This is a genomic window from Tumidithrix elongata BACA0141 (genome assembly GCF_036349135.1).
Classification (GTDB): domain Bacteria; phylum Cyanobacteriota; class Cyanobacteriia; order Pseudanabaenales; family Pseudanabaenaceae; genus Tumidithrix; species Tumidithrix elongata.
Map to the genome: position 1 here is coordinate 1 of NZ_JAZBJZ010000033.1, position 45,039 is coordinate 45,039.

The following is a 45,039-nucleotide window of genomic DNA, read 5'->3' on the forward strand; positions in this document are numbered from 1 at the left end:
CATCTCGCCTTCTAACTGTTTTGTTATTATCTATTATTTCCAAACAAGTCTACTGTTTTAGGAATGTCTGAAGTCCTTTTGGATGGAACCTTTGGAGATTGCAATGAGGGACAAAGAAAAGCGATCGCTCTGATCGAGCGCTGTGGCAAACATCTGCTCGAATTAATTACAGATATTCTCGATCTCGCCAAAATTGAATCTGGCAAGCTAGAGTTAGAGTTATCTTTGACCTCAGTCCAAAACCTTTGCAGTTATAGTCTGAGTTTTATCCAAGAGATCGCTCATAAAAAGCAGATTCAACTCACGATGCAAGTTCCGCCTAACCTCGATCTAATTGAAGTAGACGAACGACGGATGCGCCAAGTTTTGATTAACCTTTTAACCAATGCGATTAAGTTCACGCCATCAGGCGGCTTGGTAACTATTGATGTAAATGTAGACCGCAGTCAACAAAAGATTCTATTCGCTGTATCGGATACGGGTATTGGTATTGCTCCAGAGGATATTCCCAAGTTGTTTCAGGTGTTTGTCCAAATCGACAGTAAACTCAATCGCCAACAAGAAGGTACTGGCTTGGGTCTAGCACTAGTCAAACGAATTGTGGAATTGCACCAAGGAAATATTGAACTTGTAAGTACCGTTGGGCAAGGAAGTCAATTTACATTGATCTTGCCTTATCCGATTTCGTCAACTTCTCAGGATTCGAGAGATTCTATTCGATCGTGCGATCGCGCTGAAACCATAGCCTCTTCTGTCGGAGCAGCAGGGGAGAACCTTCCCATACAACCCCTAATCTTATTGGCAGAGGACAACGAAGCCAATATCGATACTTTCTCTGGCTATCTCACAGGTTGCGGTTTTCGGATGATGATTGCTAGAAATGGCGAGGAAGCGATCGCGACTGCCCATAACCAAATTCCCGATCTGATCCTGATGGATATCCAAATGCCAACCATGAATGGGCTTGAAGCTATCCAACAATTGCGGAGCGATTCTCGTTTTGATAAGGTTCCCATAATTGCGCTGACAGCCTTGGCAATGGCAAGCGATCGCGAGAGATGTATTGAAGCTGGTGCAAATGAATATATCGCTAAGCCAGTCATGATGAAACAATTACTAGCCACCATTCGACAACTCTTAGCAGTATAAGATTCAGGTTAGAGCCAATTGCCAAGCAGTACAAATGGAGCCCAAAAGAAGGGATGATTATAGCCCTTGGTTTCGATTAGAGAGAGTTGCGCTTGCCTGAGCGATTCGGCTTTGGTTGTCTTTGCTTCCGATAGGTGTTGGTAGAGTGACACCATAAACTTAGAAGTGGCAGCATCATCAACCGACCAGAGCGAAGCGATCGTACTTCTTGCGCCTGCGCGGACTGCCATTCCAGCTAGACCTAGGGCAGCGCGTTTGTCGCCTACCGCAGTTTGGCAAGCACTGAGAATCAAGAGTTCAATGGGTTCGGTTTCGCTACGATTTCTAATGCGTAACATCTGATTCAATTTTTCAATATTGATCTTGCCATCATAGGTTAAGAGATAGGTCTTTTCAGCTTCGGAACTAAAATTCCCATGGGTTGCTAAATGCACGATGGGGAAGGGCGTATTGATTAAAGCTTGCGATAGATCCTGTTCGGTAAACTTGCTATTGAGCAAAAGCGAACTAGCGGGAACTTGCTTGTTAATTTCTTGAAGTTCGAGTTGGACGCTAGGTAGGGCGGAATACCCTTGTCTGGCTTCGGTTAAGCCACCCGTTAATGCAACGAGCTTTTGTTTGGCGATCGGCTTGGGATCGAGAAGTTGTAACCCCGGTGTGAGCGCAATGCTATATTTCTCTACCAGATGCTGTTTGCCATCATGGAGTGCCGACATGGGAATGTTTCGGAGTGGGCCATCTAGCACAAATACCATGGTTTTAATCTGGCTCTCGGCGATCGCATTGGCAGCGGGACGAATCAACCAATCGTATAACTTTTGGGCATTGGTTAGATAATCTTGAGAACTGGCATCACGCAGATCGCTCCGCAAATCAATGACAAGGCTATCTACATCCTGTGGCTTAATATTGGTCGCATAATGACGTAAAGGTTGTTGCGGCAAGCTGAGAATTACTTCTAGCCTGTCTTCTAAAATGATCGGATAGATAACTGCCGCAGTGCGATCGACTTGGTTAATATCCACTTGGGCAGCAACCAAACAATCTGCCCGAAAGAAATTGACCAGTTCCGCAAGTTGAAGCGATTCAATTACTTCTTGGGCTTTTAGGAGTTGCAGTTGTTTCTCCTTGGGGTTTTGTACTTCCGTTTGCAGTAATAAACTCACGAGTTGGCGATAGACTGGCTCGACACTCTCGCGAAAAGAAAATTGCACAGTGGAATTGACAAAGGCTAGGTCGCTGCGGAGCTGACGTAAGGAACTAACTGCTTCGCTGTAAGCAGCGATCGCTCCGCGTATATCCCCTTTGACCTTTAGAATGCGTCCTAACTGCCACTGCCAACGATAGGCAATATCTGTAGCGCTGAGACTCTGCGCGATCGCCAATGCTTGCTGGGTGAGGTTCTGGGCTTCATCGAACTGGTTGTTTTGCTCGTAAACACTGCCTAAGCTACCTAGGGCAAACGAGAGGGTGCGGTTATCATCGATCGCCTTGGCTTGGCGAATCGCTTCTGCTAAAACCTGTGATGTTTCTGCGAGCAGGCTTTTATCCTGTTGAGACAGTTTGAGCAAGCTCTCGGCATAATTTATCCGAGCATGAATGGCATCTCGACTGGTGGGAAGATTTGTAAGACTCGAAGCAATTTGCGATCGCAGTTTCTCAGTTTCCGTACTCTTATTGCCTTCAATCGCGAGACTGAATAGATTTAGCTGCGCTTGCAGTCGTGATAAAGGTTGATTGGTGGAACTTTCTGCCTTTTGGTAAAACTCTGTGGCAGCATTGGTATCATCTTCAGCACGCGATAGATTTCCTAACCTTAGGAGAACAAGATTTTTTTGCACTGCAATTTGACCGCTAAGATTCGGATCGGGAAGACTCTCAAGCACTTTTTGGCTTTGCTCTAATGCCTGCCGCGCCCGCTTTAGATCGCCCATTGTGGTAAGCATATCCCCTAGATTATCTAGTGCCACGGCTTTGAGCAGGGAATTTGGCTCTGATTTTAAGGAATCATTGATAGTTTCCAAGGTTTGCAGCGATCGCCGATAAAATCCTTGAACTTTTAGGGCTTGGGCTTGGTTGAGCGCGTTGCGAAGTTGGTTGGGTTTATCCCCCAGTTGCTCGTGGATGGTTGCTGCTTCTTTCCACGATGCGATCGCGGCTTCCCCTTTCCCGATCGATAGATATAAACTTCCTTGGGTGTCTAAGGCTTGGGCGATCGCGCCTAGACTGGCTGTGGTGGACTCAAGCGATCGGGCTAGCTGCAAACTTTTGGTTACTGCAGCCGTTGCTTCCTGCCATTGCCCAGTTTTTTGGTATGCCAAAGACAAATTGCTCAGGGTTGAGGCGAGGTCGAGCAGTTTGCCCTGCTGTTGGTAAATCTGGGTGGCTTGCTGCCAAACGCGAATGGCTTCGTCAAATTGTCCCGCTTGATAGAGCGCTTTGCCCTGTTCGAGCAAGTTAGCGGAATTTTCTGTTTTGATTGGAGTGACTCGAGCGGGATTTATGGTTGTAGGCTGGGTAACAGAGTAGGCAATGAGAGGCTGAAGAAAAGCGATCGCCAAGCATAAAAGCATCCATGTCAGAAATTTACGGATTTTAGGTCGTTGTTTATCGTGGGGATTTCTTTTAGTTCTGACTCTGTACATAATGCCCTCTAAACTACTTGCTCTGACAGATCGGTAAAAAAGCTGATGACTTACCCAAATTGAACTTACTCACAAAATTTACAGCGGATTGGAAATTGCGATCGCATAAAGAAGCCGAAATAAACTTCCAACTCCTTTACGCGATCGCGCTCTTTTAAGAAACTGAGGCTAGCCCGCTATGTCTGAGCAGTGCAGCAGTACTGGGTTCGCGACCGCGAAATTGTTTAAACACTTCCATTGGGTGCAAACTTCCACCTAAGGCTAGAACCGTATCGCGATAGCGTCTGCCGATATCTGCGATCGCGGGTTCGTTCTCTAGACCCACATCCTCAAAGGCAGCGAAGGCATCCGCACTGAGGACTTCTGCCCACTTGTAGCTGTAATAGCCTGCGGCATAGCCTCCTGCAAAAATATGCCCAAAGGCACAGAGGAAGTTGTCTTCGGGTAATGGTGGCATGACTGAGGTGGTTTTAGCAATACGCGATCGCACTTCAGCGGGAGTTTCGTTTCCATTGGGGTGATAGCGATGGTGTAGCTCGATATCGGTCAAGCTAAAGTGAAGCTGTCTCAACATCCCCGAACCGCTCATATAGTGACGGGCAGCGAGTAGCTTGTAATAGTAGTGTTCGGGGAGGGTTTCACCGGTTTCATAGTGCTTCGCCATTGCCATTAAGGTGGGATAGTCATAACACCAGTTCTCCATAAATTGACTGGGAAGCTCGACAGCATCCCATTCGATGTTGTTAATTCCCGATGCCCCTGAATAATCCACTTTGGTAAGCATGTGCTGTAAGCCGTGACCGAACTCATGGAATAGGGTGGTGACTTCGCGGAAGTTCATCAGACTGGGTTTGCCATCAACGGGTGGCGATTGGTTGCAGATCAGATAGGCTACGGGTAAGCGCGTATAGGTTTGCTCTGCTTCGGTGATTTTGGCGCGACCGACGCAATCGTTCATCCATGCACCACCCCGCTTTTCAGATGGACGGCTATAGGGATCGAGATAAAAGTGGGCGATCGTTTGTCCAGTCTCATCGGCAATGTCAAAAAAGCGCACATCTTCGTGCCAGATCGGAGCTTTGCCATCGGCAGCAGTAACGGTGATGCCAAACAAGCGGTTTACGAGCTTAAACAGCCCCTCTAAAACCTGTGGCAGTGGGAAGTAAGGACGGAGTTCTTCTTCGCTAAAATCGAACTTCGCTTCCTGTTGGCGTTCCGCCCAAAAGCTGATATCCCAGTGTTTAAGTTCTTCGTCTTCTGGGAATCCTTGCGATTTGGCAAATGTCTTGAGGTTCTCTAGGTCTTGGACAGCAGCACCATAGCTGGCTTGACGTAATTCTTCGAGTAGGGTCTCGACGGCTGAAACATTGGGAGCCATTTTGGTGGCAAGGCTCAACTCGGCAAAGGTATCAAACTCCAGCAGCTTCGCTTTTTCTTGGCGAAGTTCCAAGATCCGTTCGATTAAGGGCGAATTGTCAAATTCCCCACTGGAGGCACGACTGACAAAGGCTTTATATAGCTTTTCGCGCAGATCGCGGCGGGTACTATGCTGCATGAAGGGCACATAGCTAGGAAAGTCTAGAGTAATGCACCAAGGACCTTTTTCGGGTGTGGCTTTGCTGTCTCCATCTGCCCTTGCCGCTTGGGCAGCGAGACTGAGTAGACTGGGAGGTAAGCCTTCGGCTTCTTCGGGTTTAAACAGGGTCATGCTAAAGGCTTTGGTGGCATCTAGGACATGATTTGAGAACTTGGTGGTGATGTCTGCCAATTCCATCTGGATTTGGTTAAATCGTGCTTTGGCTTCGCCTTCTAAACCAACACCCGACAGTTCGGCTTCTTTGATCGCGGCAGAGACAATTCTTTGTTGGGCTGGATCGAGGCTCAGCCAGGTCTCGCCTGCACGAATGGCTTTGAAAGCTTTGTAAATTGGCTGGCTTTGGCTGAGGCGATTAAAAAATTGCACGATCGCTGGTTGCATGGTTTTATGTGCTTCGCGCAGTTCGGCACTATTTTTGACGCTGGTGAGGTGTCCGACTACGCCCCAACTCCATGTGAGCTTTTCTGTAAGCCGATCTAAGGGCTCGACCAGATCGCTCCAAGTCAGTTGGCTATGGGAATTTAAGCTTGTTTCTAAATTTGCCTCTAACTGGGTTAACCCTGCATCAATTTCTGCTAGCAGTTGGGTAATTGCGGGGACAACATGCTCGGGCTTAATGTCTGGAAATGGTGGCAAGCCCTTGCCAATCAGTAAAGGATTGGCTGTTTCAGTCGGTGCATCAAGATTCGCAGTAGTCATGGGTAATGCTAATTTTCGGTATTGGTTAGTATTTTTTAGTTTTGCTACTTCAATTATGATCGATGTGACAAACAGTTATAGCTGAAATTGCTAACACCCCGTTAAAGTTGTGCCGCGATCGCTTTCTAAGGGCATATTGGGCGATCGCTAATAAACTATGGGGGGCATTTACGCCAACATTTTAAACTCATCATCGAAATCTAACTCTGCAAATGCAAACCCCTCTTTTCTTGCCATGACAAATTGTTTCTACGTTGTGTTTTTTTGGGCAAAGCATTCCCAATTGAGGCGAATCGTTTAACAAGTAAATGTTTTAAGGAATGCTTTGCCCCTAAGAGAATGGATTATGGGATTCATAACAGTCTCTAATGGCGGTGTACAAGCATTAATGGAGGCGTTTTATGGCAAAAAGGGCAATATCAGTATGTCAACTTCGCTGCGAAAAGCCCAACTGAGCATGATTCGCAGACCCATAAAACGGTTGGTGTAAACTATAATCATCCTATTACTGGGTAGCGCTGGTGTTGAATGGGAATGGGCTGTAGCCACATAAAAGAGAGCGCGATCGCAGTCCCGATTTGTCCTAATTTAGCGTTAAACCAAGATTGATGATGTCAAGCGAGCAAAATAAAGCGATCGTTCTCCAGTTTTACAAAGCATTTGACGATCGCAATATGGATCGAGCCGTAGAACTGCTTGCGCCAAATTTTGTGGCACATCTGGCAGGTGTGCCCAAACCGCTAGATAGCGAGGGCTTCAAGCAATTTGGAATGGCATTCTATCTTGCCTTTGCTGAAGGGCAGCATATCTTCGAGCAAGCGATCGTTTCCGAGGATAGTGTTATCACCTGTGGAACATTCACTGCGAAACATCTGGGAGAATTTTAGGGGCTTCCACCTACAGGAAAACAAATTAAGTTCTCCATTATGCACATCGATCGATTAGAAAACGGTAAGATTGTGGAACATTGGGGACAAGGGGATGCACTAGGCTTATTGCAGCAGTTGGGAATTGTTTTACTACCGGGCCCAAAGCTGATCCAACCCATTTTAAAAGGGATACTATCCAAACTGGTGAAGTAGTGACCTAAAATTACGATCTAGAAATTGACGATTAGAATCTGTGAAGTTATGATGTCAAATGCGTTTGACCTAGTTGCTGTCTTTTCTAGGTGCTGGATCTAGGTTTGTAGCTGCTAAAGTGTGACTGCATTTGGAGATTTTCGAGTTGCTTGAACATTTGTGGCTGAATATTTTTGTAACGGGAGAGAAAGATGGGTATTACGCATCAATTTATAATTCCAATTGGCATTAGTACCCTTGTTGGTATTGTGCTTTTACCTATCCCACTAGCATTAACAGACCCTGCTGCATTAAAAACCTATGGAGGACTGCTCGTTGGCTTTTTTATTATGGGAGGCATTCCGTGGCTATTCTTTAATATTGGGATGGCAATATTGATTTCATGGACGCTGAGGCTGCTTAGAAATACAACGTTTGGTGTGAGGATCGTCTCAGGCGGGATTTTATGGACAGCGATCGCTGTTTTTCTAATGAAATTGTTACTTCAACAGCAAAAACAATGCGATAACTTTTGCTTGGGGTTAGAGAATATGATGCAGGGTTCCATTGCCATGCCTGCCTATGTTGGCATACTCATTATCCTTGGTGTTTTAGGAGTTTTACAGGGAAGTCTCCTGTGGCGAAAAGGAAAGTGATTTGTGAAGGATGAGATTATGGAGAAGGAAATCGTGCTTAACCTATTGTGGGATTCTCTCTAATTAGCAGATCGAATTGCCAGATCGAAAGCATTGTTTAGAAAGAATAAGGCTTGAGTCCTTATTTGATTCTGTGTAAACCCAAAAGCTATGATGTCTTATAAGTTCAGCCCTTGGGTGGCATCCAAAATAGGTCTTGACCATTACGCTTGCACACCAAACCTAAAAGAATAATGCAATGAAAATCCAGAAAGACTATCGACCACTTGGTTGCGCAGAATGCGCAGGTGGTGCGGGATTAGAGTTTGATTTCACGATGGCATTCCAGCCGATAGTAAATACTACTACAAAAAACATTTTTGCCTATGAAGCCTTAGTGCGTGGGCTAAATAATGAATCTGCGGGGCAGGTTTTTGAAAATGTGAATGACAGCAATCGCTATCGATTTGACCAAAGTTGCCGTACCAAAGCCATCAAGTTAGCCGCTCATTTAGGGTGTCAAGCGTTTCTGAGCATTAACTTCATGCCAAATGCAGTTTATCGTCCCGAACTCTGTATTCGTACAACCATCGAGGCGGCTGAGACGTTTGGATTTCCTATTTCCCAAATTATTTTTGAGATTACCGAAGGCGAAAAAGTAGAGGACATTACCCATGTTCGCGAGATCGTGCAGTATTACAAAGCGAAAGGGTTTAAAACTGCGATCGATGATTTTGGGGCGGGTTATGCAGGGTTAAATCTACTTGCCGAACTTCAGACAGATATTATTAAGCTAGATATGGCCTTGATCAGGGGCATCGACCAAAACAAAAGCCGTCAAGCAATTGTCAAAGGAATATTGCAAGTATGTAAGGAATTATCAATCACCACGATCGCTGAGGGTGTGGAAACCTATGAGGAGTTAGCGATCTTACAAACTTTTGGCATTGAGCTATTTCAGGGCTATTATTTTGCGAAGCCTGCATTTCAATCGCTGGTCGCAGTTTCTCCGAGTGCATTCGAGATTCCATAAGAGCTAGAATCACAGTTTTGCTATTCTAGCCAGCCATTTACCATTACCTGATGGAGCGCTTGAAAACGGGTTTTGGCTTTAAGTTTTGACAGAATATTGTTAATGTGAAATTTCACGGTACTTTCACTAATGATCAGGTGATTGGCAATATCGCGATCGCGTAAGCCTCGCACCAAAAGGCGCATCATTTCCAATTCGCGCTCGGAAAGTGGGGGTGGCAATTCCTTGACAGGGTCAATTCCCCAAGATTCTCCTCGCGTCACAGCATCAACAGCATCTCGCAGGCGATCGGCAGCGATCGATAAATCAACTTTCGCTTGAATTCCTTTCGGTAAGGTTTGATGGTCTTGCTGAATCCACAGTACCTGCTTAGCTGTGTTGATTTGAGTGATATCGTCGGTAAGTAATGGAATCGTATCATCGGCAGTATCGCAGATGGTTAGCCCCGCTAAAAAAGCCAGATGGGTAAATGCCATTTGTAAAACAGAGCGCTTACACCGAATTCGCAGACTCAACCCAAATTTACAACTGGGATAGGGAATTTCAATGGAAACCTGAATTCCTCCTTGGCTTCCCCCTGTTTGTGTGTTGAGCTTTCCTCCCAAACAGGAAACGGCAAAAAGCAACTCACCAAAAGCAGACTGAATCCAATTTCCATATTGCTGAGCAGTCAGATTTGGGGCTGGGACAATTGCCTCCAATGCCACAGAACTTGCTGTGTAGATCAGGCGGCAGTAAGCACATCCAATTCTATTTAGCGTTTCGGCGGCTTGGAGAAACACGTAGGTGAACGGAAGGGTTAAAGTCTGTTCTGTGCCGACCAGGGTAAGACGTGCAGAGCTTAAAATATGTGCTAACTGATCGGATAGGGGAGAATGACTAAAGGAAGGAGTCGGGAAAGAAGTCTGCCAAGTTTGTTTCTCTCGTTGATGCTGTAAAGCTGCATCCAAGGCAATGCTGACCATCGTACAGAGGGTAGGTAATATCTCTAAAAATTCAGGTGCTAGGGGCTGATGGCTGAAACTGGCAAGGACACCAACCACCTTTCCTCTAATTTCTAAAGGATACCCCGCAAAACCTCTGATTTTGTTGGCGATCGCCCATTCTCGATTGCCTACCCAATGTTCCTCTGCAAGATTATTGCTTAAAAATGAAACCCGATTTTGGGCAATTTTACCAACCTTGTAGGCTCCTAAAGGAACTCGGCTAAACTTCCCATTAATATGGGTGTACATACCAGAGGAAGCCACTAACTTCAAGAACTGTTGGTTGGGTTCCAACAGCCAAATTCGTGCAAACGCACAGTCAAATTTTTCGACTAACCCATCTGTTAGTTGCAAGGCGATCGCTTCTGGCTCAAGACCAGAGAAACTTTGGGCAATCTCAGCCCCTCGATGCAAATCGAACAGCAGCCTAGTTGAATCGAGTAACTCAGGCATCAGGATATCTGCTTGATTTAGATTGTGATCTTTAGATTGCGATCTATATTGAGACGCAGATTGGCATCAAGCGATGTATCTCAAGTTACGAATACCCAAGTCCAATGAATTTACCAAGATTAGACCTCGGCGACGCATTGCCGCAAAAACTCTTGAATTTGTCTAACCTGAAAGTTCTTGGTAAATTGGCGCAGTTTGTTTGTGAATGGCTTAAAGCTATGGTTAGACTGCTCTAAATTTTCGGCCATTTCCTCAATTCCGAGTACATCTCCAATGATTGCCAAACTGAGAAGATTGCTAATCACTTCTGAGGAGGGTAGCTTGAGCGATCGATTGCCATCATCTGCGCTTAAATCTGCATTTACGGATTCAGTTGGTTGCTCGGCTTCGGGATACTTTTCATAAATCCATTCCAAATCTAGGAGTGACTTGAGCGTATCTAATAGTGTTTTTGCCCTCACAGGCTTGGAAACAAAGGCATTGCAGCCAACTTCATAGCTGATTTTTTGATTGTACTCAAATACACTGGCTGAAGATACGATCACCACAACGTTTCGAAGTTCTGGATCGGAAGACTGTCGCAAATGACGAATTGCTTCATACCCATTCATTACGGGCATAATTAAGTCCATGAAGATTACATCAGGCTTAAATGTTGCGATTTTTTCTAGGCATTCAGCTCCATTACTGGCTTCTTCGATCTCAAACCCCAAAGGAGCGAGTAAATTTGCCAATACAGAACGATTTTCGGGCTTATCGTCCACGATTATGGTCTTGCAGGTGGTTTGACCATTCGGCCGTCGAAATCCAATCAGCGTTAATTCTGGAGTTTTTTCCGTGGGAACCCAATTAGAGACTTTGGGAACTTGCAGTTCAAACCAAAAGCTACTGCCTTCATCTTGGGCGCTTTTTACCTGTAGTTTTGTATTCATCATCTCAACCAGTTTGGTACTGATCGCTAAGCCGAGTCCTGTACCTTCTACCATATGCACGCGATCGCCTGATTGCTGGAAGGGTTGAAAGATTTCCTCCAGTTTGTCAGGTGCAATCCCCACACCCGTATCATCGATTTGAAAGCGAATCGTAACAAGCTCTTCGCGCATATCAACCACCCCAACTTTAAAGGCAACGCCACCAATCTCCGTGAATTTAACGGCATTCCCAATTAAATTAATTAGAATTTGTCTGAGCCTTTGTTCGTCTGCTCTAACTGCGATCGGTAAATCGGTGAGGACTTCATAGATAAAATTAATTCCTTTTTGTTCGGCTCGAATCCGAAAGATATCGGCAATTCCTTTAAGGAAGGTTAATAAATTAAATTCGCTGGGATAGAGTTCCATCCGTCGCGCCTCGATTTTAGACAGATCTAAAACATCATTGATTAAGGTGAGCAAATGTTCGCCACATTGCTGAATGATATCTAGTCCATCTCTTTGTTGTTGTGGTAGATTTCGCGCCCGTTTAAGAATTTGAGCGTAACCCAAAACGCCATTGAGAGGCGTTCGCAATTCATGGCTCATGTTGGCAAGAAATTCGCTCTTGGCATGATTTGCTACCTCTGCTGATTCTTTTGCTTTTTGTAAGGCGATTTCAGCTTGTTTTCGCTCTGTAATATCTTCAAAAATACAGAGCAAATATGTCGTAACGCCTTGATTGTCAATAATCGGCAATTTTAGGGTTCTGAGTAGAATGTCACCTTTGGGCATATTTCTTAAGGGCACTTCAGGTACTTCAACCATCACGCCCTGCTCTAACGCTTCTAAATCCCCAGTCTGAAATAGCTCAGCTTTTGATGCCGCAAAGATCTGGTTGATGTTTCGCCAAAACATATCGCTACGAGAAACCCCAAACATCTCTTCACTAGCTTTGTTCCATAAAACTGTACGGAATTCATGATTGACATCCATCACCGATACTGCCAGTGGAATGTTCTCAATAATGCTATCGAGGAACTGCTGAGATTTCCATAGGTCATGCTCTAGCTGTTTGCGATCGCTGATGTCATTTAAGTCCCAAAGTATGCAGGTTTGATTGTTGATGATAATAATCTCGGCGGACAGCAAAAGCGTTCTCATCTCTTTAGATTGAACCCGCATCTCAATCTCGCGATTTTGAATTACCTGCTGTTTTTGCAGGGTTTTGCTGATATCGGCATAGTCTGTGGGATTTGCCCAGATTGTTAGCTCTGAAAAGGTTTGACCGACTATTTCTTCTAGGGTAAACCCAAAACTAGTCAAGAAACTATGATTGACCTCAATCACCTTGCCATCTTGATAGTCTGTGATTGCGATCGGATTTGGGCTAGCTAAAAATACCTTAGAGAACTTCTCTTCTGACTGACTTAATTCGGCAGTTCGCTCGATAATGCGACTTTCTAACTGAGCATTTGTGGTTTCTAACGCTTTAAACGATCTCTGTAGTTGTGTCGCCATCTGGTGAAATGCCTGTGACAACAAGCTAAGTTCCTCAACGTTCTCACTCGTTGTAGCTTGCTCTGGAAGATCCTCCTCTAATTGTCCTGATTCAAAGCGTTCTGAAAGTAAATTGGAAGCACGGATGAGGCGGTAAATTGGCCGCGTGATCCAACGGGAGGTAAGAATTCCAAGCCCGATCGCTACAAGTAGTGCTGATAGGCATAAGAGAAGCGTTGTGCGTGTATTTTTGTTGATTTCTGCCATGAAATCATTTTCTGGGATCACCACGACGACCAACCAATTTAGCCCTAGGCGATCGCGAAAGGTTTCTACCTGTGCTAACTGGCGTTGATTGGCGAAGGTAAACTCAAATTTTTGGCTACCTCGAAACTGACTGCTATTGTTTGGGTCTTTAGCCATGTTTACGGCTACAGCCAGAAGTAAAGGATCGTTACTTTCCATTGCCCGAATTCGCTCAGTTTTACCGTTACGAATCAAAAAAGGCTTTTCGGAACCCGAACTGGCAATTAATTCGCCCGAGGGCTCCATGATAAAGGTTTGTCCTGTCGAGCCCTGACTTACCCCCTGTAAGAACTTGCTGATATCTGTGAGCGCTAAATCCACCGCTGCCACGCCCAATAACTTTCCCTGTTTGTTATAGAGGGGAACAGCTTGGGTAATCGCTAAAACGGGCAAACTGTAATAAGGATAGACGGGACTCCAAGATAATTTGTGGCTTGAGTCAGTTTGAGTCCCTTGGTTTGCTAGGGCTGACTGATACCAAGGGCGCGATCGCGGATCGAAGTTAGGTGTAACGCGAATGAGGTTGGCGCGATCGCCCTGTGCATCAATCGCATAGGTGTTTAAGGCTCCTTGGGTGGTGCGATCGGTTGCATCAAAATTCAATAGCCCTCCATCTACCCGTTTAACCGCTGCATATTCTCCCGTTTCAGTGCCAATATGAATGGTGGTTACTGACTCAAAGATCTGGAGTTGCGTCCACAGGTATCGCTCAATTTTGGCGCGATCTTGAAAATTAGTCTCGACGGTTTGCGTAAGCTGAAAATTTCCCGCATTTAGGCGGTTGATAAAGTGGGGTGTTTCCAGATAGGTATGTAGGTGATGCTGAATGCGATCGGCGACTTCCTGTCGATAGTGACTGGCTATGTCATTGACTGCCTGTTGTCCGTTGCGCCAAGACAGCCATCCCGTGAGCCCAACTGCTACGCAAATTTGCAGGACAAAGGGCCCCACTAATAGCAGTCTCAGGGATAGTTTTTTAGGTTTGAACTCATGAGCCGTTTGACTGTGTGACACGATATGACTGAGCGATCGCTTAAAGATACTACCAGTCTAAAACAATACCCTGAGAAGCGAGATGCTTTTGCAAAGTAGGAACCAATTTTCGGTAAATAATTTCCTGGGGTGATAGTGACAGATCTTGCTGCTTAATGATCCATGCTGCGGTTGAGCCTGATGCTGCCCCTACTGCCCACTCACCAACGTGAATTCGGGTAGCTCCATTCACAATATGGCTGACGGCAATACCCTTGCCACCAATCAATAGATTATTAATCTTGAGCGGAATGAGACTCTCTAGAGGAATATAAATCGGTTTTACAAAGTCCTCATTGACTGGTGCAGAACTAGGAGATTTAGAAGGTTCCCAATTGCGGTAGCGACAGCCATGCATATCGATCGCATAGTGGGTAATCCCAATCGTCGAAGGGCGGAAATCTCTTCCACCTACCATATCTCTACGCAGGTCTTGCTCGCGCATAAAGAAGGTTTCCTGTCCATAGGCAGAGCGACCTAAAATCCTCCTTCCTTCCCGAATATAGGGATACAAGCTCAAACCTGACTCAGTGGGCATGGGCGAACCTACGCCCGACAAATGCGTTAATGGAAACTCTGATGTGGCATAGTTTTCGATTAACCATTCCGAAAATAGAAGTGCGTGGTTTTCTCCTTCTTTGAGCGCATTAAAATTTAATCCTCCCATCCAATTTTGACGTTGCCCCGATGCATCAATCTGTTCGTCTGTCATGATTAGAGGCGGATTCATAATACCCCAATCATTGCCGCGATTCCAATTGACAACGGTCATATCGCCCTTAGCAGGAATCGCCTTAAAGGGATTGTCGCGCAATAAACTGACAATGCGACGATAGTTAAAGAAACTATTGCCGACAAACATGGGATATCTTCCCAAATCGTAATCTTTGCGGTGCTCTTCTTTAGAATAACCCGGTTGAATTGTTTTCAGCTTTTTGAGCGATTCGCCTTTATCGTCGGCGATCTTGAGGATAAAGGGAAATGTAAAGGCTTGCGTGCATTCAGGATTATCGGCAACAGCGTGTTTTTCTCCAGTGGTGGCAAATCCCTCTGCACCTAGACGATGGGGAATATTTGCCCATGCCACAAGCTCTCCTGTGTCAGTAGCATCAATCACAATCATTTGCTTGCCCGCAGGAGGCTGAAGCCGAATGGCAACTTTTTCAAAGTCATCATTACTTTCCCATCCGTACCAAGGAACCAATTCCCTCGATAGCCGCCCAAGTGGAATGTAATTAGGATTGCGCGGTTTGCGCCTCACCCCATAAACGGCAGTAATTGTATCTCCATTACTACTAAATTCTGCACCTTTAAAGGCAATTTGTGTGCCCCAACGACTACGGGGAGCAGAGAGCTTCGCTTCGTTTAAGAGTGCTTCCGCTGCTGCTGCACCTGCAGTGGGCGTAAAGCAAAGGTTTCCTACCCAGCAGCTATTGGTGTCTGCGACCACAGCGCCAGGTTTGAGATAGGAGTATTTCGCGGGAAATGCTTCTTGGCTGGCGATCACATTTTTGAAATGCGTCCAACTTGTAGAGAAGACTTGCTGATAGCGCATTAATAGGGACTCATCGATCGCGCTCACCCCTTGGGAACTAATTTGTCCACCCATCATGGTTGTAAGCTCGATCACGCAAGTTGTTGCACCTGTTTTCATGGAGTGATAGGCAGCAGCCGTACCACCAAGCGAACCACCGACAATCGCGACTTCACATTCCCAGACTTCGGCATTGGCAGGTGGAGGGGGCAGCATCAGCGGCCAACCATTACTATCAAACTTTTCTTGGACGGAAGCTTTTGCGGTGGGATCGTTGGATTTTAGTCCCCCCGATCGCAGCCAAATTTCGGTTACACTTCCGCTAAGTGCAAGTCCCAAAAACGCCATGATGAAGAGGTGATGGAGTTTGGGTTGAAACTTTGCGGTTTTTTTAGTGGGTGTTCTCTGTGAATGGTACTTTTTCCCCATTTTGGTTTTACTCAGTTATCAGGTTTCGGTATATCAGGGTTCGGTGTGTGTGGTTTTGGTGATTAGAACCAATGAGTTTTTTTTCGCTACTTTCTACTCACGGTTCTCCCATTGAAATCATCGGATCGACCTTGGCGGAATTCAAGATTTTTACCATTGTTGCAATGGATTCCTTCGTCGTACTTTTCTCTAAAATTCCAGCACTTAGCACAGAAAGCTTATCACCATCTTGCTGAGTATCGCTAAACCCATCGCTAAATCCTCGGATGCTGCTTTGCTTGTCTCGATTCACTATAGAAGTCCTGTTAGTATCTCTGGGGACTGAGGCTGACTCAAAATTAACGCGATCGCCAAAGTTGCTGCTTACAATTGCTGGTAGGACTGGCGCGAATTCTTTTTTAGAGGGAATGTTGTTGGTCTTGGCGTTGACTTCTTGGCTTTTGGCTTTGGGGATTTTATGCTCAAAATTTACAGGAGGAGAGGTTGCTGCGGGTTTGGCTGTTATTTCCGCTATTTCCGCGTGGGCTTTCCCGATTTCTGGATAACTAAAAATTTCTGAAGGTTTTGGGCAAGATGACATCAAAGTCGCTAGGCTAAAGCTAAGCACAAAGATCGATCTTGAAAGCGCGACTTTCTTGTGTTTTACAATACATAAAAAACGATCAACTCGATGGACACCGCCGAGTTTCATAGTTGACTCCTAATTCACCTCACTATTAAATTCTACCCAATATTATTCGCTTTCCCTAACATCTATTATTGTTTATCCCGATCTTTTGCGACATTATGCCGAAACTCGATCGCGTTTCGATCTATCCGATTAAGTCTTTGGATGGCTTGGTCGTCAGTCAGGCTGAAGTTTTGTCCAGCGGGGCATTGCGAGGCGATCGCGAGTTTGCCATAGTCGATGCCCAGGGAAATTTTGTGAATGCAAAACGCAATCCTAGCGTGCATTTATTGCGGGCGAGGTTCGATTTAGTCCAGAGATTCGTCTATCTAAACCATCAAAATTCCGATTGCCCTGAGGTTTGCTTTCACTTAGACGAACGTCGGGAGGCGATCGCGGCTTGGTTGAGCGAATTTTTTGGCATGACCGTGCAAATCGTCCAAAATCTAGAGATGGGCTTTCCTGACGACCCCAAGTCCCCTGGACCAACCGTTGTCAGTACGGCTTCATTGCAGGCAGTGGCTGATTGGTTCCCCGAACTAACGCTCGACCAAACAAGGTTACGCTTTCGCACGAATTTGGAGTTTGGCGATGTACCAGCCTTTTGGGAAGATCGGCTGTTTTCCACTGAGGGCAATGTGGTGAAGTTTCAGATCGGAAATGTTCGGATTCATGGCATTAATCCCTGTCAGCGCTGTCCAGTCCCCACCCGCGATCCCCTCACTGGCGAAGTTTACGCCAATTTCCAGAAAATATTTGTGTCCCAACGTCGAGAAACTTTACCCACAGAAGTAGAGCGATCGCGGTTTAACCACTTTTATCGTCTGACGGTCAATACGCAAATCCCCGCCTCGGAGGCAGGGAAGATTTTGCGGGTAGGCGATGCGATCGAAATTCTTTAAGGAGATTGCAAAACAGCGGAATCCCATCAATTCCGACAACCTAACTTGCAATTCTCCTGTGGTTGCGATATCCCACAGGGCAGGCATTGGGGCACTGCCCCTACGCATCCTTGCGAATCTCTATGAATTGAGGGGTTGAATGTACCTAACCAAAAACCCTGATCGATAGGCTTGAGGGCAAGCTGTCAGCACTCACCTCTAAAGTCGAACCGCCGCGATTGACTTTGACATTGGGAAACAAAGCTAAAAACTCATCCACAGGCGCTAGCGTACAGGTTTTGCTGGATGTAGCTGTGCGATAGTAAGTGGGCACAACAATTTTGGGGCTAAGCTCTGTAACGACTGCTTGAGCTTCGGCGGCGCTGTAGCCTTTATCACCACCACCTACAGGCAAAATCAACACATCGGGACGCCCCATCAAAATGCGTTGATCGGGTAAAATCGGTGCCGCTGCGCTGCCCAAATGTAAGAGGCGGATTCCTGCTTGCTGCCATCGCCATGCTACGTTACGACCAAAGCGTCGTCCGCCCACGCGATCGTGATCCATGCGAATGCCTTGAAGATTAACGCCTTTGAAATCGTAGGATCCAGGTTCGGCAAAAACTTTTGTCTTGTTTGGTAAATTTTCTAAATAGCCTTCGTCGAGCAAGCGAGAGCTAATCATTACATAGTCAACATCGGCTTTTGGGGCAGGTAATCCAGCCGTGCAGCCACTCGGACGAAAAGGATGCGTTAACAGGCGCAGACCTCCCCCACTGATCAAAAATGACATATGCCCAAACCACTGTAAGGTGAGTGGCCCAGTATTTGGCGCGGCTTTGGTACGATCTTGGCTCAAGGCAGGGGCGATCGCAAGTCCCGCCGTTAATGTGCCAAGTAATCCGCCCTGAGCTAACTGAATGAGTTTCCTGCGTCGCATATTTTGATAATTTCTTTCGGAGTGGAGTTTGTGGAGTATTTAAGCAACCAGACGTAATTTACCTTACTTTTGTTCTAATCTGAACAATCTCTGTACTGTTACCTTAAACTTAAGAAGCAAAGCAGCCTATAGTTAAGTGGTTAGAAGCAATGCAAGTTACTGTTGAGATCCCTGATGAAATAATGTTACAGCTAAACCAAACAGGTCTCTCTGTGCAAGACTTGATTATGCAAGCAATTCAAAGACATATATATAAAGAAGTTCCATTGGTTCAAACTCAAACTTGGCAACTATGTGGTGGATTACAAGTTGAGAAGGAGTTGAATGTCCATAACTATCTAGATGCAGTTACTAACTATGCTGAAAATATTGATGATGTTTTTTAAATGCGTGGTTTAGGGGTAAGTTGCGTTCCTTACTTAATGTGAAATAGCGATCGCCTAATTCATCATTACAAATTGGTAAGGCGATCGCAGGGATTATTTCAGCAAGAGGTGATCGCATCATGGTTATCCATTCTCTCTCATCTTTAAGATCGAACTTTACTTTGTATTTTGCGACCCAAGTGCGGAAGAGTTCGACGGCGATCGCGATTAGATCGGGTCGTGCTACGATTTTGGTAGAATGTTCCTAGACCGTCAGTGCCCCCTCGAATCAAGGAGATAAATCAATGACGAGTACTGTTATCGCACCATCTCTGTACGATCGCGACTTTAGCCTATGGGTGGAGGATGTGGCGGCAAGACTTAAGGCTAGGGATTTTGAGCTTTTAGATATTGAAAATTTAATTGAGGAGATAGAGAGCTTGGGGCGAACTGAAAGGCACGAGCTAAAAAATCGCTTGGATGTACTCCTGTCACACATTCTAAAGCGCGTTTATGTCCCGATTCAAAACGATCGCAACGGATGGGAAAGAACGATTAGAGAACAACGTAAGCAAATCAAACGGCGTTTGGCAGATTCTCCTAGCTTAAAAAATTATTTGCCTGAGATTTTTGATGAGATTTTAGAAGATGTGATCGCTGAGCTAAGGGAAGATTATCCGCAGGTTCAGTTTCCCGACACATGGCAGTTTAGCCGAGATGTGGATGCAATTTTGAGTGAAGCATTCTGGGAAAATATCTGAAGCTATGGAAATTGCCCGTAAATTGTTTGCAGCTTTTTTTATAGGTTCTGGAATAGCTTTTGTGGCGATCGCACTTCGTCTTGTTGTGTTAGTGATTTGGGAGCATCCAGCGAAATCCGAGCCTTTTTTAATTGCGATTAGCATGGTTTTGACTTTCCTCGGATATCTCTGCTGCCAAAGAGGATTTGCATTATGGAAAGGCTTACGATTGTGATTAGAGTGATCGCGAACAATAACGCTGTACTATCTGATTTTTAATAGTATTCGTACTATCTGATTTTTAAGAGTATTCATAGATTGCTGTGCGATCGCTAGTTTAGGTGACTATGTGAATAGTGGGCGATCGCTACGAGAAATTAAAACATCAAACTTCTATTTCTGCTATTTTGCGTAACACGCGCCACGCAACTTCTAACTCACCGCGATCGACAAAAGGAGCCAAAACCTTAGACATCGCATATTGCTTATTCTCTAGTTTCACAAACACAATATCATCACCATTCGTTAACATTGCAAAAGTTAGGCGATCGCGATTGGGGCTAGCGATCAAATATGCCAAAGTTTGCGGCAAAGCAGACCAAACCGAAAGCATCGTTTTTTTGGACTCCAACACAATAATCCAAAGGCGATCGCGCAATACCAACACATCGATACGCCCCTGTAGAGTTTCTTCGCGATCGGATACAGCGATCGAAATAGACTCCTCCGCCTTAATCCTAAAAGGAGGATCGTATAAACCCGCGATCGTCAATAACGGCGAAACTAGCAGCAGCATTACCGTACTTTCTAGAAGATGTCCGCCCGACCGATGATAGAGATAACGCCGCCATAAAACTTCTAGACCATCGCGATCGCTAGAACCAATCTCTGGTAACTGGTCGTACCACTCTGTAAAAAAATCCTTCGATTCGCTGCGCCTCAAGCCAAATTTTCTCTCTGCTTCCGCGATCGTGGTGACAGCTTCAGTAACGGCTAGTGCTTGCATAGTGAATACTTTAAGTATGGTTTCAATACAATAATTCTAAGCTCTAGTTCTCTAGTCGCAACAAGTCGTTATGCGATCGCTGCGATCGTTATGTTGCAAACCTGCGATCGCGGGTTGTTAGAAGGCGATCGCAGCGCATCAACATACTGTACTTTAAACTTAAATAGTAAGAGCGTAGTTAGAACTTATGAATTATCTAGTTACAGTGTGGCGCGATCGCATTCAAGCCGAAGAAGCCTACTCAGCCCTTGAGAAAGAAGGCTTCCCCATGGACGAAGTGAGTATCTTAGGGCGAGGCTATAAAACCGCCGATGAATACGGACTAGCTGACCCTATGGACTCAGCCCGCAAACAGGCATTTTTTATGGCATATTGGCTCGTGCCCTTTGGCTTTATCTCTGGCATTGGCTTTAGCGTAATCAGCGAATTGCAAACCTTTGCATGGGCGGGTAGTATTGGCAATCATTTGATCGGTGGCATCTTGGGCGGTTTCGCAGGGGGCATGGGAAGCTTGTTTGTAGGTGGAGGTGTCGGCTTAGCAACAGGAAGCAGCGATTCCATCCCCTATCGCAATCGTCTCAGCGAAGGCAAATATCTCGTTGTCGTCAAAGGCGCAGATAGTGCGATCGCCCGAGCCAATCGGATCATGCGCCAATATCGCCCAGAGAATGTAAAAAGTTACGCCGCTCCTTTATAAGCGCTTCGATTCATCCCTTCGTATCATAGAAAGCATATGACTTCAGAATTGGCCGTTCGCACCCATGGATTAACCAAACAGTTCGATAATCAAATCGCTGTAAAGAATGTCGATCTGCAAATTCGCAGTGGTGAAGTGTTTGGGCTAATTGGCCCCAATGGTGCGGGGAAAACCACCCTAATTCGGATGTTAGCCGCCGCTGAGGAACCTACGGCAGGTGAAATCTACGTTACGGGCGAGCGCTTCTTAAGGGGGCAAAATAATCCCGACCTTAAGCGCAAACTCGGCTACTTACCTGATGATTTTCCTTTATACGACGACCTTAGCGTCTGGGATTACCTCGATTATTTTGCGCGGCTTTACTTTCTCAAAGACCCAGAGCGATCGCAACGGCTCTATGAAGTGATTGAGCTGGTGGAACTAGAGAATAAACGCGATAGTCCGATCGGTACGCTGTCGCGAGGCATGAAACAGAGGCTCAGTCTAGCGCGTAGCATTATTCATAACCCTGCGTTGTTGTTGCTTGACGAACCCGTATCTGGACTCGATCCGATCGCAAGGGTACAGGTTCGCAACATTATCAAATCGCTCCAGCAGCAGGGAATGACGATTTTGATCTCTTCCCACATTCTCAGCGATTTGGCAGAGCTTTGCGATTCCATTGGTATTATGGAACTCGGCAGCTTAGTAGAAAGCTCTGGCTTACAGGATCTCTACGATCGCAGCAGTCAGCAAGAAATTATAATTTCCACCCTAGGTAACGCTGAAGATCTCCAGATCGAACTTCGCAAGCACGATCTGGTCAAGCGTTGTGAAGTTTTACCCAACTCAAGCTCAGGGGCAAATTCTGGTGCGAAGAATGTCGCGATTCAATTTATCGGGAACTCAGAGGATAGTGCGGCTTTGCTGCGATCGCTGGTCAATGCAGGTATTCCCATCATCGATTTCCACCGCACCCAAGAGAGCTTAGAGAATATCTTCTTTAATCTCGGCTATAAGCAGACATCTTAGTTTTGTGACTTGGAGTTTTTCCGAAACGAATTCTACCTATAGATGGCGTCATCAATTGTGACCCTAAAAAACTCACCCTCAGACTCAAATTTGTCAGTGCCAAAATACCATCCAATCCTCAATTTGGTTGGAATCGTATCTCATGCTGTTGAACGACAGTTCCCTCTCATTACAACCATCTATTTACCCTCTCTGGAGTGATTTTCGATCTACTGAAACTATCTGCAGTGCAGCTAGAAAATCTCGCAGAAGCAATTTTTGACCTTGAAACGATCGCTGACTTAAATGCTTGGCTAAAAACGCAATCGTAAAATCGCGTAAGGGAGACGACAACCTCGTGTAGTTGTAAAAGGTAGGATTATCGGAACCTTTTTATAGATTTTAGCTCCCCAGCATATTGCGCCCGATCTGTTTTAAGAGATTGCCTTGGCGATCGCGAATTTGAATTTGTATCGGCATCTGACCTGCCGCATGGGTAGAACAACTGAGACAAGGATCGTAGTTGCGGATACCCGCTTCTACCCGATTGAGAAAGCCTTCCGCGACATCGCCATTGTGAATGTAGTGTTTGGCAATCTGGGCAACGGTTTTGTTCATTGCTAGGTTGTTATTTCCCGTAGCAATGATCAGATTCATCTTTTTAATCAATCCATTTTCATCGATTTGATAGTGATGGAACAAAGTGCCTCTTGGGGCTTCGCTCACACCCACCGCTTCTAGATTATTGATGCCAGCATGGGCGCGGGTGCGGGAAGATAATACATCAGGATCTTCGATCAGTTCGGCGATTTTCTCAACACTGGCGAGAATCTCTAACAGTCGCGCATAGTGATAATAGAATGAAGAAGTAGCGACACCACCCACCCGCTGGCGGAATTCATGCAACTCGCGATCGCCTCTTTCCGTACCAAAGCTAGAGCAAATATTTACCCTTGCCAGAGGACCAACGCGATACATGCCTTCAGGATAGCCCATGGGCTTGTAATAGGGGAACTTGAGGTACGACCAAGGCTCAACCGCCTCGCCGATAAAGTCTAGATAATCATCTTCGCTGAGGTTATCCGCGACAATATTGCCACCGCTATCGATAAAGCGCAGATGTCCGCCGTAGTGTTCCCACTCCCCATTTTTACCCACCAGACTCATAAATAGGGAAGGAAAATTACCAAACACCTGAATTTCAGTTTGCAGTTCCTCATCCAGCAGTTTCTTAAAGAGGCTCAGGGCATTTTCAATCGTAGCAAGGGATTCAGGCAGGCGATCGCGTATCCACTGACGACCTTCTTCGCTCAGAGGCGATCGCACACCACCGGGGACTGCCCATGCCGCATGGATTTTCTTTGCCCCCAGCAATTCGATGATTTGTTGTCCAAATTGGCGCAGGCGAATCCCGCCCCTAGCCAGCTCGGGATCGGCTGCCATTAAGCCAAAAACGTTGCGCGTTGCAGGGTTGCTATCCCAGCCGAGCAAAAAGTCTGGACTGCTGAGATGAAAGAAGGATAAGGCGTGGGACTGGGTAATCTGGGCGAGATTCATCAACCTGCGCAATTTTTCCCCTGCGGGAGGAATCTGCACGGCTAACAGTTTGTCGCCTGTTTTTGCCGATGCCATCAGGTGACTGACGGGACAAATTCCACAAATACGCGCCGTAATTCCCGCCATTTCCCACATGGGGCGACCTTCACAAAATTTCTCGAACCCTCGATATTCCACCACATGAAAATGCGCGTCGGATACTTCGCCAGCATCGTCAAGGTAGATGGAAATTTTGGCATGTCCTTCAATGCGCGTTACGGGATCGATAACAATTGTTTTACTCATAATATCCATTCCTCAACTTTCATCCTAGAAACCCTTCGTCACTGTCCCTACAGAATTGCTAGCCAAACTTAATCATTTCCCTACCTTCCATGACAGGCATCTCTCCGCGCAGTAATGGCTCGATCGCGGCTTTGATCCGATCGGCAGAGGGCGGACAGCCGGGCAGGTATAGATCGACATGGACGACTTCGTGAACTGGGACGACCCGTTCGAGCAGTTCGGGAACGATACCTGGGGCATAGGGCAATTGCGGTGTAATATCGCCAAGTTCTAAATAGCTGCGTCGCAATACGGTTCCCGAGCCGTCGAGCATGTTGCGCATGGCTGGAACGTTGGCAGTCACCGCACAATCGCCAAAGGAGATGAGCAACTTGGTGCGATCGCGAATTTTATGAATTAATTCCAGATTTTCTTCATTGGCGATCGCACCTTCCACCAAGCAGACATCGACATTTTCGGGATAGGTTTTCACATCTGCGATCGGGCTGTAGACGACTTCAACATGTTTGGCGAGTTCAAACAGCCATTCGTCTAGATCTAAAAAAGACATATGGCAGCCCGAACAGCCTGCCAACCATACACTGGCAAATCTTATCTTGTCCATTCTTTTTTCTCCCTTGCCGTGACCAGAAATTCCAACTTGTCGCGATCGTGCTTCATCTCTGCTACGGTCGAACCCGCGCGGAAAATTGCTCCCGTGGGACAGGCTTCTACGCACTTGCCACAGGAGGTACAGGCTTCCACTTCGCCCCAAGGCTGATTCATCCCCGCCACGATCGCCGACTTGCTGCCGCGACTAGCCACATCCCAGACATGTGCGCCTTCGATCTCGTCGCAGACGCGCACGCAACGAGTACATAGAATGCAACGGTTGCGATCGAGCCCAAACAGAGGATGCGAGATATCGACATTTCTATCGGGGAACTGATAGGGAAAACGGGAGTGATCCATGCCTACTGCGATCGCCATGTTTTGCAGTTCGCAATTTTCATTTGCTACGCAGACAGCACAGACATGATTGCCCTCAGCAAACAACATTTCTACAACCATGCGCCGATATTCCTGAAGCTTAGGCGTATTGGTCTTCACGACCATGCCCTCGGCAACCTGAGTCACACAGGCGGGTTGGGGTCTACCGCTTCCCTCGATTTCCACAATACAGAGACGACAAGCACCCACGTCGGATACTCCTTCAAGATGGCAAAGCGTGGGGATGTAGATGCCTGCTTCCTGTGCCGCCATCAGAATGGTTTCATCGGCACGAGCGCTAATCATCTCACCATTGATTGTTAAAGTTTTTACTGGCATACTTTTTATCCTTCTCCCAATCGATGTAAGCTAAATAGCTGCGTCCGAATTCAAAACGTTCGTCGGCTGGTTACTCTGCGAACCATTCTGAGAACCGTTCTGAGAACCCTTCTCAGAACTATTTAGAAGCAGCTTTAGATAATCCTCTCGAAAATAGCGCAGCGTGCTCAGGATGGGATTGGGAGCACTCATGCCCAACCCGCACAGGCTTGTATCTTTCACCATATAACAGATCGCTTCTAGATTTTCTAAATCTTTTAGGGTTGCTTGTTTTTTCAAGATTTTGGTTAAAAGTTGATGCATTTGTACCGTGCCAGCACGGCAAGGAATGCACTTACCACAGGACTCATCGCGACAGAACTCCATATAGAAGTGCGCGACATCCACCATATTCGTCGCATCATCGATCGCGATCATACCACCAGAACCCATCATCGTTCCCAGCGCCACCAGAGATTCATAGGACACGGGAGTATCTAAAGCATCGCCTGGAATGCAGCCACCAGAGGGCCCGCCAGTTTGAATGGCTTTAATCGTCCCTCCGTCAGGTACGCCTCCACCCATGTCTTCGACAATCTGTCTGACAGGAGTCCCCATGGGAACTTCAATCAATCCTGTATTTTTGATTTTGCCCGTAAGTGCAAAGACCTTGGTTCCTTTGCTCTTATCCACGCCAATATCTGCAAACCAATCAGCGCCATGACGGATAATGGGTGTGATGTTGGCAAAGGTTTCCACGTTATTGATTAAAGTGGGATTTCCCCAGAGTCCAGACTCAGCGGGATAGGGAGGGCGAGGCCGAGGAGTTCCCCTGCCACCTTCTACGGAAGCAATTAAGGCTGTCTCTTCACCGCACACAAAGGCTCCAGCCCCCAAGCGAATGTCAATGCGAAAATCAAAGGGTGAGTCAAAAATTTGCGATCCCAATAAGCCCAATCGTTTTGCCTGCTGGATTCCCTTTTGCAAGCGCTGGATGGCAATGGGATATTCAGCCCGCACGTAGATATAGCCTTGATTGGCACCGATCGCATAGCCTGCGATCGCCATGCCTTCCAGTACCCGATGGGGATCGCTTTCTAGAACGCTGCGATCCATAAAGGCGCCTGGATCGCCCTCATCGGCATTACAAACGACAAATTTCTGTTCGCTAGGCATTTTGGCAACGGTTGCCCACTTAAGCCCTGTGGGATAACCGCCCCCACCTCTGCCGCGCAGACCGCTACGGGTGATTTCATTGATGACATCTTGCGGTGTCATCTCGTGCAGCGTGTGGTATAGCTGTTGGTATCCTCCCACGGCAATATAGGATTCAACCCGCATCGGATCGATTTTGCCGTTGTGTTCCAACACAATCCGCATCTGGCGAGCAAAGAAGGGGTGTTCGAGATCGCCTTGGGCAGCAGTGGCTTCCCCCCCTGCAAGCGCATCTACAATCGATGGTGCATCTTCAGCCGTCACCCTTTCGTAAAGAATGTTAGCGGGATCGATCGCCACCAATGGACCTCGACCGCAAAATCCCATACAGCCAACACTTTGCACTTCTACTCTGCCTTCCATTCCCCGTGCTTTTACAGTTTCTTGCAAACGTTCGACCGCTACAAGAGAATTGGAGGCTTGACAGCTACTGGAAGTACAACAGCGAATGCGAATATCCTTCTGATGCTCTCGTTCGTTTTTAGCAATTTCTAGCAGTTCAGCTAAATCCATTGTTTTTTCCTCTCTCTTGGATCACTCACGGTTGCCCAGACAATCTTGCATTGTTGCCATCAGAGACTCTGGCGTTTGCTTGCCATGTACATGTCCGTCAATCACTGTTGCTGGCGCAATGCCACAAGCACCAATACAACGGGCTGTCATCAGGGATACTTTGCGATCGGCAGTGGTTTCGCCCGAATGAATGCCAATTTCCTGCTCGATCGCTTCTAGCAGAGCATTCGCACCCTTCACATAGCAGGTCGTGCCCAGACAAACAACACAGGTATGTTCTCCCTGTGGCTTGAGGGAAAAGAGATGATAGAAGGTAGCAACCCCATAGACTCGGCTCAAGGGTAACTTCAGCCCTCGGGCGATATAAACTAGCACCTCTTCTTCCAAGTAGCCGAATGTTTCCTGAGCTTGATGCAAGACTTCGATCAGGGCATCTTGGCGATAGTGATTGCGCTTCATGGCTAGATCGAGCGTCTTGAAGCGTCGAATGCAGCTTGGATTTTCTGAAGACGACTTGTTTTCTGATTTTGGTTTCGTCGTAGTACCTGAAGATGGCATGGCTACTTTCCTCTATGCGATTTCCTCTATGCGATTTCCTTTATGCGAACCAATAATGTTGGAATCTTTTAACCTGCGCGTAAAACCCCTGGATTTACATTTCCCTAATCGGAAAGAAAGCAATTATTTGCTAATTCTCAAAAGTAAAAATATATAAATGGATCTATATCCTAGATATTTCCTACCTTATTTAATTATTAGATCGAATTGTGTTTTTGCAGCAATTAAAAGGTTAATTTTTTTGTATTTCCAAACTCTTTAACGTAATTTAACCTCCGCTTAGGTGTCCTTTTTATATAAATCGCCTTAATGCTCGCCTTAATATTTATTGACTTTATTAAATTTCCCTAGATTTCCAAAATAGAATTCCAAGATATTAGACGAAAAAAGTGAGTAAACAAAAGAAATTACGTGAATTTTTTAGAAGTTCATGCTAAGTCCATAGCCCCTCACTAGCTTTTCTACCTATACCAATCCTAGATTTAATGCACTCGTAGGGACAATTCATGAAGAATTGTCCCTACGAGTCTCCTGAATCAGGCACGATCGCCATATAAGTCCCAAAACAGGATGAATCCCTGGGAATAGATAATTAAATTTTTGCAGTTTTATTCCTATTTTAATCCATCAAATTTGAGATTTTATCTATGAATAAAACAATCCGTTAAGGCTTTAATAAAACAACAAATCTGTTGTTTTAGTATTCTTGTAAACCAATGTTTAGAGATGCAACTATCGGATAATTTCCCTGTTAAGCTATCAATAGAGAAAGATAGGTTTTTAAACGAAATCAAAGCTCGCGATCCATTCGTCAATCTCAAATCGCCTAGGTTCTTTGAGGAATCTTTGAGGAATTAGGCTAAGGGAATTCCAAGATTGGTTACTAGGAGCGCAAGTGAATTAGATCTATCTGGTAATTCGTTGAGGATTGCATCTATGAGTAGTAAAAACTACGCGACGTTGGATGGGAATGAGGCGGTTGCCCGTGTTGCTTACGCTCTGAATGAAGTTATTGCAATTTATCCGATCACACCAGCGACACCCATGGGGGAATGGGCAGATGCTTGGTCTGCGGAGGGAAAAGCGAACCTCTGGGGAACTGTACCCATCGTCGTGGAAATGCAAAGCGAAGGGGGCGTTGCGGGTGCGGTGCATGGCGCATTACAGGCGGGTTCCTTGACTACTACCTTTACCTCATCGCAGGGATTGTTACTGACGATCCCCAACCTTTATAAGATTGCAGGCGAACTCACGAGTGCGGTGATCCATGTGGCAGCGCGATCGCTGGCTGCACAGGGACTCTCAATTTTTGGGGATCACAGTGATGTCATGGCAGTGCGGGCTACGGGTTTTGCCCAACTCTGTTCTGCTTCCGTGCAAGAAGCCCAGGATTTCGCCGCGATCGCCCAAGCGGCTACCTTAGAATCGCGCATTCCCTTTATGCACTTTTTCGATGGCTTTCGCACCTCTCACGAGATTCAAAAGGTAGAGCTACTGTCGGCAGAACATTTGCGCGACCTGCTGGAAGATCAGTGGATGCTTGCCCATCGGGCGCGATCGCTGAGTCCCGACCGACCCGTGTTGCGTGGCACTGCCCAAAACCCCGATGTCTACTTCCAAGCAAGGGAATCCGTTAATTCCTATTACAATGCCTGTCCAGCGATCGTGCAAAAGGTGATGGATCGATTGGGGGACTTAACAGGGCGTTATTACCGCATTTTTGATTATTATGGCGCAGTGGATGCCGATCGCATTCTAATTCTGATGGGATCGGGCTGCGAAGCTGCCAGTGAAACCGTAGATGCGCTGAATGCCCGTGGCGAAAAAGTCGGCATCCTCAAGGTGCGCCTCTATCGTCCGTTCGATGTCGAACGGTTCATTGCTGCCCTACCCAAGACGGTCAAGCAAATTGCCGTGCTCGATCGCACCAAAGAGCCGGGATCAGCGGGCGAACCGCTTTATCTCGATGTTGTGACGGCATGCCACGAAGCTTGGGATGGCGAGATGCCCAAAATTGTCGGCGGTCGTTACGGGCTCTCGTCGAAGGAATTTACACCTGCAATGATTAAGAGCATCTTTGACAATCTCGCGCAAACCAAACCAAAGAACCACTTCACGGTAGGAATTAACGACGACCTCACCCAGACCTCTCTAACCTACGATTCCAGTTTCTCTACGGAGCCGATCGATGTGGTACGCGCCATGTTCTATGGCTTGGGTTCCGACGGGACAGTGGGAGCGAATAAGAATTCCATCGAGATTATTGGTGAAGAAACGGATAATTATGCCCAAGGTTACTTTGTCTATGACTCCAAGAAATCGGGTTCGATTACGGTTTCCCATTTGCGGTTTGGGCCCAATCCCATTCGCTCCACCTACCTGATCGATCGCGCCAATTTTATCGGCTGCCACCAATGGAATTTTCTGGAATGGCTGGATGTGCTGCAATTCGCTGCCATCGGTGCGACTTTCCTGATCAATAGTCCCTACCCAGTGGCAGAGATTTGGGATCGCCTACCGATCGCGGTACAGGAACAAATTATACGGAAATATATCAAGGTCTACGCGATCGATGCCAACGCGATCGCGCGCAATAACGGCATGGGGGCGCGGATCAATACAGTAATGCAGACCTGTTTCTTTGCCCTGTCAGGGGTGCTGCCCCGCGAAGAAGCGATCGCCAAAATCAAACAGAGAATCGAAAAAACCTATGGCAAAAAAGGGGCGGAAATCGTGCGGATGAATATCCAAGCGGTCGATAACACGCTAGAGAATTTACACGAGATGCTCGTACCTGCCACAGTTACCAGTACGATTGCAATGCGATCGCCCGTCCCAGCCAATGCCCCTGCCTTCGTGCAGGACGTGCTGGGTAAGATGATTTCCCGTCGCGGCGACGAACTGCCCGTCAGCGCCCTACCTGTCGATGGAACCTATCCTACGGGTACGGCGAAGTGGGAAAAACGCAACATTGCTCAGGAAATCCCCGCCTGGGATCCAGAGGTCTGCATCCAGTGCGGCAAATGTGTCATGGTCTGCCCCCACGGGGTAATTCGCGGCAAAGCCTACGAACCAACGGCACTAACCGATGCACCGCTTACATTTAAATCCGCCGATGCCAAGGATCGTGATTTTGAGGGACAGAAGTTCACGATTCAGGTTGCGCCTGAAGACTGTACGGGTTGCGGTATCTGCGTCGATGTCTGTCCCGCCAAGAATAAATCTATGCCTTCGCGCAAAGCGATTAACATGGAGCCGCAGTTACCCCTGAGAGAACAAGAGCGCGATAATTGGAACTTCTTCTTGAATTTGCCCAACCCCGATCGCCGCGATTTAAAACTTCATCTCGTGCGACAACAGCAACTAGAGGAACCTCTATTTGAATTCTCTGGAGCCTGCGCTGGTTGTGGCGAAACGCCCTATATCAAACTCGTGACGCAATTATTTGGCGATCGCATGTTGGTTGCTAATGCCACGGGTTGTTCTTCGATCTATGGTGGCAGCTTACCGACCACGCCTTGGTCGCAAAACGCCGAGGGACGCGGGCCCGCTTGGTCGAATAGCCTGTTTGAAGACAATGCCGAATTTGGTCTGGGCTTTCGCCTATCTCTGGACAAACAAGCCACCTATGCGGCTGAGTTATTACAGGAACTCAGGGATGTGGTGGGAGACGAACTCGCCACTGTCATTCTGCAGGCAGAGCAACACTCCGAAGCGGATATCTGGTCGCAACGGGAAAGGGTTACGCAACTCAAGCAGCGTCTAGAAGCATTAAAGGCTATCGATAATGCTTCGCCTCATCTATCCAAAATTCAAACCCTCCAATCCCTAGCGGACTACCTCGTGAAAAAGAGCGTCTGGATTATCGGTGGAGACGGCTGGGCCTATGACATCGGTTTCGGCGGACTCGATCACGTCCTATCCAGCGGTCGCAACGTCAACATTCTGGTTTTGGATACGGAAGTCTACTCCAATACGGGCGGACAATCTTCTAAATCCACACCCCGCGCTGCTGTCGCCAAATTTGCGTCGGGTGGCAAACCCTCCCCTAAAAAGGATTTAGGTCTAATCGCCATGTCCTACGGTAATGTCTATGTCGCCAGCGTTGCCATGGGAGCCAAGGACGAACATACCCTGAAAGCATTCCTCGAAGCCGAAGCCTACGATGGTCCCTCGCTGATTATTGCCTACAGCCATTGCATCGCCCACGGCATCAACATGCAAACCGCCATGACCCATCAAAAAGCCATTGTCGAGAGCGGACGCTGGCTGCTCTACCGCTATAACCCCGCGCTCAAAGTCGAAGGTAAAAATCCCCTACACCTCGATTCGGGATCGCCGAAAAAGACCGTGGGAGAATCGATGTATGCCGAAAATCGCTTCAAGATGCTTACCAAGAGCAAACCAACCGAAGCCAAGCGTCTACTGCAATCGGCTCAGGAAGATGTCAACCTACGGCGCAAAATGTACGAGTACCTGGCCAACCAGCATCAAGACGAGTCTGAAATACCCACGCCAAAATCATGATGCAGTAAGGAATCTGCCCGATCCAAATAGACCCGACTACCACTCACCATTGACGCATTATGGATCTTACGACCACCTATCTCGGCTTAAACTTGCGATCGCCTCTCGTACCCTCTGCTGCCACACCTCTGAGCGAAGACATCGATAACATCAGGCGGATGGAAGATGCAGGGGCAGCAGCAATCGTCCTCCATTCCCTCTTTGAGGAACAACTGGTACAGGAGAAATTTGAACTGCACCATCACCTCACCTATGGTACGGAAAGCTTTGCCGAATCCCTCACCTATTTCCCCGAACCAGAGGCATTTCATGTTGGGTCAGAACTATATCTAGACCACATTCGCAAAGCGAAGGAAGCCGTAAACATTCCCATTATTGCCAGCCTCAATGGCTATACGCCGGGGGGCTGGGTGGAATACGCCCAGTTAATGCAGCAGGCTGGTGCCGATGCGATCGAACTAAATGTGTACTACGTGCCTACCGATCCCAATGTCACTGGTGCAGAGGTGGAACAAAACTACATCAATATCCTGCGCGATGTCAAAGCAGAAGTTACGATTCCCGTGGCGATCAAACTGAGTCCATTCTTTAGCAATATGGCAAATATGGCAAAGCGCTTGGACGATGCTGGGGCTGATGCGCTAGTTCTGTTCAACCGTTTCTACCAACCAGATATCGATATTGACAATCTCGAAGTTTATCCCCATTTAGTACTGAGTACGCCCAGTGCCACACGCCTACCCATGCGCTGGATTGCCATCCTTTACGGACGCATTCAGGCTGACTTGGCGGCTACAGGTGGGATTCAGCGAGGTCAGGATGCGCTCAAAATGCTGATGGCAGGCGCGAAGGTGACACAGCTTTGCTCGACTCTCTTACGTCATGGCATCGAGCATATTCGCGAGATCGAACAAGAGATCGTGCATTGGATGGAAGAACATGAATATGTATCCATTCAACAAATGCAGGGAAGTATGAGTCAGATCAACTGTCCCGATGAAAGTGCCTTCGAGCGGGCGCAGTACATGAAGGTAATTCAAAGTTACTCAAGCGATCGCGCGATGACTTCAGTGCGTTAATTCGACAACCTAAAAATGCACATTTGCAATGGGAAAAACTATGACGGTCACTCCAAAAACGAATAACCACAAACCCAAACGCATTGGCATTCTCACCAGTGGCGGTGATTGCCCCGGTCTCAACGCTGTAATTCGCGCTGTGGTTAAGGTTGCCACCTTTAAATATGGTTGGGAAGTCTATGGAATTCCCTATGGCACTGACGGTTTCATCGAGTTATTGCTTGGCAAGCGTCAACCTGAAGAATTGCGGATTAATGAGCATGGCTACGATATTCCAGGATTGGTGCAGGGTTTAGATATCCTTCATTTCTTGAGCGGTAGCGTACTGGGTTCAGTCAGTAAAGGCGATCCCGCTCAACATGCCGATGAGATTCTGCAAGGCTATGAGAAATTGGGCTTGAACGCACTGATCGTGATGGGAGGGGATGGTAGTATCGAGATTTTAGAGAAATTATCGCGTCAAGCCAACGAGCAAGGAAGCTCTTGGAACTGGGTCGCAGTCCCCAAAACCATTGATAACGACGTTCCCTATACCGAAGTTTCCGTGGGATTCGATACGGCGGTCAATCGTGTTACCCAAGCCCTTTACGATCTCACCTTTACCGCTGCCAGCCACGATCGCGTCATGGTCGTTCAGGTCATGGGTCGAGATTCGGGTTATTTGGCGATGGAATCGGGAATTGCGGGGGGCGCAGATGCAATTTTAATTCCCGAAGTGACGCCTATCCTCGACGAACAGGTGATGAAGGGAATTTGCCGTCATATTGCGAAGTTGCGCCGATACGGTCGGCGGTTTGCCCTAATCGTCGTCGCAGAGGGTGTCAAAAATCTTCTCGGAAAAAAGGAGCATTACATTGGTGACTATTTAGCCAACCAAATTCAGGAATATAGCAACAAGCTTTGCACTACAGGCGATCCTGATTACTGCAACTTGGATAAGGTCGATACGCGCGTGACCACCCTCGGACACCTACAGCGAGCTGGTACGCCTACCTCGACCGATCGCTTGCTGGCAACTGCTTTTGGAAGAGAGGCTGTGGAGTTAATTGCCAATGGCAACTTCAACCAAATGGTAATTTGGCAAAATGGAAGGGTAAGTAGCGTGCCGATCAGTCACGTGATCGAGCAGATTGAGAAAGCTCGTAAAGAGAAAGTTGCCCCCTCACGCGTCGATCCGCAGGGCTTTTTGGTGCGTACAGCTCGCGACATTGGCATTTATGTTGGAGAAGTCGATCTAGCTTCTTAAGTCCCTAAACCCATGCACGAACTCAGCCTAATGGAATCGATGTTAGAAATTGCCCTAGAGTCCGCTCGCGATCGCGGCGCGCAGAAAATTCACCAGATCGATTTGCGCGTGGGAGCGCTATCGGGCGTAGTTCCCGAAGCGTTAGAATTTGCCTTTGATGCCTGCACCCAGAATACGATCGCCGCAGGTGCGAATCTCAAGATAGAATTGATATCAGCCCTATGTCATTGCGAGAATTGCGATCGCGAGTTTTCGCCGCCCGATATCATCTATGACTGTCCTAATTGCGGCAAAATTAGCAGCAAACTGTTGCAAGGGCGAGAACTCCAGCTAACTTCGATAGAGGTATCTTAAATTATGTGTACGAACTGTGGATGTAGCGATGTCGGAGAGTTTACGGTGCATAGCAAGAATGGAGAACACGAGCACCATCACAGTCACGATTTGGTAAATCACGATCGCGATTCCGATCGCCACCATCACCACCATGAAGCAACGGTTTCGACCGCCCATCACGATAATCATCGCCACATCGAGATCGCGCAATCCATTTTGTCTAAAAACGAACGATTGGCAGAGCGCAATCGCGGTTTTTTTATGGCGAAAGGGCTGCTGGTCTTGAACGTACTCTCTTCTCCCGGCTCTGGGAAAACAGCCTTCATCGAACGGATGTTGGAGGATCTGGGTAAAAGTATTCCTACTGCTGTAATTGTGGGCGATCTGGCAACGGATAACGATGCCCAACGGCTTCGTCGTGCGGGGGCGGAAGCCATTCAAATTACGACGGGTGATGCTTGCCATCTGGAAGCAGAGATGGTCAGTCGTGCTGTCCAAAAATTAGATCTCGATGGTATTAAAGTGTTGGCGATCGAGAACGTCGGTAATCTTGTCTGCCCTGCCGCCTACGACCTAGGTGAAGATTTGCGCGTAGTTCTTTTCTCCGTGACAGAAGGAGAAGATAAACCACTCAAATATCACACTATGTTTAAAATTGCCGATGTGGTAATCGTCAACAAAATCGATATTGCCGCAGCCGTAGGCTTCGATCGCGAGACGGCTCTTAGGAATATCCAACAAGTTGCCCCTCAAGCACAGATCCTTGAGGTTTCTGCTCGGACAGGTGAGGGCATGGAAGCTTGGTATGATTTTCTCAGGACGCGACTGCCTCTGTTTAACGCTAGTAAATTTTTTTGAGCAAACCTTTTCGTAAAAGTTCATGGGGCTTGCTGCGCGATCGCACGAGTCCATAGGAACGATCGCAGTTTATCTGTGAGCTTCGTCACCTAACAAATTCGTAAAAACGATGATACTAAATTCACTAGCGACGTATCTACAAATACGTAACCCGCAAGATTGCTCTTGCGGGTTTTTTATATGAATTGAAGATTCAATTCCCTTCCCTTACTAAGGGAAGGGATAGGTGGGGTATCGCCTTTACATCCGACCGCGTAGCATTTGAGCCATTTCGTTCGGTTTTGGAGAATTCTCCACGGCTGTTTCTTCGGTAATACGACCATCCTCATAGAGCTTATAGAGCGACTGGTTCATGTTACACATACCCTCATAGGTACACTTGGGAATAATTGCCTCAACTTCATCAACTTCACCTCGCTTGATAAAGTCTCTAATCGCATCCGTATTGACCATGATTTCATGGACAGCCGCTCGCTTTCCATCCGTCGTACGTACGAGAGACTGAGCGATAACCGCAACCAATGATTCCGCAACTTGAATCCTCATCGGACCTTGCTCGTCAGGGTTATATAGGTTCAAAATCCGTTCAATCGTCTTTACCGCACTGTTGGTGTGTAGCGTTCCAAATACTAAGTGACCCGTTTGTGCTGCTTTAAGTGCAGTATTGACCGTGTCGCGATCGCGCATTTCTCCAATCAGAATGATATCTGGATCTTCCCGAAGAGAGGCTTTAAGCGCATTATCGAACTTATGCGTATGAATGCCTACTTCCCGTTGCTTGATCAGTGCCTTTTTACTTTGATGGACAAATTCAATCGGATCCTCAATTGAAATGACGTGCTTGGGCATTTCTGCATTGATAAAATCAATCATTGCCGCCATGGTTGTCGATTTACCCGATCCCGTTGGTCCGGTAACCAAAATCAGCCCTTTATGGGTGTAGCACAATTCACGAAATACCTCAGGCAAGCCCAGTTGATCGATCGTCAAAATCTTTAAAGGGATCAACCGCAATACCATCGCGGGGCCTCTCAGAGAGTCAAACACATTGATCCGACAACGGGCAAATTCATACTGGGTTGCACCGTCAAACTCCAAGGTATCTCTAAATTGCAGAATCTGCTTTTCATCCATGATCTCAGTCAACCATGAATTAAAAGTGGGCAGATCGGGCACAGGATATTGCTCTTGAACTACGATCAAACCTCGGCTGCGAAATCTTACCGATTCGTTAACACCTAAGTGCAAGTCAGAACAGCCTTGTTCGTATGCATCTTTAACAAGGTGAGCCAATGTAGGTTGTCCGCTCCCACGTTGTAATAGCATTGGAGACCCAACCCCTGGAACCGAAGGTGGAGGGCCTGGACGGATCGGGGGGCGAGGATTTGGCGGTGGTGGAACGCTGGTAAGCTGTGTATCGTTGGCAGGTGGTGGAGTTCTTTGCTGTGACGCGGTTGTAGCAGGAGATCTTTGTGCTTGCTGTTGTGCTGCCGCCGCAGGAGGGGGGGGAGCAGGAGATCTTTGTGCTTGTTGTTGTGCCGCCGCCGCTGAAGGTGGTGGCGCAGGAGGTCTTTGTCCTTGCACTTGCTGTTGTGCCGCCGCCGCAGGAGGTGGAGGAGGGGGGGAAGGATTAGCACGGGCTGGGATTCCACCACCTGCGCCAGCACGAGGTGGGGGTGGTGGTACAGGGGGCATACCCGATTGAGTCATACATCTACCTCGCTATTAGGCAATTTCTGCCAATATACCCAAAAATAACCTATCCTATTACTGCATAGGCTACAAATATATTAGCTGTTGTAGATCATAATCCCTCAAAAATTGCATGAATATTCTTAGTGCACTGCGATCGCAGTCTGGCGCTTCCAGAGATAAAGCAAAGAAAGCCAACCAAGAGCAGTCTCGCCCTTCGACCTCTAAAGGAATTGAGATTAAATCAAAGCGAGAGTTGGAGATCATGCGAGAGTCCGCTCGAATTGTGGCGATCGTGCTCAAAGAAATTTCTGAGATCGTTACCCCTGGCATGACTACAAAGGATCTGGATGTCCATGCCGAAAAGCGGATTCGAGAAATGGGTGCTGTGCCTAGCTTTAAGGGCTATCATGGGTTCCCAGCTACACTCTGTGTCAGCATTAACAATGAGGTCGTGCATGGCATTCCCAGTGCTAAGCGGGTGGTGAAGGCAGGGGATTTGATTAAGGTAGATGTCGGTGCTTACCAAAATGGCTTTCATGGCGATTCATGTATTTCGATCGCTGTGCCACCAGTTAGTGACAAAGCTGCAAAATTAATGCGCGTGGCTGAAGAGGCTCTCTATAAGGGAATCGAGCAAGTCAAAGCGGGGAATTATTTAATGGATGTGGCGGGGGCGATCGAAGATCATGTCAAATCCAATGGCTTTAGCATTGTAGAAGATTTTACCGGGCATGGTGTTGGTCGCAATTTGCACGAAGATCCTTCGGTATTTAACTTCCGCACGCACCAACTGCCTAACGTCAAGCTCAGACCGGGAATGACCTTGGCGATTGAGCCAATTGTTAATGCTGGCTCTAAGACGGTACGCATTCTCTCAGACAAGTGGACGGCTGTAACCGTTGACAATCAACTCTCCGCTCAGTACGAGCATACGGTGTTGGTGACTGAGACAGGTTATGAAATTTTTACAGATCGGACGAAGGTTTAATATCTAGCACTTAGCACTGAGCGCATTTCTCGCTAAGTGCTAGCAGGCGATCGCTTTTCTAGTAGGCGATCGCAAATGTTATTTAAGTATCTTGTCGTTTTAACAGGTTTGCGGGGAGGAATCGTTTCTAGGTTTGGCCATAGTCTCATGGTGGAGCAAGGGCATGCAGAGATCTCTCTTGCACCCATGTCGAGACAGGCTACGGGCAAACTACAGCGGGCGCATTCCACCAATTCCCACTTATTGCTTAATAGATCTTGAATGGTTTCTTCTGTGCCTTCTAGATAGGCTTCATTTGCCTTGGTCGTACTAATTTCAGACCAGAGCGATTCAAATTCTTGGGCATACTTTTCGCCCTCAATCACCTTACGGATACCTACGGCTCTGTTTTCACTCTGTAGCCATACTTTCTTACCTACTTGCATCCATTGGGCAAGATAATCTTTCACAACATTGTAGGTAGCCATAGGATCCACTTAAAATTCTTGCTTATACGATCAATATAATTCAGTTTTATCGTAGAGAATCTGCATAAATTCTGGTAGTTTTGTCATAATCTTAAGCAAAACCTTGACGATTAGTTTTTGGTTTCTAAGTTGAAGCTTCCCCAAACCATATGCTTGACATGAATTCTGCAACGTCTGAGATCCAGTCTAGAGTTAATCAGCCGCAGTCAGCATTACAGCCATCTGTGCAAGTTAGTAACCTCAACTATTACTTTGGTGAGGGCGATCTTAAAAAGCAAGTCCTATTTAATATCAATCTCGATCTATATCCAGGGCAAATTGTAATTATGACTGGGCCTTCGGGGTCGGGTAAAACCACTTTATTGACCCTGATCGGTGCTTTGCGGACAATCCATGAAGGTAGTCTTAAGGTGCTTGGTCAAGAGACCATTGGCATGAATAAGAAGCAATTGGTTAAGGTGAGAAAAAATATTGGTTTTATCTTTCAAGCGCACAACCTGTTTTATTCTTTAACCGCCCGCCAGAATGTGCTCATGTCCACAGATCTGTTCCCAAAACAGTTTTCTCCGCAGACTAATGCTTCAAAACAGGCGGCAGAAATCTTGACAAGTTTGGGGTTAGGCGAGCGCATCGACTACAAGCCTCATGCTCTATCAGGTGGACAAAAGCAACGGGTCGCGATCGCGCGCGCCTTAGTCAACAAACCCAAACTAATTTTGGCGGACGAACCCACAGCGGCTTTAGATAGACAATCAGGACGAGATGTCGTTACCTTGATGCAGAAACTTGCCAAAGAGCATGGCATTACGATTTTGATGGTGACGCACGATAATCGCATCATTGATGTCGCCGATCGCATCATCAATTTGGTGGATGGCAATCTCGACTCAGATAGCGAACTAAATACGCTACTTGTCAGTGGCGATCGCACTGCACTCAACAAGCGCACCTTGATGCTTTAAATTTAATTCTTCTGCCTCAAGAATGAAACAGCCCTGCCTTGAAAAAAGGGGGGCTGGGGGGATCGCAACCTTTGCTGCTAAGGAATTGATTCGCAATATCCAACAATTCTTAACCCGAACTCACGTTCAAATACTGAAATTTGCTGCATTTCGTCCAGTTTGGACTTTTTTCGGTGGATTGGGGGATTTTCTTGGTGTTTGGGACGACTTACCTCTAGGATTATCGATTCTCTGACCGTAGCGATGCTTTTGTTTATGCTGTCCGTTCTCAATCGGCTGAGGCTTAGCGCTTTGGTCGGGTTCAAAGCCTTCAACGATCTCTTGGGGCAGCGATCGCCCGATTAATTTCTCGATATCTACGAGCAGTTTGCGCTCATCTACGCAGACCAGCGACATGGCTTCTCCCTTAAGCCCAGCACGTCCCGTGCGTCCGATGCGATGCACGTAATCTTCAGGCACATTGGGCAGATCGAAGTTAACCACATGGAGCAATTCGCTAATATCAAGACCGCGAGCGGCAATATCCGTTGCCACCAATACCTGTAAGCTGCCATCCTTAAACTTTGCTAGAGCGCGAACCCGCGCTGCCTGACTCTTATTTCCGTGAATCGCTAAAGAGGGAATATCATCTTGGGTTAATTGCTTAACCAAGCGATCGGCTCCATGTTTGGTGCGCGTAAACACTAAGACCTGATACCAGCGTTGCTCCTTAATCAAGTAAGAGAGCAATTCGCGTTTTTTCTCGCGATCGACGGGGTAAACCTTTTGCGTTACCAAATCAGGGGTGGCATTTTGAGGAGAGACATCGACGATCGCAGGTTGATTGAGCAATCCGCTAGCGAATGCCTTGATCTCGGGCGAGAAGGTTGCCGAAAACAGCAGATTTTGCCGCCGTTTGGGCAATAGTGCCAAGATTTTTTGAATATCGCGAATAAAGCCCATGTCTAACATGCGATCGGCTTCATCTAAGACCAAAATCTCAACATGGGATAAATCGACTCTGCCTTGTTGAATGTGGTCTAGTAGCCGTCCTGGTGTAGCAACCAAAATATCCACACCGCTCTTCAGTCGTTGAATTTGAGGATTGATATTGACGCCACCATAGACCACCATTGAGTTCAGCTTTAAATATTTGCCATACTCGCGTACGCTCTCTTCGACCTGAAGTGCAAGCTCGCGGGTCGGTGTCAAAATCAGCGATCGGATTGCTGGTTTGAGCTTTGGACCTTCACGGTGGTTTCTATGCTTGGATAGCTGATGCAAAATGGGTAACGTAAAGCCAGCCGTCTTGCCAGTGCCCGTTTGAGCCGCAGCAAGCAAATCTCTACCTGAAAGCACAACAGGGATTGCCTGTAATTGAATTGGGGTGGGGGTTGTATAGCCACATGCTGAAACGGCACGGACAATTTCGTTCGATAAGCCGAGGGCAGAAAAAGACATGAAACTCCAAAATTTTGTATCGGTCTGTCGCAGTTGGCTCAACCAGTGTCGGTCGCATAGTGACGAGAGGCGACAGTACCACCAAGACTGAAAGAAGGCCGTCCCCAGTATAGCAAGCTTACAGGATGGTCATTTTTTGGGGCGTATTTTCTCAACTCAGGGGTTTCTATAGCAGATCGTAGCTTCTGTTCCTGCGCATGTGTCCTAGAATTATTGATTATTGAAAATGGTATGATGCCCTTCCAAAATCCCTACTTCTTACTACCTTACAAAACAATGGCATTTGGAAACTTGCGGCATAACCTTGACTTTCTTTCTACCCTAAAAGGGGTTGTAGCTTTGTTACGAGATCCCAATCAAACTGAATCTGTTTATGATATAGAAGATGGGCTGCGACACATCAAAGCTACAGAATTAGCCGTTGAGTTTGTCAAATCTAAACCTGGTGTAGCAGAACTCTTTCAAGAGCGTTACTTAGCTCCATCAGTCAACATAGAAGCATTGCTACAGCTACCTCAAGAGTCTCTCGGACATGCTTATGCTTCTTACATAAAAGATTCTGGCTTCGATCCAAACTTCTTTCGTCCCCTTAAGGTCGAAGATGATGCTAGCTATTTTCTCTTGCGTATGCGACAAACCCATGACATCTGGCATATTGTGGCGGGATTTGGAACTGATGTATTTGGAGAATTGGGATTAAAGGCATTTGAACTAGCCCAGACCCACCGTACAATGTCGGCAGTGTTGATTGCAGGCGGACTTCTCAGCACGTTATTCAAGCATCCCGAAGAACTAGATAATTTACTGAACCAGATTGCGATCGGCTATAGGCTAGGGACAAAAGCAAAACCCTTTTTAGCAAAAAAATGGGAAGAAAATTGGGAGAGACCTTTGCTAGAGTGGCGGCAAGAGTTAGGGGTGGAACCAGCTAAAGAATATGTCCCTTAAAGCAAAGATAAAATCCGCTGTAACAAAGGAGTTCATCACAACCATACAACTACCAACCGTTTGTGGTGCGTTAGTTTCGTAGCGACGATCTTAAGAGATCGCGACATCCATCTAGACAATGCTGCAAGCGTTCTGGATTGTTGTATAAACGCCCAAGCAGTAAAGCTCCCTCGATCGCACTGAGCAGTTGCTGAGCAAGGCGACTGGGATCGACCTTGGATTTGAGTTGCGAACTACCCACGCGTAGCAATCGCTCTATTTCCTGCTGCCATTCATCAAAAACCTCGATCAAGTGCGGACGAAAGCTGGAATTATGCTCCACTAACTCCACAATCAAATTACCAAGAAAACATCCTGCACAGGGTTGTTCGGCTTGATGGATTTTTTCGAGTTGGTCAATCATCGCAAAAAGCTGGGCGATTGCATCGGGCTGAGCGATCCCAAATAGTGATGACTTGAGTTTCTGCCACTTAAAGTCGATCAGGGCATGACCCAACTCATCCTTAGAGCGAAAATAATTGTAGAAGCTGCCCGACGAAACCCCACTACTGGACAATAATTCCTTCAACCCTGTGGAATGAAAGCCTTGACGGTGAACCAAATCAATTACGTTATAGAGAACATCTTCACGAGTCCGTTTAATATTCACCATAAATGTCAAGCTTTCCTGTAGCGAGGTCTTTATCTAATTACGAATCTAATTGCGATGAGTCCATTGTTGGTAAGCAAACCGTAGCACACTATCTAAGCCATAGCCAATCAGTCCAATAATTAAAATTACCGCAACGAGTTCTGAATAGGATAAGCGATCGCGGGTATCGAGAATGTAATAGCCTAAGCCTGCACTCACGCCCAACATTTCCGCTGGAACTAACACCAACCAAATAATCCCGATCGCTAAACGTACGCCCGTGAGCAAATGGGGAATAATCGCGGGAACGATCACTTGAGTCAGCGTTTCCCATCGCGTCGCACAAAGACTATGGGACAGTAATAGCCATCGCTGATTTACGGCAAGTACCCCTGCGGATGCGTTTAACACGAGAGGCCACACCGCTGCGATCGACAACAGGAAATATACAGGCAGATCGCCAATCCCCAAAACCATGACCGCCACAGGCATCCAAGACAGGGGCGAAATCATCCGAATAAATTGGAATAGCGCCGAAGTGGTTTCCTCTAAGGGACGCGATATTCCCACCATGATTCCTAAAGGCACGCCCACAGCGATCGCTACGGTCAATCCCACAAATACTCGCCTCAGACTCGTGAGAATATGGGGAGCGATCGTGCCTTTACTAAATAATTGGACTAAAGCCACAAAGGTACGTTCTGGGGAAAAATCAACCAGCGTCGGATCGCTATGCCAGAGCGGTGTTGTCCACAACCACCACAGCAACGTGGCGACCGCTAGACCCAAGAGAGGTAAAGGTACCCTAACCCGAAATGTAGATTTTGTCAGCTTGAGTGTGGAGGACATAAAAAGCAAAAAGGTTTAAATGGATATGGTTTCTAGGCGAGAGAAGTCTTCTTTGAGCCCAAAGGCTTTCAAACCACCCACCTGTTGCAAAGCTTTCTTCACAAAGGAATCATCGACTAAATCCTTAGCAACTTCCTTAGGATCGAGGTTTTGTAAAAAGGCAGTATCTCCTTCCACTTGGGTGTCTTTCAATAAACGCACCAGTTCTTCGGTATAGGATGGGAAGGGATAGGGCTGAAAATCGATGCGGTTAATGTTCCAATCTGGGTGCTTAATCGCCCCTTGTTTGCTATAGAAGTCTTTTTCGTAATACGTGAGGGTGCGTTTGAGCGCAGGTACTGGATGGGGTGTATATTTCCCAGATCCTTCCTTCGAGAGAATCTGTGCTGTTTCTTCACGATTGTCGCGAATCCATAGCTGCGCCTTGACGATCGCATTCACTACCTTTTGCGACCATTCCTGACGCTGCGTCGTATCTTCCTCATGCAGAGCGATAACGCAGCAAGCATGATCTTTCCAGACATCACCTGTAAATCGCAGGATTTTACCTGTCTTGAGATTCTCGGCAGCGGCATTAAATGGTTCGGCGACAATATAACCACCAATGGACTTATTCGCTAATGCCGATACCATGTCAGAAGGAGGCAGTACCACGAGATTTACTTCATCGGGTGCGATCGCTGCATCCTGAGCTTTGCGCGTGATTTTTAAGCCCTCTTGCTTGAGTACCTGTTGCAGAACTACGTTATGAATGGAATACCAAAAGGGAACCGCAATGGTACGTCCACCGAGATTCTTTACCGTTTCAATTTCTGGTAATACGGTGAGTGCAGAACCATTGGTATGATTCCAAGCGACCACTTTGGCAGGGAATTTACGTCCGTAGCGCAGCGATATGGTAATTGGTGATAACACGTGCACGACATTGACCTGACGGGCGAGAAATGCTTCCACTACCTGCGCCCAAGAACGGAATAGACGCGGAGCTTCGGTGGTTAATCCTTCTGCCTCGTAGAGTTTTCTAGCATGAGCAATCAACAGGGGAGAGGCATCGGTAATTGGTAAATAGCCGATCTTTACAGCTTGGTCGCTGCTACTGGAATTCGCAGGGCTGGCGGAAACCTTAGTAGAAATGGGAGTAGAACTCGTAGGGGGCGGGTCAGATTGACATCCACCTGCGGCTAAAGTGATGCCTAAGGAAGTCGAGAATAAACCAGTCAGCTTCAAAAAGTCTCGCCGACTCATACCGCAGCAATCACAAATATTATTCCAAGTCATCGTTAATCTCCTAACCTGAATAATTCATCAGGGAGAGAAAGTGGAGAAAAAAAAGAGCCTAAAA

The 45,039-nt window shown here is 46.9% G+C and carries 40 protein-coding genes and 1 pseudogene; 21 read left to right on the top strand and 20 right to left on the bottom strand.

Annotated features, from left to right (window positions below; translation table 11 throughout):
• Positions 1-63: 63 nt before the first annotated feature.
• Positions 64-1,149 (top strand): ATP-binding protein, encoded by a 1,086-nt coding sequence (locus V2H45_RS10210; protein ID WP_330483536.1) that lies wholly within the window; start codon positions 64-66, stop codon positions 1,147-1,149.
• 8 nt (positions 1,150-1,157) lie between these two features.
• Here V2H45_RS10210 and V2H45_RS10215 read toward each other — a convergent pair whose 3' ends face one another.
• Entirely contained in the window at positions 1,158-3,794 is a 2,637-nt protein-coding gene (locus V2H45_RS10215) for a CHAT domain-containing protein (protein WP_330483537.1), read from the bottom strand.
• Between the two features lie 154 nt (positions 3,795-3,948).
• On the bottom strand, positions 3,949-6,090 hold the full coding sequence (locus V2H45_RS10220) for a M3 family metallopeptidase (RefSeq protein ID WP_330483538.1): 2,142 nt from the start codon (positions 6,088-6,090) through the stop codon (positions 3,949-3,951).
• A gap of 346 nt (positions 6,091-6,436) precedes the next feature.
• Between V2H45_RS10220 and V2H45_RS10225 the strand changes: the two genes are divergently transcribed.
• The 4 genes and pseudogenes from V2H45_RS10225 (at position 6,437) to V2H45_RS10240 (ending at position 8,819) form a co-directional block, all read left to right on the top strand.
• Positions 6,437-6,580 carry a hypothetical protein gene (locus V2H45_RS10225; RefSeq protein WP_330483539.1) on the top strand — a complete coding sequence of 48 codons (144 nt, stop codon included), beginning with the start codon at positions 6,437-6,439 and terminating at the stop codon, positions 6,578-6,580.
• A gap of 121 nt (positions 6,581-6,701) precedes the next feature.
• Positions 6,702-7,172 (top strand): annotated as a pseudogene (locus V2H45_RS10230) (ester cyclase).
• A 191-nt stretch (positions 7,173-7,363) separates the two neighbouring features.
• Positions 7,364-7,807, top strand: a complete 444-nt coding sequence (locus tag V2H45_RS10235; RefSeq protein ID WP_330483540.1) for a hypothetical protein — start codon at positions 7,364-7,366, stop codon at positions 7,805-7,807.
• Between the two features lie 238 nt (positions 7,808-8,045).
• Positions 8,046-8,819 carry an EAL domain-containing protein gene (locus V2H45_RS10240; RefSeq protein WP_330483541.1) on the top strand — a complete coding sequence of 258 codons (774 nt, stop codon included), beginning with the start codon at positions 8,046-8,048 and terminating at the stop codon, positions 8,817-8,819.
• 20 nt (positions 8,820-8,839) lie between these two features.
• Here V2H45_RS10240 and V2H45_RS10245 read toward each other — a convergent pair whose 3' ends face one another.
• The 4 genes from V2H45_RS10245 to V2H45_RS10260 all read right to left on the bottom strand — a co-directional run bounded on the left by V2H45_RS10245 (position 8,840) and on the right by V2H45_RS10260 (position 16,550).
• Positions 8,840-10,258 carry a LuxR C-terminal-related transcriptional regulator gene (locus tag V2H45_RS10245; RefSeq protein ID WP_330483542.1) on the bottom strand — a complete coding sequence of 473 codons (1,419 nt, stop codon included), beginning with the start codon at positions 10,256-10,258 and terminating at the stop codon, positions 8,840-8,842.
• A 119-nt stretch (positions 10,259-10,377) separates the two neighbouring features.
• Positions 10,378-13,989: a PAS domain S-box protein gene (locus V2H45_RS10250; protein ID WP_330483543.1), complete on the bottom strand. Its 3,612-nt coding sequence runs from the start codon at positions 13,987-13,989 to the stop codon at positions 10,378-10,380.
• 28 nt (positions 13,990-14,017) lie between these two features.
• Complete coding sequence (locus tag V2H45_RS10255; protein WP_330483544.1) at positions 14,018-15,970, bottom strand: FAD-dependent oxidoreductase; 1,953 nt, start codon at positions 15,968-15,970, stop codon at positions 14,018-14,020.
• Between the two features lie 97 nt (positions 15,971-16,067).
• The gene (locus V2H45_RS10260; protein WP_330483545.1) at positions 16,068-16,550 is read right to left on the bottom strand and encodes a hypothetical protein; all 483 of its coding nucleotides are present in this window, start codon (positions 16,548-16,550) and stop codon (positions 16,068-16,070) included.
• A gap of 206 nt (positions 16,551-16,756) precedes the next feature.
• Between V2H45_RS10260 and V2H45_RS10265 the strand changes: the two genes are divergently transcribed.
• On the top strand, positions 16,757-17,539 hold the full coding sequence (locus V2H45_RS10265) for an MOSC domain-containing protein (RefSeq protein WP_330483546.1): 783 nt from the start codon (positions 16,757-16,759) through the stop codon (positions 17,537-17,539).
• Between the two features lie 145 nt (positions 17,540-17,684).
• Here V2H45_RS10265 and V2H45_RS10270 read toward each other — a convergent pair whose 3' ends face one another.
• Positions 17,685-18,458 carry an MBL fold metallo-hydrolase gene (locus V2H45_RS10270; RefSeq protein WP_330483547.1) on the bottom strand — a complete coding sequence of 258 codons (774 nt, stop codon included), beginning with the start codon at positions 18,456-18,458 and terminating at the stop codon, positions 17,685-17,687.
• A 149-nt stretch (positions 18,459-18,607) separates the two neighbouring features.
• On the opposite strand from V2H45_RS10270, the gene V2H45_RS10275 reads away from it, so the two are divergent.
• Entirely contained in the window at positions 18,608-18,844 is a 237-nt protein-coding gene (locus V2H45_RS10275; RefSeq protein WP_330483548.1) for a hypothetical protein, read from the top strand.
• On the opposite strand, the gene V2H45_RS10280 is transcribed toward V2H45_RS10275, so the two are convergent.
• Positions 18,810-18,965 (bottom strand): hypothetical protein, encoded by a 156-nt coding sequence (locus V2H45_RS10280; protein WP_330483549.1) that lies wholly within the window; start codon positions 18,963-18,965, stop codon positions 18,810-18,812. The genes V2H45_RS10275 and V2H45_RS10280 overlap by 35 nt on opposite strands.
• Between V2H45_RS10280 and V2H45_RS10285 the strand changes: the two genes are divergently transcribed.
• The 3 genes from V2H45_RS10285 to V2H45_RS10295 are packed head-to-tail and all read left to right on the top strand — an operon-like array spanning position 18,964 to position 19,798.
• Complete coding sequence (locus tag V2H45_RS10285) at positions 18,964-19,092, top strand: hypothetical protein (RefSeq protein WP_330483550.1); 129 nt, start codon at positions 18,964-18,966, stop codon at positions 19,090-19,092. The genes V2H45_RS10280 and V2H45_RS10285 overlap by 2 nt on opposite strands.
• 36 nt (positions 19,093-19,128) lie before the next feature.
• Positions 19,129-19,584, top strand: a complete 456-nt coding sequence (locus V2H45_RS10290) for a DUF29 domain-containing protein (protein WP_330483551.1) — start codon at positions 19,129-19,131, stop codon at positions 19,582-19,584.
• Between the two features lie 4 nt (positions 19,585-19,588).
• Positions 19,589-19,798, top strand: a complete 210-nt coding sequence (locus V2H45_RS10295; RefSeq protein WP_330483552.1) for a hypothetical protein — start codon at positions 19,589-19,591, stop codon at positions 19,796-19,798.
• A 150-nt stretch (positions 19,799-19,948) separates the two neighbouring features.
• On the opposite strand, the gene V2H45_RS10300 is transcribed toward V2H45_RS10295, so the two are convergent.
• Positions 19,949-20,569 carry a type I restriction endonuclease subunit R gene (locus V2H45_RS10300; RefSeq protein ID WP_330483553.1) on the bottom strand — a complete coding sequence of 207 codons (621 nt, stop codon included), beginning with the start codon at positions 20,567-20,569 and terminating at the stop codon, positions 19,949-19,951.
• A gap of 187 nt (positions 20,570-20,756) precedes the next feature.
• Between V2H45_RS10300 and V2H45_RS10305 the strand changes: the two genes are divergently transcribed.
• From V2H45_RS10305 to V2H45_RS10315, 3 genes are all read left to right on the top strand, one after another.
• On the top strand, positions 20,757-21,266 hold the full coding sequence (locus V2H45_RS10305) for a hypothetical protein (protein WP_330483554.1): 510 nt from the start codon (positions 20,757-20,759) through the stop codon (positions 21,264-21,266).
• A 36-nt stretch (positions 21,267-21,302) separates the two neighbouring features.
• Positions 21,303-22,277 carry an ABC transporter ATP-binding protein gene (locus V2H45_RS10310; protein WP_330483555.1) on the top strand — a complete coding sequence of 325 codons (975 nt, stop codon included), beginning with the start codon at positions 21,303-21,305 and terminating at the stop codon, positions 22,275-22,277.
• A 197-nt stretch (positions 22,278-22,474) separates the two neighbouring features.
• Positions 22,475-22,588 (top strand): DUF4351 domain-containing protein, encoded by a 114-nt coding sequence (locus V2H45_RS10315; RefSeq protein WP_330483556.1) that lies wholly within the window; start codon positions 22,475-22,477, stop codon positions 22,586-22,588.
• A 70-nt stretch (positions 22,589-22,658) separates the two neighbouring features.
• On the opposite strand, the gene V2H45_RS10320 is transcribed toward V2H45_RS10315, so the two are convergent.
• From V2H45_RS10320 to hoxE, 5 genes are read right to left on the bottom strand one after another with little or no spacing between them, the layout of a single operon-like run.
• Entirely contained in the window at positions 22,659-24,098 is a 1,440-nt protein-coding gene (locus tag V2H45_RS10320; protein ID WP_330483557.1) for a Ni/Fe hydrogenase subunit alpha, read from the bottom strand.
• A gap of 58 nt (positions 24,099-24,156) precedes the next feature.
• Positions 24,157-24,702: an NADH-quinone oxidoreductase subunit B family protein gene (locus V2H45_RS10325; RefSeq protein ID WP_330483558.1), complete on the bottom strand. Its 546-nt coding sequence runs from the start codon at positions 24,700-24,702 to the stop codon at positions 24,157-24,159.
• Positions 24,690-25,406: a bidirectional hydrogenase complex protein HoxU gene (gene hoxU / locus V2H45_RS10330; RefSeq protein WP_330483559.1), complete on the bottom strand. Its 717-nt coding sequence runs from the start codon at positions 25,404-25,406 to the stop codon at positions 24,690-24,692. Before hoxU ends, V2H45_RS10325 begins: the two co-directional genes overlap by 13 nt.
• A gap of 30 nt (positions 25,407-25,436) precedes the next feature.
• Positions 25,437-27,113, bottom strand: a complete 1,677-nt coding sequence (locus V2H45_RS10335; protein WP_330483560.1) for a NuoF family protein — start codon at positions 27,111-27,113, stop codon at positions 25,437-25,439.
• Positions 27,114-27,134: 21 nt separating this feature from the next.
• On the bottom strand, positions 27,135-27,671 hold the full coding sequence (gene hoxE / locus V2H45_RS10340; RefSeq protein WP_330483561.1) for a bidirectional hydrogenase complex protein HoxE: 537 nt from the start codon (positions 27,669-27,671) through the stop codon (positions 27,135-27,137).
• 936 nt (positions 27,672-28,607) lie between these two features.
• On the opposite strand from hoxE, the gene nifJ reads away from it, so the two are divergent.
• From nifJ to hypB, 5 genes are read left to right on the top strand one after another with little or no spacing between them, the layout of a single operon-like run.
• Positions 28,608-32,198 carry a pyruvate:ferredoxin (flavodoxin) oxidoreductase gene (nifJ, locus tag V2H45_RS10345; RefSeq protein ID WP_330483562.1) on the top strand — a complete coding sequence of 1,197 codons (3,591 nt, stop codon included), beginning with the start codon at positions 28,608-28,610 and terminating at the stop codon, positions 32,196-32,198.
• 59 nt (positions 32,199-32,257) lie between these two features.
• Positions 32,258-33,277: a dihydroorotate dehydrogenase-like protein gene (locus tag V2H45_RS10350; protein WP_330483563.1), complete on the top strand. Its 1,020-nt coding sequence runs from the start codon at positions 32,258-32,260 to the stop codon at positions 33,275-33,277.
• Between the two features lie 40 nt (positions 33,278-33,317).
• Entirely contained in the window at positions 33,318-34,523 is a 1,206-nt protein-coding gene (locus tag V2H45_RS10355; RefSeq protein ID WP_330483564.1) for an ATP-dependent 6-phosphofructokinase, read from the top strand.
• 12 nt (positions 34,524-34,535) lie between these two features.
• Positions 34,536-34,877 carry a hydrogenase maturation nickel metallochaperone HypA gene (gene hypA / locus V2H45_RS10360; protein ID WP_330483565.1) on the top strand — a complete coding sequence of 114 codons (342 nt, stop codon included), beginning with the start codon at positions 34,536-34,538 and terminating at the stop codon, positions 34,875-34,877.
• Positions 34,878-34,880: 3 nt separating this feature from the next.
• Positions 34,881-35,717, top strand: coding sequence for a hydrogenase nickel incorporation protein HypB (gene hypB, locus V2H45_RS10365; protein ID WP_330483566.1), 837 nt, complete (start codon positions 34,881-34,883; stop codon positions 35,715-35,717).
• A gap of 240 nt (positions 35,718-35,957) precedes the next feature.
• Here hypB and V2H45_RS10370 read toward each other — a convergent pair whose 3' ends face one another.
• On the bottom strand, positions 35,958-37,427 hold the full coding sequence (locus tag V2H45_RS10370; RefSeq protein ID WP_330483567.1) for a type IV pilus twitching motility protein PilT: 1,470 nt from the start codon (positions 37,425-37,427) through the stop codon (positions 35,958-35,960).
• Between the two features lie 115 nt (positions 37,428-37,542).
• Here V2H45_RS10370 and map point away from each other — a divergent pair, with 115 nt between their 5' ends.
• Positions 37,543-38,400, top strand: a complete 858-nt coding sequence (gene map, locus V2H45_RS10375; RefSeq protein WP_330483568.1) for a type I methionyl aminopeptidase — start codon at positions 37,543-37,545, stop codon at positions 38,398-38,400.
• Positions 38,401-38,432: 32 nt separating this feature from the next.
• Here the strand turns inward: map and V2H45_RS10380 are convergent, their stop codons facing one another.
• Complete coding sequence (locus V2H45_RS10380) at positions 38,433-38,867, bottom strand: hypothetical protein (protein WP_330483569.1); 435 nt, start codon at positions 38,865-38,867, stop codon at positions 38,433-38,435.
• Positions 38,868-39,025: 158 nt separating this feature from the next.
• On the opposite strand from V2H45_RS10380, the gene V2H45_RS10385 reads away from it, so the two are divergent.
• The gene (locus V2H45_RS10385) at positions 39,026-39,829 is read left to right on the top strand and encodes a DevA family ABC transporter ATP-binding protein (RefSeq protein ID WP_330483570.1); all 804 of its coding nucleotides are present in this window, start codon (positions 39,026-39,028) and stop codon (positions 39,827-39,829) included.
• A 126-nt stretch (positions 39,830-39,955) separates the two neighbouring features.
• On the opposite strand, the gene V2H45_RS10390 is transcribed toward V2H45_RS10385, so the two are convergent.
• Positions 39,956-41,269 carry a DEAD/DEAH box helicase gene (locus tag V2H45_RS10390; RefSeq protein ID WP_330483571.1) on the bottom strand — a complete coding sequence of 438 codons (1,314 nt, stop codon included), beginning with the start codon at positions 41,267-41,269 and terminating at the stop codon, positions 39,956-39,958.
• A 276-nt stretch (positions 41,270-41,545) separates the two neighbouring features.
• Here V2H45_RS10390 and V2H45_RS10395 point away from each other — a divergent pair, with 276 nt between their 5' ends.
• Entirely contained in the window at positions 41,546-42,217 is a 672-nt protein-coding gene (locus tag V2H45_RS10395; RefSeq protein ID WP_330483572.1) for a Coq4 family protein, read from the top strand.
• 70 nt (positions 42,218-42,287) lie between these two features.
• On the opposite strand, the gene V2H45_RS10400 is transcribed toward V2H45_RS10395, so the two are convergent.
• From V2H45_RS10400 to V2H45_RS10410, 3 genes are read right to left on the bottom strand one after another with little or no spacing between them, the layout of a single operon-like run.
• On the bottom strand, positions 42,288-42,869 hold the full coding sequence (locus V2H45_RS10400; protein WP_330483573.1) for a TetR/AcrR family transcriptional regulator: 582 nt from the start codon (positions 42,867-42,869) through the stop codon (positions 42,288-42,290).
• Positions 42,870-42,914: 45 nt separating this feature from the next.
• On the bottom strand, positions 42,915-43,697 hold the full coding sequence (locus V2H45_RS10405; RefSeq protein ID WP_330483574.1) for an ABC transporter permease: 783 nt from the start codon (positions 43,695-43,697) through the stop codon (positions 42,915-42,917).
• A gap of 15 nt (positions 43,698-43,712) precedes the next feature.
• The gene (locus tag V2H45_RS10410; protein ID WP_330483575.1) at positions 43,713-44,975 is read right to left on the bottom strand and encodes an ABC transporter substrate-binding protein; all 1,263 of its coding nucleotides are present in this window, start codon (positions 44,973-44,975) and stop codon (positions 43,713-43,715) included.
• Positions 44,976-45,039 lie beyond the last annotated feature (64 nt).

Coding starts and splice junctions, on each gene's coding strand:
- hypA (WP_330483565.1), top strand. CDS start 34,536: ATGCACGAACTCAGCCTAATGGAATCGATGTTAGAAATTGCCCTAGAG.
- V2H45_RS10320 (WP_330483557.1), bottom strand. CDS start 24,098: ATGAGTAAAACAATTGTTATCGATCCCGTAACGCGCATTGAAGGACAT.
- V2H45_RS10255 (WP_330483544.1), bottom strand. CDS start 15,970: ATGGGGAAAAAGTACCATTCACAGAGAACACCCACTAAAAAAACCGCA.
- map (WP_330483568.1), top strand. CDS start 37,543: ATGAATATTCTTAGTGCACTGCGATCGCAGTCTGGCGCTTCCAGAGAT.
- hypB (WP_330483566.1), top strand. CDS start 34,881: ATGTGTACGAACTGTGGATGTAGCGATGTCGGAGAGTTTACGGTGCAT.
- V2H45_RS10265 (WP_330483546.1), top strand. CDS start 16,757: ATGCCGAAACTCGATCGCGTTTCGATCTATCCGATTAAGTCTTTGGAT.
- V2H45_RS10325 (WP_330483558.1), bottom strand. CDS start 24,702: ATGGACAAGATAAGATTTGCCAGTGTATGGTTGGCAGGCTGTTCGGGC.
- hoxU (WP_330483559.1), bottom strand. CDS start 25,406: ATGCCAGTAAAAACTTTAACAATCAATGGTGAGATGATTAGCGCTCGT.
- V2H45_RS10295 (WP_330483552.1), top strand. CDS start 19,589: ATGGAAATTGCCCGTAAATTGTTTGCAGCTTTTTTTATAGGTTCTGGA.
- V2H45_RS10380 (WP_330483569.1), bottom strand. CDS start 38,867: ATGGCTACCTACAATGTTGTGAAAGATTATCTTGCCCAATGGATGCAA.
- V2H45_RS10220 (WP_330483538.1), bottom strand. CDS start 6,090: ATGACTACTGCGAATCTTGATGCACCGACTGAAACAGCCAATCCTTTA.
- V2H45_RS10260 (WP_330483545.1), bottom strand. CDS start 16,550: ATGTCATCTTGCCCAAAACCTTCAGAAATTTTTAGTTATCCAGAAATC.
- nifJ (WP_330483562.1), top strand. CDS start 28,608: ATGAGTAGTAAAAACTACGCGACGTTGGATGGGAATGAGGCGGTTGCC.
- V2H45_RS10335 (WP_330483560.1), bottom strand. CDS start 27,113: ATGGATTTAGCTGAACTGCTAGAAATTGCTAAAAACGAACGAGAGCAT.
- V2H45_RS10395 (WP_330483572.1), top strand. CDS start 41,546: ATGGCATTTGGAAACTTGCGGCATAACCTTGACTTTCTTTCTACCCTA.
- V2H45_RS10405 (WP_330483574.1), bottom strand. CDS start 43,697: ATGTCCTCCACACTCAAGCTGACAAAATCTACATTTCGGGTTAGGGTA.
- V2H45_RS10235 (WP_330483540.1), top strand. CDS start 7,364: ATGGGTATTACGCATCAATTTATAATTCCAATTGGCATTAGTACCCTT.
- V2H45_RS10215 (WP_330483537.1), bottom strand. CDS start 3,794: ATGTACAGAGTCAGAACTAAAAGAAATCCCCACGATAAACAACGACCT.
- V2H45_RS10245 (WP_330483542.1), bottom strand. CDS start 10,258: ATGCCTGAGTTACTCGATTCAACTAGGCTGCTGTTCGATTTGCATCGA.
- V2H45_RS10280 (WP_330483549.1), bottom strand. CDS start 18,965: ATGATGCGATCACCTCTTGCTGAAATAATCCCTGCGATCGCCTTACCA.
- V2H45_RS10305 (WP_330483554.1), top strand. CDS start 20,757: ATGAATTATCTAGTTACAGTGTGGCGCGATCGCATTCAAGCCGAAGAA.
- V2H45_RS10390 (WP_330483571.1), bottom strand. CDS start 41,269: ATGTCTTTTTCTGCCCTCGGCTTATCGAACGAAATTGTCCGTGCCGTT.
- V2H45_RS10285 (WP_330483550.1), top strand. CDS start 18,964: ATGGTTATCCATTCTCTCTCATCTTTAAGATCGAACTTTACTTTGTAT.
- V2H45_RS10400 (WP_330483573.1), bottom strand. CDS start 42,869: ATGGTGAATATTAAACGGACTCGTGAAGATGTTCTCTATAACGTAATT.
- V2H45_RS10310 (WP_330483555.1), top strand. CDS start 21,303: ATGACTTCAGAATTGGCCGTTCGCACCCATGGATTAACCAAACAGTTC.
- V2H45_RS10290 (WP_330483551.1), top strand. CDS start 19,129: ATGACGAGTACTGTTATCGCACCATCTCTGTACGATCGCGACTTTAGC.
- V2H45_RS10270 (WP_330483547.1), bottom strand. CDS start 18,458: ATGCGACGCAGGAAACTCATTCAGTTAGCTCAGGGCGGATTACTTGGC.
- V2H45_RS10410 (WP_330483575.1), bottom strand. CDS start 44,975: ATGACTTGGAATAATATTTGTGATTGCTGCGGTATGAGTCGGCGAGAC.
- V2H45_RS10300 (WP_330483553.1), bottom strand. CDS start 20,569: ATGCAAGCACTAGCCGTTACTGAAGCTGTCACCACGATCGCGGAAGCA.
- hoxE (WP_330483561.1), bottom strand. CDS start 27,671: ATGCCATCTTCAGGTACTACGACGAAACCAAAATCAGAAAACAAGTCG.
- V2H45_RS10385 (WP_330483570.1), top strand. CDS start 39,026: ATGAATTCTGCAACGTCTGAGATCCAGTCTAGAGTTAATCAGCCGCAG.
- V2H45_RS10225 (WP_330483539.1), top strand. CDS start 6,437: ATGGGATTCATAACAGTCTCTAATGGCGGTGTACAAGCATTAATGGAG.
- V2H45_RS10350 (WP_330483563.1), top strand. CDS start 32,258: ATGGATCTTACGACCACCTATCTCGGCTTAAACTTGCGATCGCCTCTC.
- V2H45_RS10355 (WP_330483564.1), top strand. CDS start 33,318: ATGACGGTCACTCCAAAAACGAATAACCACAAACCCAAACGCATTGGC.
- V2H45_RS10275 (WP_330483548.1), top strand. CDS start 18,608: ATGCAAGTTACTGTTGAGATCCCTGATGAAATAATGTTACAGCTAAAC.
- V2H45_RS10210 (WP_330483536.1), top strand. CDS start 64: ATGTCTGAAGTCCTTTTGGATGGAACCTTTGGAGATTGCAATGAGGGA.
- V2H45_RS10240 (WP_330483541.1), top strand. CDS start 8,046: ATGAAAATCCAGAAAGACTATCGACCACTTGGTTGCGCAGAATGCGCA.
- V2H45_RS10370 (WP_330483567.1), bottom strand. CDS start 37,427: ATGACTCAATCGGGTATGCCCCCTGTACCACCACCCCCACCTCGTGCT.